Source organism: Mesorhizobium sp. M0771, assembly GCF_040320155.1.
Lineage (GTDB): Bacteria > Pseudomonadota > Alphaproteobacteria > Rhizobiales > Rhizobiaceae > Mesorhizobium.
On record NZ_JAMYPC010000021.1, the window covers coordinates 1 to 55455 of the forward strand.

The window sequence follows — 55455 nt, forward strand, 5'->3', positions numbered from 1 at the left end:
CCCTTGTGGGGAGGGTCGATCCGCGTAGCGGAGCGGGGTGGGGGTCCTCGCCGACCGTCAGCGCTCACGCCCCCCCCCGCACGGCCCAATGCCGGGGAGCGCGGGGGGGGGCGGCCCCCCCCCCCCCCGGGGGCGGCGCTGTGGGGGGGGGCGCCCCGCCGCCAACCCCTCAATACGGGCTCGCTACATCCCCGGTCTCGACATACACCGCCTTCAGCTGCGAATAGAGCGCTAAAGCCGCCAGCGAGTTCTCGCGCCCAATGCCGGATTGCTTCACCCCGCCAAACGGAATTTCCACCGGCGTCAGATTGTAGGCGTTTATCCAGCAGGTGCCGGCCTGCAGTTCGGCGATCACCCTATGAGCGCGCTGCAGGTCGCGGGTGAAGACGCCGGCGGCGAGGCCGAATTCGGTGTCGTTGGCGCGGTCGATCACCTCGTCCTCGCCGTCGAACTTCAGCACGCTCATCACCGGCCCGAAAATCTCCTCGCGCGCAATGCGCATCGTATCGGTGACACCGGTGAACACCGTCGGCTCGACAAAGAAGCCGCCATCGAACCCTTGCAGCGACGGCACGTTGCCACCGCAGGCGAGCGTTGCTCCATCCTGCCTGCCGGCCGCGATGTAGGAAACGACCTTCTCCTGCTGCGCCTTGTTGACCAGCGGCCCCATCTGCGTCTCAGGATCGAGCGGATCGCCGATGCGGATCTTTTTCGTCCGCTCGACCAGCCGGTCGACGAAGCGGTCATGGATGCCGCTTTGTACGAAAACACGCGTGCCGTTGGAGCAGATCTGCCCGCTCGAATAGAAATTGCCGAGCATGGCGCCGCCGATGGCGTTTTCGAGATCGGCATCGTCGAACACGATCAGCGGCGACTTGCCGCCGAGTTCCATCGTCGCATGCTTCATCTTCGAACCGGCGAGCGACAGCACCTTGCGGCCGGTCGGCACCGAGCCGGTCACCGAAACCTTGGCAACGACATCATGGCCGACGAGGCCGGCGCCGACTTCGCCATAGCCTTGCACGACGTTGAACAGCCCGTCGGGCAGGCCCGCCTCTGAGTAGATCTCGGCCAGCGCCAGCGCCGACAGCGGCGTGTTCTCCGAAGGCTTGAATACCATGGCGTTGCCCATGGCGAGCGCCGGGGCGGATTTCCAGCCGGCGATCTGGATCGGATAGTTCCAGGCGCCGATGCCGACGCACACACCGAGCGCCTCGCGGCGCGTATAGGCAAAAGGTCCACCAAGATCGATCGCCTCGCCGTTGAAGGCGGCAACCGCGCCGCCGAAATATTCGAGGCAGTCGGCGGCCGATAGTGCATCCGCCACCAGCGTCTCCTGGATCGCTTTGCCGGTGTCGAGCGTCTCGATCCGCGCCAGATCGGCGTTGCGCGCGCGCAAAATGTCGGCGGCGCGGCGCAGGATGCGGCCACGCTCGACCGGCTTCATCCGCGCCCAGGCCGGTTGTGCGGCCCGCGCGGCTTCGATGGCGAGCTCCAGCACGTTCGGAGTCGCCGAATGCAAAGTGGCGATGACCTCACCGGTCGCCGGATAGATCACCGGCAGCGGCGCGCCGCCTTCGTCCTCGATGTAGCGGCCGTTGACATAGTGCGATGCCGTTGGCTGGGCGCGCATGCTGTTCTCCAGATGTATTCGCTATTGCGGAGCAGTCCGCCGGACAATGCCCTATCGATCCGCCACCTGCCAGCGCGGATTGATCCAGGGTTCCTGGTTGGACGGCGCCAGTGGCGTGCGGCCGAGAATGTGGTCGGAGGCCTTCTCGCCGGTCATGATCGACGGCGCGTTGAGGTTGCCGTTGGTCACCCGCGGGAAGATCGAGGAGTCGGCGACGCGCAGGCCGTCGACGCCGATTACCCGGCACTCCGGATCGACCACGCTCGTGATGTCGTCGGCGCGGCCCATCTTGCAGGTGCCGCACGGGTGGTAGGCACTCTCGGCATGATCGCGGATGAAGGCGTCGAGATCCTCGTCCGACTGGACGTGCGAACCCGGCGAGATTTCCTTGCCGCGAAAGCCGTCAAAAGCCTTCTGGCGGAAGATCTCGCGGGTCAGCCGGATGCAGTGGCGGAACTCGGTCCAGTCGTCTGGATGCGACATGTAGTTGAAGCGGATGACCGGCGTCGCTTTCGGGTCGGGAGAGCGCAGCGTCACCGAGCCGCGCGACTTCGACCGCATCGGCCCGACATGGGCCTGGAAGCCATGGGCCCTCGCCGCCGCCTTGCCGTCATAGCGCACCGCAGCCGGGATGAAGTGATACTGGATGTCGGGGTAGTCGACGCCGGCCTGCGAGCGCACGAAGGCCGCGGCCTCGAAATGGTTGGTGGCACCGAGGCCGGTCTTGAAGAACAGCCACTGCGCCCCGATCAGAGCCTTGGAGAATGGGTTGAGAACCGAATTCAGCGTGATCGGCTGGGTCGATTCCTGCTGGATGTAGAGCTCCATATGATCCTGCAGATTGCGGCCGACACCGGGCCGGTCGGCCACGACCTGGATGCCGTTCTCCTTGAGATGCGCGGCCGGGCCGATACCGGATAGCATCAGGATCTTGGGCGAATTGATCGATGACGCGGCAACGATCACCTCACGTCGCGCCTTAACGACCTGAATCTGTTTGTGAGCTTCGATCTCGACGCCGACAGCGCGCTGATTCTCGATGATCACACGACGGGCGAAGCCTTTGATCACGCTGACATTTTGCCGCTTGAGCGCCGGCTTCAGATAGGCTGACGCGGCCGACCAGCGGCGGCCGCCGCGTATGGTTTGCTCCATCGGTCCGAAGCCTTCCTGCTTCGAGCCATTGTAGTCGTCGGTCAGTTCGAACCCGGCTTGGCGGCCGGCCTCGACAAAGGCGCCGTAGAGCGGATTCTTGCGCGGGCCACGCTGGACGTGCAGCGGGCCGCCGTGGCCGCGCCAGCCGTCCTCGCCGCCGTCACTGTCCTCCATGCGCTTGAAATAGGGCAGCACGTCGGCGAAGCCCCAGCCGGCCGCCCCCTGTTCGGCCCAGTGGTCGAAGTCGCGTGCGTGGCCCCTGACATAGACCATGCCGTTGATCGAGGACGAGCCGCCGATCACCTTGCCGCGTGGCGTCGCCAGCACGCGGCCGCCGAGATGCGGCTCCGGTTCGCTGGCAAAGCCCCAGTCGTAAAGGCTCATGTTGAGCGGGATCGACAGCGCCGACGGCATCTGGATCAGCGGCCCGATATCGGTACCGCCGAACTCGATGACGATCACCGAATGCTTGCCGTCTTCCGACAGTCGGTAGGCCATGGCCGAGCCGGCCGAGCCGGAGCCGATGATGACGAAGTCTGCTTCAAGCATGGTTCACATGCGCCCATCGTTCATATGCGAAATAAAATCGGCGAGCGAGACATTGCCGCCGGTAGCCATGACCAGGACCGTTTTACCCGTCACATCCACCTTGCCGCCGAGCAGCGCCGCCAGAGAGGCGGCGCCTGACGGCTCGAGCACCAGCTTCATCCGCTCGAAGGCGATCTTCATCGCTCGCCTAACCGATTGGTCGTCGACGGTGATGCCGCGCACGCCAGCGGTCTTGACCGCCGCGAACGGCGCGTCGCCCGGCCGCCGCGACATCAGCCCGTCGCAAATCGATTTCGGCGCGATCGGCATGGTCTCGATGGCGCCATGCGCTAGCGATGCACCCATGCCGTTGAAGCCTTCCGGCTCGACGCCGATGATCTCGGTTGCCGGCGACAGATAGTGGAAGGCGAGCGACATGCCGCCGATCAGTCCGCCGCCGCCGACCGAGCAGAACAGAAGGTCGGCACTGGCGTCCTTTGCCTCGAATTGTTCGAGCGCTTCGAGCCCGGCGCCGGCCTGGCCGGCAACGATCTCCGGATCGTCGAATGGATGCAGCAACGCCAGCCCTTCGGTCTCGGCAATCTCGCAGGCCTTGGCGGCTGCGACCTCTTCACGGGCGCGCTCGCCATGATCGGTCAGCACGACGCGCGCGCCATAGCCTGTGGTCGCATCGCGCTTGGCGGCCGGCGCGTCGATCGGCATGACGATGGTGACGGGAATGCCGAGCGCCTGGCCGGCAGCCGCCAACCCTTGCGCGAAATTGCCGGAGGAGTAGGCGACGACGCCTTTTATGGCCTCGTCCGGCGACAGCCGCTTCAACCGCCAATAGGCCCCGCGCACCTTGAACGAGCCGGCCCATTGCAGTGATTCCGGCTTGATAAAGACGCGGGCCGCACCCGTCTCCTTGGCCAAGGCTGTCGATTCCAGCAACGGCGTGATCTGCGTCGCCTTCGACGTCACGGCATAGGCTTGTCTGAGGTGATCGAGGGAGGGGACAATGGTCATCATTCGCCTCGCGGAAAGCGTTTTTGGTCCTCGAGATTGTCGAGGTTCATGTGGTTGCGCATGTAGCGTTCCGACGCCTTCTGCAGCGGTTGGAACTCCCAGGGGTAATGCGTGCCGTTGCGTAGCGCCGGATAGACCACCCAGCGCCGCGCCTGGCTGGTACGCACGGCGGCGTCGAAGGCGGCCATGTCCCAGCGCGCTCGTACGGCTCCCGTGAAGGCCGCCACCAGATCGGCATGCGTCGGATCGGTGGCAAGATTGGTGAGTTCTTGCGGATCGGCTTCGAGATCGAACAGAAGCGGCGGATCGATCTCGCAATGGATGAATTTATAGCGGCCGTCGCGGATCGCCACCAACGGCGCGTTGGAGCCTTCGGCGGCATACTCCATCAGAACTGGAGCATCGCGTTTCGTGCCCTCGAGCAGCGGCAGCAGCGACTGGCCGTCGGTCCACGGCGCGATCGCCGAGATGTCGATGCCGGCGAGATCGCACAATGTCGGCGTCACGTCGAGATTGGAAACCGGCGCGTCGATCAGCCCCGCGGCAACGCCCTTGCCGGCGATCATCAGCGGCACCCGTGCCGAGCCCTCGAAAAAGTTCATCTTGAACCACAGGCCGCGCTCGCCAAGCATATCGCCATGGTCGGAGCAGAACAGGATGACCGTGTCGTCCAGCATGCGCGTACGTTCCAGCACTGACATCAACTCGCCGACCTTGTCGTCGAGATAGGAGATGTTGGCGTAGTAGCCGCGCCGCGAGCGGCGGATCTGCTCCGGCGTGATGTTGAAACTGTCGTAGTCGCTGGCGCGGTAAAGCCGCTGCGAATGCGGGTCCTGATCGGCATAGGGGATGAATCCCACCTCCGGCTCAAGCGCCGGACAGTCTTCATAGAGATCCCAATATTGCCGCCGTGCGACATAGGGGTCGTGCGGGTGGGTGAAGGAAACCGTCAGGCACCAGGGCCGGCTGGCCTCGTCCTCGGAGGTGCGGGCAAGATCGTAAAGTTTTTGCACCGCGTGGAAGGCGACCTCGTCGTCATACTCCATCTGGTTGGTGATCTCGGCAACGCCGGCGCCGGTGACAGAGCCGAGATTGTGATACCACCAGTCGATGCGCTCGCCGGGCTTGCGGTAATCCGGCGTCCAGCCGAAATCGGCGGGATAGATGTCGGTGGTCAGCCGCTCCTCGAAACCGTGCAACTGGTCAGGGCCGACGAAATGCATCTTGCCCGACAGGCAAGTGTAGTAGCCGGCGCCGCGCAGATGGTGGGCGTAGGTCGGGATCGAGGAAGCGAATTCGGCGGCGTTGTCATAGACCTGGGTGCGCGACGGCAATTGCCCGCTCATGAAGGCGGCGCGGCCCGGCGCGCAAAGCGGCGAGGCCGTGTAGTTGTTGCCGAAGCGCGCCGAGCGTGCGGCCAGCGCCTTGAGATGCGGCACATGCAGGAAGTCCGCCGGCCCGTCCGCAAACAGCGTGCCGTTGAGCTGATCGACCATGACGATCAGGATGTTGGGTCGCCTTGATATCAATGAGGCTGTCACTGTGTCTGTCGCCCGCCGAGTTTGATTTCGAGATAATCTTCGACCAGCGCGATCGCGGTTTGAGCATCCGGCACGCCGTCCTTCAGCGCGCGCCTGATGTACAGCCCGTCGATCATCGCCGCGACCGCTTCCGCCGCGCGGTCGGCCTCGTTGCGCGGCAGTATGCCGGTCAGTCCGCTCATCAGGTTCGAGTGCAGCCGCCGCGCATAGACCCTGAGCAGCCGGCGCAGGGCCGATGATTTCTGTGCATCGACATAAAAGGCGAGCCAGGCCGCGATGGTTTCCGGCCGGAACTGGATGTCGGAGAAGTTGACGGCGACCACCGCCGAAACGCGTTCGCGCGGCGAGCCGGCGGATTGCAGCGCGCGCCGCATGTCGATCGTCAGCTCGGCCAGAATATGCCTCATCGTCGCCAGCAGCAGCTCATCCTTGGCGCCGAAATAGTGGTGAGCCAATGCTGACGACACACCGGCGCGCCCCGCTATCTCCGACATGGTCACGTCAAGCGAGCCGCGCTCGCCGATCGCCGAGATCGTCGCGTCGATGAGCGCCTTGCGGCGCAACGGTTCCATTCCGACTTTAGGCATGATGTTCCCGGCTTTTGCGGCGGAGATTATTTTTTATTGACGCGTCAATCAACAAAAAATTGATCCGATTGGAACCTGCACCAAGCGATTGTCGGCTTGCGGCCCTTTTCGATGCGGGCGGGATTGTTTATATTTGAACAATAAAGGCGAAGTGCGCCGTTTGCCCACATGTTAGGCTGGCGCCAAGGATGGAGACCGCCATGACCGCATGCATCGTTGGCTGGGCGCATTCGCGCTTCGGCAAGCTGGAAGGCGAGACGCTGGAAGGCCTGATCACCAAGGTCGCGGTCGACGCGCTCGACCATGCCGGCATTGGCCCGGACGAGGTCGACGAGATCGTGCTCGGCCATTTCAACGCCGGCTTCTCCCCTCAGGATTTTACCGCCAGCCTGGTGCTGCAGGCCGATGACCGGCTGCGCTTCAAGCCGGCGACGCGGGTCGAGAACGCCTGCGCCACGGGTTCGGCAGCGGTCCGCCAAGGCATCCGCGCCATCGATGCCAATGCCGCCCGCATCGTGCTGGTGGTCGGTGCCGAGCAGATGACGACGACACCCGGCCCCGAGATCGGCAAGAACCTGCTCAAGGCTTCCTATCTGCCGGAGGAGGGCGACACGCCGGCTGGTTTCGCCGGCGTCTTCGGCAAAATCGCGCAGGCCTATTTCCAGCGTTATGGCGACCAGTCGGACGCGCTGGCGATGATCGCGGCCAAGAACCACAAGAACGGCGTCGACAATCCGTACGCGCAGATGCGCAAGGATTTCGGCTACGAGTTCTGCCGCCAGGAAAGCGAGAAAAACCCGTTCGTGGCCGGTCCGCTGAAGCGCACGGACTGTTCGCTGGTCTCCGACGGTGCTGCCGCCCTTGTGCTGACCGACACCTCGACGGCGTTGAAGATGCGCCGCGCCGTCGCCTTCCGCGCCAACGAGCATGTCCAGGATTTCCTGCCGATGTCGAAGCGCGACATCCTGTCTTTCGAAGGCTGCGAGCAGGCCTGGAACCAGGCTTTGAAGAAGGCCGGCGTGACGCTCGACGACCTCTCCTTCGTCGAGACGCATGACTGCTTCACTATTGCCGAACTCATCGAATATGAGGCGATGGGCCTAGCCAAGCCGGGCGAGGGCGCCAGGCTGGGGCTGGACGGCACGACGGCAAAAGACGGCAGGCTGCCGGTCAATCCTTCGGGCGGGCTGAAGGCCAAGGGCCATCCGATCGGCGCCACCGGTGTGTCGATGCATGTGCTGACCGCCATGCAGTTGACCGGCGAAGCAGGCGGCATCCAGGTGCCGGACGCAAAGCTTGGCGGCATCTTCAACATGGGTGGCGCTGCCGTCGCCAACTACGTTTCCATCCTCGACCGGATCAGGTAGAAGCGGCCCGTATTTTTCGGGGTGGTGATGACAAATCCGGTTCTGGTCGAAGTCTTGCGCGGCGCGATCGTCGAGAGCGCCCATCGCGGCGCTGTCGCAATCTTTGACGGTGACGGCAAGCCTGTCCTGGAGATCGGCGATACGGCGCGGCCGGTGTTTCCGCGCTCGGCGGTCAAGGCGATCCAGGCGCTGCCGCTGGTCGAAACGGGTGCCGCCGATGCCTATGGCTTCGGCGACCGCGAACTGGCGCTGGCCTGCGCTTCACATTCAGGCGAACCCGCGCATGTCGAACTGGCGCAGGCGATGCTGGCCAAGGCCGACCTCGACAAGTCGGCGCTGGAATGCGGCGCGCATTGGCCGTCGAGCCACGACGCGACGATCGCACTGGCCCGCACAGGCGTCTCGCCGAACGCACTGCACAACAATTGCTCGGGCAAGCATTCCGGATTTCTCTGCACCTGCGTGCACTCAGGGATTGCCCACCAAGGCTACGTCAAGGCAGGCCATGGTTTGCAGGAGATGGTGCGCGACGCCATGCAGGCGGTGACCGGCGCTGCCCACGATGCGGATCACCGGGCAACCGATGGCTGCTCGATCCCCACCTATGCCGTGCCGCTGAAAAGTTTTGCCCTTGGCTTTGCCCGCATGGCTACGGGCAGGAGCTTTGGCCCTGAGCGTGCCAAGGCGGCCAAACGCCTGCTGTCTGCCTGCATGGCCGAGCCTTTCCTGGTCGCCGGCACCGGCAAGGCCGATGTGGCGCTGATGCAGGCCGCGCCCGGCCGCATCTTCGTCAAGACGGGCGCCGAAGGCGTCTATTGCGCTGCCGTTCCGGAGCTTGGCCTCGGCATCGCGCTGAAATGTGATGACGGCGCCGGCCGCGCCGCCGAGGTGATGATTGCTGCTGTGCTGGCAAAACTTCTCAGCGCCGACGGCGCACTGGCGGCGAACCTTCTGGAGCGGGCCAATCCGCCGATCGAAAGCCGCATCGGCGCCAAGGTCGGCTCGCTGCGGCCGACGACGACGCTCAGCTGACCCTGTTTCGCTCGACCGTCAGGTGCGCATAGCCGCTATCGCTCGACCGCGCGAGGTCGCCGGTCGCCCGTTCGGCCCAGCGCTGGCCGATGATGGCGCCGTTCTCGGCGCCGTCGATGACGTTGTCGGAGATGATGGCGTTCCCAGCGCCCTCGACCACAGTGACGGCGATGCCGGTTCCGGCCTGACGAATGATGTTTCCCGTCGCCACAACATTGCGCATATAGGCGCCCCAGCCGATCTGCATGCCGTAGAGCGGCGCGTTCTCGATGACATTGCCCGAGACGGTGGTGTCGGCCTCGACGCTGATACCGACGCCGAAGCCCGGCGCGTCGGCGGGGTAGGGGCCGGTGGTCGAGAGGTTGCGCACGATGTTGTTCGAGCAGACACCCATACGGCCGCCCTCGTTGAAATTGACGATCGAGATGCCGTTAGCGGCACCATCGACGATGTTGTTGCCGATGATGGCGCCTTCGAAGGAGAATTCGGAATAGAGCGCGGTTTCGCCCGACCGCGAGTAGGTGTTCCCGGTCATCTGCAGATTGCTTGAACTGTTGGCGCGGATCGCCGAGAAGGCGCAGTCCGAGACGATGTTGCCGGTGACGGAGACATTGCCGGCACGGAATGCGTTGATGCCATTGCCGTTCTGCCCGGTGCCGCCGCTGCGCGCGCCGATCCGCTGCACGCGGTTGCCGCTGACGATCGTGCCGTCCTCGGCCTGCTGCCAGCGATGGACAAGAATGCCGCCATTGCCGCAGTCGGATACGGCATTATCGGATATCGCCAGGCCAGCGGCCTCGACGGAGTAGATGCCGGCGTCCGCAGCCCCCGAAATCTCGGAGCGCTCGACGCGGCCCGACGCATGCTCCAGCGCCAGCCCATGCTTGCAGCTGCCGGTGATCGTGCAATTGTCGATGACGAGATGGGCGACGCGGCGCAGGTCGAGCAGGCCTTGCGCATCGTCGGCCAACCCGCCGTTGGCGCCGTCGAAGACCAATGCGGTGAACTCTATATGCTCGGCCTGTTCGGCCGTCAGCAAATGGCCATTGCCGCCATAGAGGATGCGCGAGGCGCCCGGCACGCCCGAAAGCCTGACGCGGGCGGGCAGGGTCAGGTTGGACACGACATAGGTGCCCGGCGGCAGGAACACCGGCGCATTGCGCTGGCTTGCCTCGGCTAGCATCGTGGCGAAGGCCTTGCTCTGGTCGTCCGGTGCGTCCGGCTCCACGCCAAGCTCGGCGGCATTGATCGAGCCAAGCGCTGCCGTCTTCGCCAAGGCGTTGTCCAGCGAAACGCCGAGCACCGCAAAGCCGACAGTCCCCTTGAGAAGCGTTCGTCTGTTCAACATCGGCACAGATCCCTGCGATGAAATGGTTCTTCGCAGGAATTGGGCCAGCCGCATAGGTCTCCGCTCGGCGATAGTCCGACCAATGACCGGGTCCGCCAAGTGGCTTGTACAGTCGCCGAAGCGGGCCTAAGTTTATCCGATGAGCAGGGCTTTCACCCGCGAGGAAGACAGCGAAAACGCCATTGCCGGCATCGGCGAGCGGCCGATCAGCCAACACCGCAATCTGGTGACGGAGCGCGGCCTGGCGATGATCGAGGACAATCTGGCCGATCTGCGCGACATTTTGGCGAAAGCCGAGCGAAAAGCCGATCGCGAGCGCATTGCCGTCGTCTCGCGCGACCTGCGCTACTGGACAGCGCGCCGCGAAAGCGCCGAGCTTTCCGTGCCGGAACCGGGCAGCGACCAGGTGCGCTTCGGCATGGGTGTCACGCTGGAAAGCGATGACGGCAAGAAAGTGCACTGGAAGATCGTCGGCGAGGACGAGGCCGACCCCTCAAAGGGCAGCATCTCACACGTCTCGCCAATGGCCGTGGCGCTGTTCGGCAAGAAGGTCGGCGACGTCGCAAGCGTCAACGGCAAGGAATGGGAAATTGTCAAGCTGTCGGACGCCTGACGCCAGCTCACCCTATTTGCACAGCCAGCTTTCGCAACGCGGGCTCATACTTGTCCATGACATCGCGAGCAGCACGTATTTGCCGTTCGACGTCGTCACACGGCACCGGCCTTAGGATGATGCCGTCGTGGTTTCGATGATCTGGAGTTCATCGCCCACTTGCAGGCTCAAGCTGTCGAGCGTTTCCCGCGGCAGGATTACAACGCCCGATCCGTCCTCAAGTCCGTGAATGATGGTGTTCATAGCTATACCATAGGTTGCGCCCGATATTGTAACGCAACTTTGATAAGCAGTGCAACTGTTTCAATCAGCTCGCCAGCAGCCGGTCCAGCAACCGATCCGCAGCCTCCGGGATAACCGTCCCTGGCGGGAAGATTTCCGCGGCACCCGCTTCCAGCACTGCGCCGTAATCCTGCGGCGGGATGACGCCGCCGACGACGATCAGCATGTCGGGGTGGCCGAGTTTCTTCAGCGCATCGCGCAATTCGGGGATCAGTGTCAGGTGCCCCGCCGCCAGCGACGAGGCGCCGATGACATGGACGTCCTGCGCCACCGCCAGCCTGGCGATCTCGTCGGGTGTCTGGAACATCGCGCCGACCGTCACGTCGAAGCCGAGATCGGCGAAGGCCGTGGCGATCACCTTCTGGCCACGGTCGTGGCCGTCCTGTCCCATCTTTGCGACCAGGATGCGCGGCTTGCCGCCGGACTTCTTCTCGAAAGCTTCGAGCTTCTCCAGCAATCGGCCGACCGTCAGATTGTCGCCAAGCGCATTGCGATAAACGCCGGAGATCGTTTGCACCGAGGCGACGTGACGGCCAAAGACCTTTTCCAGCGCCAGCGAGATCTCGCCGACCGTGGCATAGGCGCGCGCGGCGCGGATGGCAAATTCCAGCAGGTTTCCGTTACCCTGCGCAGCGCGGGTCAGCGCATCGAGCGCGCTCTCGACCGCGCCGACATTGCGCGTGCCTTTGAGGTTCTGCAGCTTCGACAACTGTCGGGCCCTGACCTCGGCATTGTCGATCTTCAGCACGTCGACTTCGATGTTGTTCTCGGGGCGATGCGCGTTTACGCCAACCAGTATCTGCTCGCCGGAATCGATACGCGCCTGCGTGCGCGCCGCCGCTTCCTCGATGCGCAGTTTTGGAATGCCCTGTTCGGTTGCCGCCGCCATGCCGCCAAGCGCCTCGACCTCTTCGATATGGGCGAGCGCACGCGCCGCCAGATCATGCGTCAGCCGTTCGACATACGCCGAGCCGCCCCATGGATCGATGATGCGGGTGGTGCCGGATTCCTTCTGCAGGATCAACTGCGTGTTGCGGGCGATGCGGGCCGAGTGGTCGGTCGGCAGCGCCATCGCCTCGTCGAACGAGTTGGTGTGCAGCGACTGGGTATGTCCCTGCGTCGCCGCCATCGCCTCGATCATGGTGCGGGTGATGTTGTTGTAGGGGTCCTGCGCCGTCAGCGACCAGCCGGAGGTCTGGCAATGGGTGCGCAGCGACAGCGAGCGTTCATCCTTCGGTGCAAAATTCTTCTGCATCAAGGTCGCCCACAACAGGCGCGCCGCGCGGAGCTTGGCGATCTCCATGAAGAAGTTCATGCCGACCGCCCAGAAGAAGGAAAGCCGCGGGGCGAAACGGTCGATATCGAGCCCGGCGGCGACGCCGGCGCGGGCATATTCGATGCCGTCGGCGATGGTGTAGGCGAGCTCCAGGTCCGCGGTCGCGCCGGCCTCCTGCATGTGATAGCCGGAGATCGAGATCGAATTGAACTTCGGCATGTGCTGGGAGGTATAGGAGAAGATGTCAGACACGATCCGCATCGAGGGCTTCGGCGGATAGATGTAGGTGTTGCGGACCATGAACTCCTTCAGAATGTCGTTCTGAATGGTGCCGGCGAGATCCTTCTGCGCAACTCCTTGTTCTTCGGCCGCAACGATATAGAGCGCCATGATCGGCAGCACCGCGCCGTTCATGGTCATCGACACCGTCATCTCGCCCAGCGGAATGCCGTCGAACAATTGCCGCATGTCGAGGATGGAATCGATGGCCACGCCCGCCATGCCGACATCGCCGGCAACGCGCGGATGGTCGCTGTCATAGCCGCGATGGGTGGGCAGATCGAAAGCGACCGAAAGGCCCTTTTGGCCGGCGGCGAGATTGCGCCGGTAGAAGGCGTTGGATTCCTCGGCCGTCGAGAAGCCGGCATATTGCCGGATCGTCCACGGCTGCTGGACATACATGGTCGGATAGGGACCGCGTACGAAGGGCGGCATTCCCGGATAGGTGTCGAGATGCGGCAGCCCCTTGAGATCGCCCTGGCCGTAGAGATGCTTGACGGCAATACCTTCCGGCGTCAGCCGCTGGCCCTTGACCTCGACCGGCGCGCGCCGTGGCGCCGACCAGCCAATGTGGCTGAAATCCGGGATCACTGTGCGGCTCCGATTGCCTGGTCGATGCGGACGGGAAACAGCGCCTCGCACACCGCCACGCCCTCTGTGAAAGGCGGCCGCCGCTCAGCCGCCAGCGTCTCGACCGGGGCATCGTTTTTCAGCGGGTAAAGCGTGGTGCCGATGATTGCCCGTTCACCCGACCGGTAGGCCTCGGCGCGGCGCTCGGATGCTGCCTTCACGCGCTTCTGGATATGCCCTTGCTGCAGGCTTGCCAGAACGCCGCCTTCCGCTTCGATCCGCTGGAACTCTTCCCACGCCGCTTCGCACAGGCCCAGGGTCAGCGCCTCGACTGCGCCCGACCCAAATGCTGGGTCGGCGACATGGTCGATATGGCTTTCATTGGCCATGATCAACTGCGCATTGCGGGCGATGCGGCGGGCAAAGCCGGCCGGCAGCCCGAGGGCGATGGTGTGTGGCAGGATGGAGATCGAGTCCGCGCCGCCTGCTGCCGCTGCAAAGCTGGCGATGGTGGTGCGCAGGATGTTGGTTTCGGGATCCGCCGCCGTCATCATGCGGAACGACGTCTCGGCATGGATGTTGGCTGTCGATGCCGGGATGGAACAGGTTTCCTGGATGCGCGCCCACAGCCTGCGCAAGGCCCGGACCTTGGCCATCGACAGGAACTGGTCCTGGTCGACGCTCAGCGCAAAGCCGATATGGGGAGCGGCATAGACAAGCGGCTGGCGCGCATCCTCGAACATCCTGAGGTAGGAGACGGCGGAAGCGAGCATGGTGCCGAGTTCCTGCGCCTCCGTGGCGCCGGCATTGTGGAACACTCGCCCATCCGCCTCCAGCAGCACACCCGGCACGCCCAGCGAGAAGAAATGCGCCAGCGATTGCGGCATCGATGCCTGCAACGCCTCGATCGACATGCGCAGCCGGCCGGTTCCGGCAAAGATTGCCGCCGGGTCGATGCCGAAGGAGAGGTTCAGCTTTGCCGGGTCGGAGCGGCGCTTGCTCAGGAACGCCACCAGCCAGTCGGCAACGGCACGGCTCCAGGGATGGGCGTCGATGCGGATCTGCGTGCGGTTGAGCGGTACGCCGTCCAGCACCGTTTCCAGCGCCTGCGCCGTCCTCGGCAAGCCATAGCCGAACGCATTCGGAGCACCTTCGAAGACAAGCGACAATCCCGTCGCGCCTTGTGCCACATCGTCCAGGGCCTGCGCCTTGGCGCGGCCGATATCGGGATCGTCAATGCGCTGGCTGACAATCCAGGGAAATTTGGGGTTGGCGCGCACAAGCGGCTCGGCGCCGCCGGCGCGATCGTAGAGCGGTTCGATGCGAATCTGATCGTCGGTATGCGAGACCAGTTTTTCCTCGAAGGAGGCGCCGGCGAGCGCCTTTTCGGCCAAGGCCAGCCAACGCTGGCGCTCGACGTCAGCGGCTTCGATGCTCCTGGTCAAGGCTCCGGCGCCCATCCATGTTCCTCGTTTTTATGCGGCCGCACCAGCGTCAGCCGTCCAGTCTACGGTTCCCTGCCAGATATCGCAATGCAATGCGCTTGCGCGGTTGGGATTCGCTTCCCTGACATAGGGCAGCCTGCGTGGACGAACCATGGAACGATTGCCAAACAGCGGCAAAATCCGCAAGTTCCAAAAACCGATTTGGAGGATTGGTTCAATTTAGACGATTGGCCCAATCTGGATGAATAGCCAACTGGATGGATAGCCCAATTGGAGAATAGCATTGTCGCTGCGCAATGGCCTGACTATACCCTGCGGCACGGCCACAGGCTTTTAACACATCAGTTTGCGGAGACATGGTCATATGGCTGACGACACCAGCATTTTCCTCGGCGCCAGCCGCAAGCCCGACGACAGCTATCAGCGCGCCGAACAGCTCTTGCTGCGATATGGGAACCGCCATGGCCTGATCACCGGCGCCACCGGCACCGGCAAGACAGTCAGCCTGCAGATCCTGGCCGAGGGGTTTTCCAATGCCGGCGTGCCTGTGTTCTGCGCCGATATCAAGGGCGACCTGTCCGGCATTGCCATGATGGGCAAGGCGCAGGATTTCCTGGTCAAGCGGGCCGAGCAGGTCAAGCTCGACCCTTACGACTTCCAGGAATTCCCGGTCATCTTCTGGGACCTGTTCGGCGAGCAGGGCCATCCGATCCGCGCCACCGTCTCGGAAATGGGGCCGCTGCTTCTGTCGCGGCTGATGAACCTCTCCGAAGCGCAGGAAGGCATCATGAACATCGCCTTCCGCATCGCCGATGAGGATGGCCTGCTGCTGCTCGACATGAAGGATCTGCAAGCGCTGCTGGCCAACATCGCAGCGCGCGCCGACGAGATCAGCTCGCGCTACGGCAATGTCACCAAGCCGTCGGTCGGCGCAATCCAGCGCACGCTTCTGGTGCTGGAACAGCAGGGCGCGGCGCATTTCTTCGGCGAACCGGCTTTGCGCATCGCCGACATCATGCGCACCACCCGCGACGGCCGCGGCGCCATCAGCGTGCTCGCTGCCGACAGGCTGATGATGAACCCCAGGCTCTACGCCACCTTCCTGCTCTGGCTGATGTCGGAACTGTTCGAGGAATTGCCCGAGGTCGGCGATCCCGACAGGCCGAAGCTGGTGTTCTTCTTCGACGAGGCGCATCTGCTTTTCGACGAGGCGCCGAAGGTGCTGATCGACCGCGTCGAACAGGTGGTTCGCTTGATCCGCTCCAAGGGCGTCGGCGTCTATTTCGTCACGCAGAACCCTTTGGACATCCCTGAAAAGGTTCTCGCCCAGCTCGGCAACCGCGTGCAGCACGCGCTGCGCGCCTATACGCCGCGTGAGCAGCAGGCGGTCAAGACCGCCGCCGACACCTTCCGGCCCAACCCGGATTTCGACTGCGCCACCGCCATCACCCAGCTCGGCACCGGCGAGGCGCTGGTCTCGACGCTGGAGGTCAAGGGCGTGCCGTCCATGGTGCAGCGGACATTGATCCGGCCGCCATCGTCCAGGCTTGGCCCGATCACAGCGGACGAGCGCCGCAAGCTGATCGACCAGAGCCCGGTCGCCGGCCAGTACGACCAGACCATCGACCGCGAATCGGCCTTCGAGATGCTGCAGAAGAAAGCCAAGGATGCGCAGGACGAGCAGGCGCAGCAGGCCGACAGCGGGCGCTCGCGCTGGACCATTCCGGGCTTCGGCAATGACGATCCGCCGCCGCAGCAATCAGGCGGTCGCCAGGCCCCTGCGCCAAGGCCGTCCAACCGCCAGACGGTGGCCGAAGCCGCGATCAAAGCTGTCGTGCGTTCGGTCGGCTCGTCGGTCGGCCGCGCGATCGTGCGCGGGATTCTGGGCAGCCTGTCCAGGGGGCGGTAAAAGTGTCGGCCAGCCCGCCTCGGACATGATCAGCGGCCAGAACATCGCCATCGACGGCGGTTGGTAAGGGATGGCCGGCCTCCTGGAACTGCGCGACGACCGCGCCCGTCTGGTCCTGGCGCCGCAAAAGGGCGCGGCGATCGCCCGCTTCGATGCACTGGTCTGCGGCGCAACGGTGCCGCTGCTCCGCCCCGACGATGGCACCGGCGCCTCCGGCTGCCAGCTTCTGGTTCCCTGGTCGAACCGCATCTCAGGCGGCGGTTTCGCCTTCGACGGCCGCTTCCATGCGATCGAGCCGAACGTGCCGGGGGAGGCCTTTCCAATCCATGGCGACGGCTTCCAGAGGGAGTGGCGGATTGCCAGCCACAGCGCCACCGAGGCGGAACTGGTCCTCGACGCCGGTGAAATCGGCCCCTACCGATATACGGCGCGGGTCGCCTATGCGCTGCATGACGGGGCCTTGGATGCCACGCTCACGGTGGAGAATCGCACCGGCATTCGCCTGCCTTACGGGCTCGGTTTTCATCCCTGGTTCCCGCGCAGCGCCGGAACGACGCTCGAGGCGAAGGCGGCGCGGGTCTGGCTGGAGGACAAGCATCATCTGCCGGTCGGCGTGGCGCCGGTGGCCGATTACCCCGCGTGGAATTTCTCGAACGCCTCCCTGCTGCCGCGAAGCTGGGTCAACAACGCCTTCGACGGCTGGGACCGCCGCGCCAGGATCACCCGGCCCGAGGACAGGATCGCCATCTCGCTCACGGCCTCGCCGCCGCTCGACGTCGTTATCCTCTATTCGCCGTCGATTGATGCGGATTTCTTCTGCTTCGAGCCGGTGTCGCATACCGTCGACGCGCATCACGGCGAAGGGCTGACCCCGCTTGAGCACGGCGCTACGCTGAGTGCAAACATGCGCCTTGATTGGCATTCCACCACTTCGCTCTGATGCGTCATGTGCACACCCACTCGCGGATCTTGCATTTCTGTCCGCTCCGCTCGCAGGCCTGCAGTGTCAGGTCTTCGGCATCCCGGCGTGTTTGCGCCGTCTCGGCGCCCCAGCTGGTCAGCCGCCCTTCCGGCTTCTCGCCTACGGCGAGGGCGCCGCAATGCTTGTAGGGAAAGCCGGTATTGTCGTCGTCATCCCAATGGCGATGATTGCGGAATACGCTGACCACGGCGCAGCTGCCGCCGCCGGCGTTCTGGCAATGCTTCAGCGCGATGTCCATCGCCTCCTGCCGCTTGTCGGCGCCCCAAAAGAAGCCGTGCTTCTCGTCGGGGCTCGAATAGGCGATCGCCGCCCAGATGCCTCTCTCCTCCTGGGCCGGCGGCTCGGGCACGTCCGCCGCCGAGGCTAGGTCCGCCGCGCCCAGCCGCCCGGCGCAAAGCAACAGCATGCCGATCGCCGCAATGGCGAAATTCACCCTCATTGTACGCCTCCTTGTTTACCTGCTGCCGAGGCCACGGAAATGACGACGCAGCTGTTGCCGGTTGGCAGCAGCATCGCGTTGCCCCCTCCATTGGCCAGTTCATAGACGCTGATTTGTCCAAGATTGTTGGCGAGCTTGCTGTCTTTCGGAAGCAGGGCCGGAACATCGGCGCAATTGGCCGCGAATGGCGCCACCCTGACCATCGTACCTTCGCAAACGGATGCGGTGGGTGCTGCGAACACCAGGCCTGCCGCCGGGCCGCTGTAGCCCTGTGTGGCGTAGTTCATGCCGACCAGGGCTTCCACGAGGTGTTTGTCGGGGGCCTCGTTGTTCCAGATCGACTGGACGCTGTACGTCGTGCCGGTCGTCAGCATCTGCCCAAGGGCTGGGAAAATGTTGGAACAAGACTGCAATCCTGCCTCTTTGGCGTGTTGCAGAAATGGCGTTTCGGCCAGGGCCGGATTGGGCTGGTTGGTCTCCGCGACCGCCGGCTGCGGCAATAGATTGCGGACCAGGTCGTAGCGCATGGCCGCGAAGCCGGCCGTGGCGACGACGGCAATGGCGAGCAACGAGAAGACAGCGGTCTTCGCCCGGCTTCGTTGCGGTCTGCTCCGGTCTTCGATGCCGACCCGGACAGCATCCTTTCCCTGGTTGCGGGACATTATCCGGTCATGGATCGATTGCTGGTTCATCGCGATTGCCTCGTCAATTGATCGCCGCAACGGCCGCGGCCAAGCCCTTGAGGGTCGCGGTTACGCTGATCGTCCTGCCATCCGTGGTCGGGAAGGAGATGACGGATGCCGCGGCCTTCGAAATCTGTTCGCGCATGATCGGACCAACCGGCAGCATGCCGACGCAGACGGCCTGATTGCATCCGTCGAGTTGAATTTTTATCGGCTCCTTGCGCCCCTCGAATGTCAGCGAGACAGGAGCGTCGCTCTTGGCGATCGGCGGGGCGCGCAAGATCATGTAGGGGTTGCCTTCCTTGGTGGCGGCAAGCGACCAGCTGAACGCAACCTGTCCTGCCTGGTCCTCGATGATCTGGGTGACATTGCAGACCTTTTGGCGCGCCTTCAGGTTCTCGTCGCAGATCAGCGTCCAGTTCTCGAACGGACGGGTGGTCCGTTGATATTCGCCAAGCTTCGCATCCGCAGGGATCGCTACGTCGGAAGGTTTTACCCTGTAGCCGGAAGGGATCGCTTCCTGCCCGGCCGCTAACGGGCCGGACAGGAGCATTGACGTCATGGATATCGCGACAGCAAGGACTGCCTGCCTGATCATGGCCGGGCTCTAGTTCAGCGTAAGGCTGACGCCCGCGCCGACACCCCAGTGTCCGCCTGCCGTCGTACCGGACAGGTTCGCTCGAACACGTCCTTCCTCGCTGGTGTAGCCGGCGCCGAAGGCCAGGGCGCCTTCACCGCGCCAATAGCCTCCGCCGGCGGCCACGCTCAGCTTGCCGGGACGATCGTCGTAGCGCAGCGAGCCGGCCGCCAAGCCGATTGCCGCAGCCTGGCGCGCCTCGCCCCTGACCTCTCCCATGTCCATGTTGAGCTGGCTGAGTTTGGAGTCCGCATACGCATTGGCTTGCTGCAGCGTGGTGGCCGCCACCTGGTTGGTGTAGTTCTTCGAATTGTCCAGGTTGAGTGCTAACCCGCTGTTGAACTGCTGAACATTGACCGCATCGGTGTTGGCAACGCCCGGCCCGACATTGTGGATGACCACCGGCGTGTTCGGGTCGCCGCCGGCAAGGGTAATCGAGTTGGACTTGTTGCCGTTCCCGTCCTTGTCGTACTGGACGGCGAACTGATTCAGGTCGCCGACGCTACCCTGCATGGCTTCGACCGCCTGGTTGGTGGCGAAGAGCTGGCTGCCGTTGATGGCGTCGGTGGAGGTGCCGCTGATCCGGCCCGCCGCGACATTGGTGACGGTGCGCTCGTTGCCGACGGTGCCGACGCTGACCGTGCTCGTCGGAGCTGTTCCGGCGAAGGTATAGGCAACGCCGTTGATCGTGGTGCCGGTGGTGGCGACCGCCGCCGCCGTCGTCGAGCCCGCGCCGAGCGCGACGCTGCCCGGCTCGTTGGCCTTTGCGCCGGCGCCGAGCGCCACCGCCTGCGCTCCGTTGGTGGTCGCGTTGGTGCCGAGGGCGATGCTGTCGGCCTGGTTGACCGTCGAATTCTGGCCGATCGCGATGCCTCCCGGCGCCGTCTGCTGCACGATGGCGCCATTGCCGATGCCGATGCCGTTGTCGCCATTGACGGTGGTGCGCGGACCGACCGCAACCGAATCGACGCCGACCGCAAGCGAATCCGCGGCCGTCGAATTGGCGTGGAAGTACAGGCTCCCCGTCACCGCGAACGAGCTCAGCGCGCCCTTCAACTGGCGAAGCGTGACCGCGTCCTGGTCCTGCGTGCCGTCGGCCACGTTGATGATCTGGCGATAGGAGGTGGAGGTGCCGACCGAGACGGCGCCGAGCAGGCTCATGTCCGCGGTGTTGTAGGGAATGAGGCCGGTGCCCGAGAGGATCGATCCCGATACGGGTGCGACCGCCCGATCCGAAACCGAGCCGGCGCCGAGCGCCACGCCGCCGATGACGCTGGCCTGGGTGTCGCGGCCGAGCGCCAGCGCATTGTCGGCGCTCGCGGTCGCCTGGTAGCCCAGGGCGGAAGAGCCGATCCCTTGCGCGAAGGAGTCCGCGACGGCAAGCGTCCTGTCGTTGGTGCGCACATAGCGGATGCCGTCGCCATTGGCGTCGGTGTAGGCCAGCGAGGTGTCGCCGGTAATGTTGCTGATCGAATTGCCGAGATTGGTGATGTCAGCCGTGTTGGCGGCAATGTCGGTGGTGTTCTGCGTCACCTGCTGGTTGGTCGCAAACAGCTGCGAGCCGTTGACCGCATCGGTCGAGGAGTTGCTCAACTGCCCGGCCGCGACATTCTGGATCTGGCGTTCGGCGCCCACCGAGCCGACCGAGAATGCACCCGCGGGCGTCGCGCCGGCAAAAGTGTAGGCAACGCCGCCGATCGTGGTGCCGCCGACCGCCGTGGTCGCGGTCGACACCGCATTCGCGCCGATCGCCACGTCGCCGGCATTGTTGGCGACCGCGTTCGGGCCGACGGCAACGGAATCCACCCCCAGAGCCTGGGAATCCGCCGCCGTCGAATTGGCGTGGAAATACTTGATGCCGCCGCCGGTGCTGATGCTGTTGATCGTGTTGCCGAGATTGGTGATGTCGGCGGTGTTGGCGGCGATCGCCGTCGTGTTCTGCGTCACCTGCTGGTTGGTGGCGAAGAGCTGCGAGCCGTTGATCGCGTCGGTCGACGAATTGCTGAGCCGCCCCGCCGCGACATTGGTGATGGTCCGCTCCGCGCCGACCGTGCCGATGCTGACGGTGCTCGCCGGCGTCGTGCCGGCGAAGTTGTAGGCGACGCCGCCGATCGTCGTGCCGGCGGTGCCGACCGCCGCTGCGGTCACCGAGCCCGAACCCAGCGCCACGTCACCTACGTTGCTGGCAGCAGAGCCGGCGCCCAGCGCGATCGCGTTCTGGGCGGCGGCATTCGCGCCTACGCCGAGAGCGGTTGCCTGAAAGCCGGTCGCAAACGCGTTCTGTCCGATCGCGGTGCTGGACGTGGCAGTAGCATTGGCGTTGGCGCCGACCGCGGTGCTGTATTGGCCCGAAGCCTTGGATATGTATCCCATAGCCGTTGCGTCAAGCGCCGATGCGACGGCGCCGCTGCCAATGGCCGAGGCGTTGGCATTGGAGGCGCTCGAATTGACACCCGCCGCGATGGCGTTCGTCCCCGTCGCGGTGGAGACCGGTCCGATGGCGACGGAGTCCGTGCCCGTTGCGGACGAGTCCGCCGCCGTCGAATTGGCATGGAAATACTTGATGCCGCCGCCGGCGCTGATGCTGTTGATCGTGTTGCCGAGATTGGTGATGTCGGCGGTGTTGGCGGCGATCGCCGCCGTGTTCTGCGTCACCTGCTGGTTGGTCGCAAACAGCTGCGAGCCGTTGATCGCGTCGGTCGACGAGTTGCTGAGCCGGCCCGCCGCGACATTGGTGATGGTCCGCTCCGCGCCGAGCGCGCCGACGCTGACAGTGCTCGTCGGCGTCGTGCCGGCGAAGCTGTAGGCCGTGCCGCCGATCGTCGCGCCGCTGGTGCCGACCGCCGTCGCGGTCACCGAGCCCGAACCGAGCGCTACGTCGCCGGAGCTTGCCGTCGCCGTCGCGCCGTTGCCCAGCGCGACATTGCCGGCAAGGCCGGCTGCACCCGCCGTCGAGCCATTGCCCAGCGCCACGGAGCCTTGCCCGACGGCCTTGTTGTTGTTGCCGATGGCAACCGCGCCTGCGGCCTGGTTTGCGGCTGTGGCGGTTGCCGTGCCGTCGCTGTTGGCGATGTTGTTGGCGCCGCCGGTGAAGGCGCCGGTGCCGCTGGCATAGCTCGGATCGCCGATGGAGACCGCGCCGTTGCCGTAAGCCGTGTTGCCGGCGCCAATGGCGACAGCCTTGCCGCCCGTGGCCGTCGCGGCCGTGCCGATGGCAACCGCGTCGGCGGAATTGGCGACCGCAGCATTACCGATCGCCACGGCGTTGGTGGCACTGGCCTTGGAGCCGATGCCGAGCGCGGTGCTGGCAATCCCGCTAGCGGCGGCGCTGACACCGGCGGCAAGAGAATTGTCTCCCGTCGCATTCGCGCCGGACCCGAATGAGGAGGCGTTCGCGCCGCTGGCGACAGCCGTGTTGCCGATCGCTGTGCTGGCGGAGCCACTCGCAACCGAGGTAGCACCCATCGCCGTGGCGAAAGCGCCCGAAGAGAGCGAATTGGTACCGATCGCGATGCTGTTGGGCACAGCCGTGTTGGCCTGAACGCCCGCCTGCGCGCCCGTGCCGAATGCGATGGACTGGTTGCCCCATGCACTGGCTCCTCTACCCACCGCTGCGGCGTTCGTTCCCGTTGCTTTGGTCAGGACGCCAATGGCAAGGGCGTTTTGCTGATTTGCTGTGACATCCGTGCCAAGGGCGATGGCGCCTTGGGCCAAGGCCCCTGACCCCGCAACGGTGCGCGCGCCGATATTGATAGAGTTGATATCGGACGCGACCGACTGGAAGCCTATCGCGATGGCGTTTTGACTGCCTGCATTGGCGTTGGTGCCTTGGGCAAGGGAATCGATTCCGCTCTGGGTTGCTTGATATCCAAGCGCCATACCGCGCAGGCCACTAGCACTGGACTGATAGCCCATGGCGTATGCGTATTGGGCGCTGGCTACCGACCCGTAGCCAGTGGCGAACGCATAATTGTTGCTGGCCGTGGCGCCGACACCGACCGCGGTGGAGTTCGATCCCGAAGCGTGGGAGTTTGTGCCCAGTGCGCTGGCCCCGGCCGCAGTGGCGTCGGACTGAACGCCAATGGCTACCGTATTGATGTTGTTTGAAATCGCGCCGCCGCCGATCGCCACCGCGCCGCCGGTGCCTGTGGCCTGCGCATCCTGGCCGATTGCCACTGCGTATTGCGTTGACCCGACAGACCGGGTCCCGATCGCAACAGCATTGAGCTGAGAGGCCGTCGCGGCCGGGCCGATAGCGACTGAGCCACTGGCCGTCGCGGTGCCGCCGCCGGCGGCATACTGCGCGGACGCCGGGGTGGCGATGCTCCCGAATGCGATTGCACCCAGCGCCGCTGCCGCAATTCTGCCGCTGCCCAGCGTGCCAAGCCCCAGACATTTGCGTCGCATGCCGAGCACGCGGCACGCGTTGCGCAGCACCGCCATCAGGCGGCGCCGCACCGAGCGGCTGTCGGCCGCGCCCGCGATCCAGTTTCCGACAAAGCTTGAAGAAAGTTCGATCCTTCTCCGCCCCTCGACGCGTTTGGTCATGCTAGTTTTTCCTCGCAATTGCCGAGGCGCTCTGATGTGCCGCACCATTCGCCTCGGTGGCCAAAAAATCTTCGAAATTGCGCGTCTTCTCCCGCAACGAGAGACCGACCTTCGCGCCTTGTTTTTCAATCAGCTGATAGGCGCTCGCGACCCATGGCTGCGTCGGTTCTGGAACCGCATGCAGTGCAGCCTCCGTCCGTTCCGGCGGCAGGTTTACCGCCACCAGCGCGCGGCAGAGATCGAAATGAAATCCCGGATCGCCTTCACCACAAGCCGGAGAGGTCAGTCCAAGCACGAAACAGGCCAGGAGATGGTCGAGTTCCGCAGCGCTGATCCGGCTGGCGTATTGGCGTTGCAGTGCAGCCCAGGCCGCTTCGGCCTTAGGCGCGAAGACCTCGATTTCCGCGAATTGAATGTCCATGGGACAATCCGACATGCTGTATCATCTGGTTGCTCCCCCGCCCCAAATGACTTCAATCGCGACCATGAGCACATTCGCGGTGCAGGTATTTTGGAATAATCCGGAATCTTTGTAGGAAAATCCGGTATTTGGTCCCTGCGCGACAACTGTGACTGCTCTGCCACACAACCTTCGACTATACTGAAGATCAATCGAGGTATCGCCGCGGACAATCATGCGCGCCGCAACAGTCGTTAACGTTGCAGCTTCACCTGCCTGGGGGTTCTGTTCCGGTATCTGGACATGGTGACTGTCAAGTGGCTCTGGTCCGAGAATCCACTGAGATGAGCGACTTCCGCAATCGACAGGTCGCTCTCGATGAGAAGTTTTTCGGCGAAATCGAGACGCAGCCGCAGCAGGTATTTGTGCGGCGGCTCGCCAAAGGTCTTGGTGAATGCCAGGATGAAATGGCTCGGCGAAAGGCCACAGAGTGCGGCCAGCTCGGCCACCGCGATTTTGCTGGAAAAATTTACCTCCAGGAATTCGCGCACCCGCCGGGCGCTGCGGTTCGACAGACCGCCCTTTGGGGCTTGTGGCAACTTTCGCGCTCCTGCGTAGTTCCGAAGCAAATGGACGCCGAACATGGTGACCAACGAATCGATATAGAACTCGTTTGGAGTTTCCCGATCCGTCAGTTCCGCCTTCAGCAACTGCGCGAGTTGCAGCGCTTGGAAGTCGACGGTCCCGTACGGCGGCGGCTGAAGCTCGGCATGGCCGGTGTCGAATTCACGCGTTGCCAGCTCGAAGAGACTCTCGGGGGTGAGCGCCGCGATTACGCTTTCCGTGGTGGATGACCGGGTCACCTTGCCGCCGAGGTCGGCTGGGACGATCATGATCATGCCGACGTCGCCGTCGTATTCGTGGACTTTGTCGCTGCCCAGCGATGCCGCAATCCCTGGTGAGGGTGTAAGCAGAACCGAAGCGAAATGTTCCGCCGCTTTGAATGTGTGTGATCCCGGCCCATGAACGACATGTGCCGCGCCGCCTCGAAACGTGACCAGGTAGCGCCCCGCGCTTTCCGGAATTCCGTCGAAGATGCGACGATCCGCGCGCCGCCGCTCTGTCCCGGCGCTTTCCTGGACGTTGCCTCTATGTTGCATCTTCGTCTCTGCCACTGCTGCGCCGATCAATCCAATCCTGTGCTGTATCGAGGCGCCCAGAATTCACGTTTGCTCCTGGGCGTTCCTTCGAATCCTACAGATGCTGCTTTATATTGCAAAGAAGAATTTGAGCTCAAATGAAAATTTTGCCAGGATTTTGACTATAAATTTACAGTTTTGAATTTTTAGCCAAGGCTACCTGACTATTTTCCGATCTTATCTTACCATTTTGCCTAGTTATTGTGCATAGTGTGCCGTCGCAATCCAGCGTTGTATTCCAAATATAGATCGCGCGGCCATTGACAGAGCTGGTCGACTATCTGTCATTGTCACGGACGATCCGGCAGCAGTTATCGCCCGAATCATGGCTTCTTTCCCTTGTGCTTCTTCATGGCGGTGGCCAAATGGCCTTGATCCGAAAATCCCGCGAGGTAGGCGACTTCGGCGATGGCGACCCTCCGGGAGCGATCCAGGGCTGCGGACAGAGCATATCCCGCTCCCCCGCATGGTTGCTCTTCTGGGATTGGCATTTTCGGGGATTATGTCCGAGGGCGTGCCGATCGACCCGATCGGCGCCTGCGCTGCGTTCCTGAACCTCGCCCGCATTTTTCATTCAGCCTTGCCTCAGCCGCTTTGCCAGCCCATCGAAATTCCGTGCCGTGCAAACAGCCAACCCGGAAATCCGGACGGTAATTTGTATCCCCCATAGTCCTGCCCAAAGGCAGCGTAGCGCATCCCGCGGATAGAAAAAACATTGTAAGTGAAGAAAAAAGTTCGCGCGAGAAAAACATGGCCAGGCTTGGCCGGCGCTACGGAATTATCCGGCTCACGCAGGCCTGCTAAAGATCGCCTCGGCGTTTCTCGTACAGATCCCAGGACAGCTCGACCATGGCCAGAAGAACGTCTTCCTGGCTCCACCCGGCGGCAACCGCCGCCTCGACAATTCCGCGGACGAGCGGCAGCAATTGGCGCTCGCATTCGGCCGACAGGTTGGCCTCGGCGCCGTCGGCAGGCGGACTATCGAAATCAAATCCCACCATCGGCGTTCCCCCGCCATCAATGATCTAATGAAATGTATGTCTCTGCAATCATACTCCCGTCTAATATACATCAATCGGTAACGAAACACAGCAGCGTCGAGATTGACAGGGCATGGCCGCCCCGATTGCAGCGGCTCCATGGTTCGTCTGGACGTCTTTTTTGGCCTCCTGTTGCCGGCATTGCACATCTTGGATGCGAACCCCAGGCATTCGCGTAAAGCTATCGGGATCCTGGCGAGCTTTGCCGCATGGAGCGGAACCTGCGCTTCATGGCATCGATGAAGTCGATCAGGTCACCGGGCCGAGCAGGACCGAGCCATCCGGCACCCCGCCATCGATCGGGATGGCTCTGCGGTTTGCGCTCGCCGCCATCGGCTGGCCGATGTCGGACGTCACGATGACCGGGCTCTTCGACGGCACGCGGTCGTAGAGGTCGATGATGTCCTGATTTATCAGGCGCACGCAGCCTGACGAGACGGATTTGCCGATCGAGTTCCATTCCGGCGAGCCATGCAGGCGGTAGAGCGTGTCGACGTTGTCGTGGAACAGGTAGAGCGCGCGGGCGCCGAGCGGGTTCTTGAGGCCGCCGGGCATGCCGCCGTTCTTGGCGCTGTATTCTTCCAGTTCAGGCTGGCGGGCAACCATCTCATCGGGCGGCGTCCATTTCGGCCATTTCTGCTTCCACTGGACGACGGCGTCTCCCGACCATTCGAAGCCGGCGCGGCCGAGGCCGACGCCGTAACGGATCGCCTGGCCGCCTTCGCGCACCAGATAGAGGAAATGGTTGGTCGTATCGACGATGATGGTGCCTGGCCGCTGGCCGGTCGGATCGGGAACGATCTGGCGCAGGAACTGCGGGTCCATCTTCTTGATCGGGATGGCCGGGAGCTCGAACCCGCTGTCGGAAATCGGGCCGTACATCGTCGCATAGTCGCCGAGCGGCGGCTCGTCATAGGTCGGCGGTGGCGGTTCGACCGGCGCCGGCGCCGGTCCGGTGGTGGTGCAGGCGGAGACCGCAATCGAAGCGGCGCCAAGGGCTGCAGCATTCAGAAAGCCGCGACGGCTCAGGCGATAGGGGGCGATTTCGGTCTTCAACATGGTTGCCTTTTTTAAGTCTCGAATCGCAAGAAAGCGTGAATGCCTTCAAGCGGCGCAGTGGTCGGCCTCCCCCAATGCCTGACGCGATAGGCGGTTCCGATTCTGGCCTGAGGGTGGACAAACAAAGGCGAAGCTGTGACCGCCCTGCCACTGTTGCTCGAAGGCAACAGAGTGATCAGCCGCCGGTCAGCAGGCCTTCAAGCGACGGCAGGATCAGCGCCGGCGGGAAATCCCGGTATTCCTCGGGCTGGTTGGCGCGGTTGATCCATACGGTGCGAAAGCCGAATTTGGTGGCGCCGGCGACGTCCCAGCGGTTGGACGACTGGAACGAGACGGCGCCCGGATAGAGTCGCCAGCCCGTCGCCACCATGTCGTAGGTCGACGGGTCGGTCTTGAAGCGCCTGACGGCGTCAACCGAAAAGATATCGTCCAGCACCTGGTCGAGGGCGGCCGACTTGACCGCCGCTTCCAGCATCTCGGGCGAGCCGTTGGACAGGATTGCGAGCTTGGCGCCGGATGCTTTCAGCGCCTTGAGCACGGCCGGCACTTCCGGATAGCAGTCGAGCCGCCAATAGGCTTCGAGCAGCTTGGCCTTCAGTCCCTTGTCGGCGGAGGGAACCTTGAGCAGGGCGAAATCGAGCGCCTGTTCGGTGAGCTGCCAGAAATCGGCATAGCCGCCCATCAGCGTGCGCACCCAGGAATATTCCAGCTGCTTGGCGCGCCAGATTTCCGAAAGCAGCGGGCCGTCGGGGCCGATCTCGCCGTCGTGACGGCGCACGGCGGCGTGCACGTCGAACAACGTGCCATAGGCGTCGAAAACGTAAGCCGCGTAATGCATGGCGACAGTTTTGAGGGCAGGCGGCGCAAGGTGCAAGCATCGATTGTAGTCTTGATCGCTTTCTTGGGGCGCTCTGGCCTCAACAAAAACCGCTCCATGCCGGTTGACGGCGCCGGTCAAAGCATCTTCCAATGCTTGGCACAGGCAGCTTTGAAGCGGAACCGAACAATGACACTGGCGACTGCGGCGCTATCGGCGACATGGACCTTCGTCGACGGCGACTGGTACGAAGGCAACGTCGCCATCCTTGGGCCGCGCAGCCACGCCATGTGGCTCGGCACCAGCGTCTTCGACGGCGCCCGCTGGTTCGAAGGCGTCGCCCCCGATCTCGAACTGCATGCCGCCAGAGTGAACGCCTCGGCGATCGCGCTCGGCCTCACGCCATCGATGAACGTCGACCAGATCGTCGGCCTGACCTGGGACGGGCTGAAGAAGTTCGACGGCAAGACAGCGGTCTACATCAGGCCGATGTACTGGGCCGAGCATGGCGGCTATATGGGCGTGCCGGCCGATCCGGCCTCGACCCGTTTCTGCCTCTGCCTTTACGAATCGCCGATGATCTCGCCGACCGGCTTTTCGATCACCGTGTCGCCGTTCCGGCGGCCGACCATCGAGACCATGCCGACCAATGCCAAGGCCGGCTGCCTCTATCCCAACAATGGCCGCGCCATTCTCGAAGCCAAGGGACGCGGCTTCGAGAATGCGCTGGTGCTGGACATGCTGGGCAATGTCGCCGAGACCGGAACCTCGAACATCTTCCTGGTCAAGGACAGCCACGTGTTGACGCCGGCGCCCAACGGCACCTTCCTGTCCGGCATCACCCGCTCGCGCACCATGACGCTGCTTGGCGATTACGGCTTCAAGACCACGGAGAAGATGCTGTCGGTGCGCGACTTTCTCGAAGCCGATGAGATCTTTTCGACCGGAAATCATTCCAAGGTCGTGCCGATCACCCGCATCGAGGACCGCGATCTGCAGCCCGGGCCGGTGGCCAAGAAAGCGCGCGACCTTTATTGGGAATGGGCGCATTCGACTTCCGCCGGTTGAGCCGCTAAAAGGCAATTGGCGCTTCATTCCGGAGTTGTTCCAGATCAATGCAGCCCTATCTTAATCCGGTATCCGCACCGGATTTTTCCATGAGGAGTATGACCGATGGCTTTTGAATTGCCCGCCTTGCCCTACGACTACGAGGCCTTGCAGCCTTACATGTCGAAGGAGACGCTGGAGTATCACCACGACAAGCACCACAAGGCCTATGTCGACAACGGCAACAAGCTGGCCGCCGAAGCGGGCCTTGGCGATCTGTCGGTCGAAGAGGTGGTCAAACAGTCGTTCGGCAAGAATGCCGGCCTCTTCAACAACGCAGCCCAGCACTACAACCACATCCATTTCTGGAAGTGGATGAAGAAGGGCGGCGGCGGCAACAAGCTTCCGGGCGCCCTGCAGAAGGCTTTCGACGCCGACCTCGGCGGCTACGACAAGTTCAAGGCGGACTTCATCGCCGCCGGCACCACGCAGTTCGGTTCGGGCTGGGCCTGGGTCTCGGTCAAGGACGGCAAGCTGGCGATATCCAAGACGCCGAACGGCGAGAACCCGCTCGTCCATGGCGCATCGCCGATCCTCGGCGTCGATGTCTGGGAACATTCCTATTACATCGACTACCGCAACGCGCGGCCGAAATATCTCGAGGCCTTCGTCGACAGCCTCATCAACTGGGACCATGTCCTTGAAATGTACGAAGAGGCTCGCGCATGACCCCGAAAATCGTCTTCGATCTTCGGAAAGGATCATGCGCAAAATCAAAGCGTTACAGCGTCCTTTGCGCGCCAGGAATGGCGCGCGGCGCTGTAAGAGCCTGATCGACCCAGAGAAGCCCCGGTACTCCGGGGCTTTTCTTTCTCAGCTGAAGCAGCAGGCACACAAAATTCGGCAGAATCCGGCCGGCGGACAGGGAATAATCCCGGCCCGCCCTCCGTTAACGTTAGGTCGCGACCCCTCATCATCCTGGAGCCAATTGAATGAGAAAGCTTGTTATCGCCATCTCTATGCTCAGCCTCGCCGCCTCGGCGGCTTTTGCCGACCCGATCCTCGACCGACAGGGACTGATGAAGGAACGAGGCAAGATCGTCGGCGGCCTGTCAAAAATCGCCAAGGGCGAGGCAGACTTCGATGCCGCCGCCGTGCTGACGGCGCTGCAGGCGCTGCAAGTCAATGCCGAGAAGTTCGATGTCGACACGCTGTTCCCGGCCGGCAGCGACAGCGGTGATACCACCGCCTCGCCCAAAATCTGGAAAGACATGGCGGGCTTCAAATCGACCGAAGACAAGTACCTCGCCGACGTCAAGGCCGCAGTCGCCGCCGCACCCGCCGATGTCGATGCGCTGAAGGCGCAGATCGATACGCTCGGCAGTGATTGCGGCACCTGCCACAAGACCTATCGGGTGAAGAAGAGCTGATCCCGGGCAATGCCCTTGTGGAAAAAATTTGTCGGCGTCGCCCTTGTCCTGGGCGTCGTCGGTGCGGGCGCCGGCTGGCTGTTGTCGGCGCCGGTCAAGCTCGACACTGGCACCCTGGCGCAGCTCGGCCCCGGCGACGCCGCCAGGGGCAAGCGCATTTTCAATGCCGGCGGCTGCACCTCCTGTCACGCCAAGTCGGGCTCGCAAGGCGACGCCCGTTTGCAACTGGTCGGCGGCCTCGAGCTCAAGACGCCGTTCGGCACCTTCGTGCCGCCCAACATCTCGCAGGATCCCAAGGACGGCATCGGCGCCTGGACGGTCGAGGACCTTGCCAACGCCATGCTGAAGGGCGTGTCGCCGTCGGGCGAGCATTTCTATCCGGCCTTTCCCTACGCGTCCTACGCCCGCATGAAGCCGGCTGATATTGCCGATCTCTATGCGTTCCTGAAGACGCTGCCGGCGGTCGCCGGCAAGGCGCCCGACAATTCCCTGACTTTCCCCTTCAACATCCGCCGCGGCCTCGGCCTGTGGAAGCGGCTCTATCTCAGCAAAGAGCCGGTGATTGCCTTTGCCGATGGCACGCCTGATCCGGTACTCGCCGGCCGCTATCTGGTCGAGGGGCCCGGCCATTGCGGCGAATGCCACACGCCGCGCGACGTCACCGGCGCCACCAGGAAGAGCCAGTGGCTGGCTGGCGCGGCGGCCGCCGAAGGCAGCGGCATCGTGCCGAACATCACATCGGGCGAAGGCGGGCTCGGTGACTGGTCGGAAGCCGACATCGCCAACTATCTCGAAACCGGTTTTACCCCTGATTTCGATTCGGTAGGCGGCGCCATGGTCGACGTGCAGCGCAACATGGCCGAACTGCCGCCGGCAGATCGCGCGGCGATAGCCGCCTATCTCAAGGCGGTGCCGCCACATCCCAACGGCTACCCGGTGCGCAGCAAGCCGGCCAAGTGATCCCGGCTACAGGTGGCCATCTACAGGTGGCGATCGCCGAGGAAGTCGAAGCCCGTCTCGAAGAAATGGCTGTAATTGCAGGTCAGTTCCTCGCCGGGTGCGATGTCGCGCAAGGCATAGGTTTCCTCGGGCGAGGAGACATCGCAATTCGGTTCGTCGTCATGGTTCATGTAGCGGGCGTCGTCGGCTTCGAAGACGATGTAGTTCGGATCCCGGCGGTCTGGATAGGAATAACGGTCGAGATAGTTCTTCACCGGGCCGCTCTCGCCTTCATAGGTCTCGACGTCGATGATCCGGTCGAATCTGGGGTCGAGCTTCCAGACCAGCGTGCCCTTGGCAATGTGGTTCCTGGCGAAAACCCCGATGCCCTGGATCGGTGATTTCTCGAGATAGGTGTCGACGAGCAACATAGTGGCCCCTTTGCGTATGTCATGGTCTGGAAGGTGGCGCGCATGGGTAGCGCGCAGCCATTGCAAATGCGAGTGAAAATGAGCAGCCCGGAATTCAAAAAGTGACGACCGGCGCGCCTCGACGGGCGCGCTTTTGGCTTCGACATCAGCGCTGCTGCAAGGCCAGACGAACGCCTAACGCGCAGTAGATGCCGCCAACCACCTTGCCTTGCCATTTCACCACCGACGGATTGCGGCGCAGGAACGTGCCGAGCCGGCCCGCACTCACGGCAAAGACGATTGTGCTGAAAAAGCCGAGCAGAACAAAGATTATGCCCAGCGTCATCAGCTGGAGCATCACCGATCCGTTTTCAGGCCGCACGAACTGGGGCAGGAAGGCGAGGAAGAAAAGCGCCGTCTTTGGGTTTAGCACTTCGGTCAGGACAGCTTGACGAAACGCCTTGCTGGCGGAGATCGCGAGTGCGCCGGCAGTAGGGTCGGCCGGTATTCTCTCGATGATCGCGCGAATGCCGAGGTAAACCAGATACGCCGCGCCGATATATTTTACGACGCTGAACAGCGTTGCCGAAGTGGCGATGATCGCCGAAATGCCGACCATCGCCATGATGGTATGGAACACATCGCCAGCCGCGACGCCCGCGCCCGTCGCGACGCCAACCCTGGTTCCGGAACTCGTCGCGCGCGCGACCGTCAAAAGCGTGGCTGGGCCAGGAATAAACACAAAGCCAAGCACAACCGCTATGTAAGCCGTCAAGGTGGATAGATCGATCATTGCGACGCCTCCGTTGCATTCTCAGCCTTGCCCGTCACCTCAGGTTCGGGCTTGCCCGTAACCTCGGGTTCGGCCTTGCCAGTCACCTTGAGCGCAAAGGAATAGGTGTAGGCGATCTCCTCCAGCCTGGAGAACCGGCCCGACGCGCCGGCATGGCCGGAATCCATGTTGATCTTGAACAGCACCGGATTGTCGCCGCTCTTGCGCTCGCGCAGCCGCGCCACCCATTTGGCCGGCTCCCAATAGGTGACGCGCGGATCGGTGAGGCCGGCCAGCGCCAGGATCGGCGGGTAGTCGTGATCAGCGACATTGTCATAAGGCGAGTAGGCGGCGATCGTTTGATAATCTTCCGCCGACGCGATCGGGTTGCCCCATTCCGGCCACTCCGGCGGCGTCAGCGGCAAGCTTGCGTCGAGCATCGTGGTCAGCACGTCGACAAAGGGAACCTCGGCAACGATGGCGCCGAAACTATGCGGTGCCATGTTGGCGATCGCACCCATCAGCATGCCGCCGGCCGAGCCGCCTTGCGCGACGATGCGGTCGTGTTGGGTGTAACGCTCGGCGACGAGATGCTGCGCGACGGCGATGAAATCGGTGAACGTGTTCATCTTGTGCGCCCGCTTGCCGTCGTCATACCAGCCATAGCCCTTGTCCTTGCCGCCGCGGACATGGGCGATGGCAAAGACAAAGCCACGGTCGACCAGCGAGAACCAGTTGGTGTTGAACGCCGCCGGGATGGCAATGCCGTAAGAGCCGTAGCCGTAAAGCAGGCACGGTGCGGAGCCATCGAGCGGCGTGTCGCGGTGGTGCAGCAGCGAGACCGGCACCAGTTCGCCATCGGCGGCCGGCGCCATCAACCGGCGCGTGACATAATGATCCGGATTGTGACCGGACGGCACTTCCTGGGTCTTCAGCAGCACACGCTCGCGGCTGCGCATATTGTAGTCGAAGACCTGCGCCGGGGTCGTCATCGACGAATAGGTGAAGCGCATGATCTCGGTGTCGTATTCATAGGACCCCGACAGGCCGAGCGAGAACGCCTCTTCGTCGAACGAGATCAGATGCTCCTCGCCGCTGCGGCGATCGCGCACGACGATGCGCGGCAGCCCTTCCTTGCGTTCGAGCCTGACCATATGATCCCTGAAGCCGACCACCGACAGGATCAGCCGGCCTGGCTCGTGCGCCACCAGCTCTTCCCAGTTGGCGCGAACCGGGTCATCAGCCGGCGCCGTCATGATCTTGAAGTCCTTGGCGCCGTCGGCATTGGTGAGGATGAAGAAGATGTCGCCGCCTTCTTCCAGATCATATTGCAGGCCGGTCTCGCGCTTTGCCACCAGCTTTGGCTCGGCGAAAGGCTCATCGGCGCGCATCAGGTGATATTCCGAGGTTTCGTGATCGTTGATCCCGATCATGATCCATTCGTTGGAGCGCGTGCCGCCGACATCCATGAAGAAGCCGGGATCGGTTTCCTCATAGGTCAGCCGGTCATTAAGGGGGCTGCCGCCGAGCGCGTGGAACAGCACCTTGGACGGACGATGATTGTCGTCGAGCCTTGTGTAGAAGAAACCGTCATCGGCGGCATTCCAGACGCCGCCACCACTGGTGGCCTCGATCTGGTCGCTCAGTTCCTTGCCGCTGGTGAGATCGCGCACGCGAAGTGTGAAGAATTCAGAGCCCTTGTCGTCGAACGCCCACAACAGCTTGCGGTGATCCGCCGAATGGTCGACGCCGCCGAGGCGGAAATAGGGCTTGCCCTCGGCTTCCGCGTCGCCATCGAGCAGGATCTGCTCATCGCCGCCATCGCGCGGCATGCGGAAATAGCGGGGCTGTTCGCCGCCAAGCTTGAAGGATGCGCCGTAAGCATAGGGGCCATCCTTCATCGGCACCGTCGAATCATCTTCCTTGATGCGCCCCTTCATCTCGCCGAACAGCTGCTTCCGAAGCTCTAGCGTATCGGCCATAAGCACTGCTTGATAGGCGTTTTCGGCTTCGAGATGGGCGCGGATGCGGCCCTCAAGCAGGGAAGGGTCCCTGAACATCGCCTGCCAGTTCTCGGCCCTCAGCCAGGCATAGTCATCTGTGCGGGTAATGCCGTGATGCGTGTCGAAGACGGGGTGTTTCTCGGGGCTCGGCGGGCTGGCGGTCGGAAAAGCTGAGGTCTTGGTCATTGCGTCTCACTGAAGAAATTACTTGAATGGCAAATGAACACGCCGATCAGCGCGGGTTCAAGGGCCGGGATGTATTGGTTGCGGCGGGCTCGGGAGATGAGCCAAAAGGAGAGGATGATGAATTTCCATATCAACACCGCTGCGGCTCTCGCCGTCGTCGCTTCGACCGTTCTGGCTTTCACCGGCCAGTCTCATGCAACCGCGTTCGCCGCTTGGCAAGTGGCTGGCGTGCCGTTCGGCGACACGCTCAACGTTCGCAAATATCCGTCCGGCACCTCGCAGAAGCAGGCCGCCTATCCCAACGGGACGATCCTGCAGATGACCGGCAAGTGCACCGGCGGCTTGAATCTTCTGGAGATCGCCGGCCAGCCGCCCTGGAAACAGAAACAGGCAATTCGCTATCAATGGTGTCAAGTTTGGCACGACCCGGCGCAAAATGGTGCTTTTGTTAGTGGCTGGGTCTATGGAAAATACCTCACGCCGTATTGAATCCGGTCAGACCGAAGATCTTCTTCGGCGGGTTTCGCCAACGCTTTGCAACTTGCGGTTTGGTACGAATCCGACAATCAGCTGCCCAAATCTTGAAGCATAGACCAAGCATCGCTGCCCACTTTATGAGTCCTTGCTGATTTAGCGATGGCGTGACCTTACGTCATGCTAGTCCTGGTCCGACCAGAAAATATCGCGAAGTTACAGAGTGCACGAAAGATTGAAGCTGAAGAGCGACTATTCGATGAATATCGTTGAATATAGCACAAGATGCGAATTGACTTACTTTGTCTGTGGGCTCATTAAGATACCCGGACGCGAATCCATGAAGCTCTTCCCGCGTGAAATTCGCGCCATGCCCGATCTTCCAAAAAGGGCGCAAACAGAAACATCCTTCGTTGGGGCCTAAACCATGGATATCGTCGAAACACCTTCCAGAAATAGCGATGCGCTGATCGAGCTGACCGCCGATGTGGTGGCAGCCTATGTCAGCAACAATCCCGTGCCGGTCGGCGAATTGCCGAACCTTATCGCTGATGTCCATGCCGCTCTCGGGCGCGTGGGCGGAGCAAGCGAACAGCCTCCGGCCGACAAGCAGAAGCCTGCGGTAAACCCGAAGCGCTCTGTTCATGACGATTACATCGTCTGCCTTGAAGATGGCAAGAAGTTCAAGTCGCTGAAGCGCCACCTGATGACCCATTACGGTCTGACGCCCGATGAATACCGCGAGAAGTGGAATCTCGACGCCAGCTATCCGATGGTTGCCCCCAACTATGCCGCTGCCCGTTCGCAGCTGGCCAAGAAGATGGGCCTCGGCCGCAAGCGCAAGGGGCGGTAACACCGGCTCCAATGGACAAGATCAACGGCGCCCCTTACGGCGCCGTTTTTGTTTCTAGAACAATTCCAGGAAAACTGCCGAGCGCTTTCCCTTGGAATTGCGTCGAAAGAAGAGAAGATAGAGCAATCAAGCAGTCTGCTTGAGAGCCATCTCGGCGTCGCGCTTGATGCGCTTGACCATCGAGCGCAGGCCATTGGCCCGCTGCGGCGACAGATGTTCGTCGAGGCCAAGCGACCTCAGCGTCGCCTCGGCGTCCGTTTCAAGGATCTGGCTGGCAGTCCGTCCCGAAAACAGCGCGAGCATGATGGCGACCAGACCGCGCACGATATGAGCGTCTGAATCGCCTGTGAAGGTGATGACCGGATCGGCGCCCGGCGCTCGGCTCGTGGTCAGCCAGACCTGGCTGACGCAGCCCGGCACCTTGTTGGCGGCGTTGCGTTCGGCGTCGGGAAATGGCGGCAGCGCTTCGCCGAGCTCGATGACATAGCGATAGCGGTCTTCCCACTCGTCGAGCAGGGAGAAGTCGTCGCGGATCGTCTGGATCGTCGTGGCCATTGCTCGGGATATAGTCATCCGCGGCTGCGGCGTCACGGAAAAAGAAGAAAAGCACCGCAGGCATCGAGAGGTCCGACCGGCCTGCGGTGTCGCTGTAGATACAGCTGAAACGGTGTTTAGTTCTTCGCCACCAGCTTGGCAGGTATGTTGACTGTCGCCGGCAGCACGATGTCCTTGGCGACGCTGCCGGTGGCCAGCGATGTATCGGGCGAGGTCTCGGCGCTCTTGTCGTCCAGCATGGCGGCGGCGATCTTGGCGGTTTCCTTGGCCCGGGCGCTGATCGTATGCATCGCCGACTTGCCGGTTTCGCAGACGTCCGGCTTACGCTCGCAAATGCCGGCGATGTCGCCGACCGCTTCGCGCGCCGCAAAAAGCGCCTGGAACGGCCCGACGCTCTCGCGGCCATCCTCGTCGGGGCCGACGGTCAGCGGCAGCGCCAGCAACACCAGCGAAAACCAGAACGCCATTCTTATCAAAAAGCCCATCGATCTGCCCTCTCGTCCAATGACCGGATCATGCGTCCATGCGCAATGACCTCTTTATATCAGCCACAATGGCACATGAGGCGCAAAGGACGGCTTTCCTGCTCAGCGAAAATTTTCCTCAAATTTTAGGCAAATTCGAAGCGAGGCGTTTTGCAGTGCATTAGCCTCAAATGCCGACAATTTTCTTAACCTTGCAGTAACCATCTAAGCGATTGTTGCGCATGGATATCTTCAGAAGAGCAGGCATGCCGGCTCAGGGTTTCGCAGCCACGGGCACGCCCTTGCACATAACGCTCCGTTTACTATGGCCACAAATGGCGGTGCATTCCGGTGCCGGCGCTCCAATTTTTGCCGCAGCGCGCTCGTTGTTCCGGTCAGCCTTATTCATTCCTTAAACGCTGGATGCGAGTTTCAAACAAGCAAAAGCGACCTGCAAAGCAGGGGCAGTCACGACCGGGTGCGAGTGCGTTGAGTTTGACAACTGCCAGATATATTGAACTGCCTGGCGCGCTGGCGGCCGGTTGCGAACGCATGGTCCATCCGGCCATCATCGGCCAGGGCGATCGCCTGCGCCAGCGCCGGTTCATCGGCATCATGCTTGCCGCTCCGTTCTTCGCCGCCGGTGCGGCGGTGACACTGGTCACCTCGGGCATGGGCGCCGCCGTCACCGTCGCAACCATTTTCGCCGCCTTCGGTCTTTGCTGGTTCGCCGCCTTGCTGGTGGCGGCGTCGGGTAAGATGACGCTGGCAGCCCAGGTTGCCCTTGCCGCCGGCGGTCTTGCCCTTGCCGGCGCCGTCGCGGCAGCAGGCGGCCTGGCGTCGCCGGTTGCGCTGCTGGCCCTGGCACTGCCATTCGAGGCCTGGTGGATCGGCGGTTCAAAGCGCGCGGCACTTTGGGGCGGCCTCTCAACCTTGGCCGCAATGCTGCTGCAGCCCTTTGTCGGCTCTGTCGTCCCGCTCGGAGGGGCGCAAGTCGCGGCGTGGCACTGGCTGCTGCCGCTCGCCTGGGGCCTGACGCTGGTTCCCCGGCTCGCAGCCCTAGGCGATGCCGCACGCGCGCAGCCCGCGCTGCTTCCAAACGACCGCCTTGAAGACATGATCGACGCCGTTGTCCTGCATGTCGCCCGGCATGGCGAGGTCCTGGATGCCTCGGCCAAGGCGCGCACCATCCTGAAGCTGCCCCCGGAACTGCTTTTCGGCGCCGGGCTGTTCGACCGCATCCACCTGTCCGATCGCGTCGCTTATCTCAGCGCGCTTGCCGACATGCGCGATGGCGCCCTGGCGCGCCGGCTCGATCTTCGGGTTAGGCTCCCGCAGGACGGCAGCGCCTCGACGGCCGACAATTACCGGCCATTTCAGCTCGAACTGATGCGCGCCGAAGAGCAGCAGGAGACCTTCACTCTGCTGCTGCGCGAGAACGACGAGACTGCCGAATTGCGCGACGAGCTTGCTGCCGCCACTGAGGCCGCAGCGTCGGCCGAGGTGGCGAAGGGCCGCTTCCTGGCGGTCGTCAGCCATGAGCTTCGGACGCCGCTCAACGCCATCATCGGTTTTTCCGACATGCTGCTGCATGAGATGTTCGGCGGCTTCAAGGACCCGCGCCAGAAGGAGTATGTCGGCCTGGTGAAGGAGTCGGGCCAGCATCTGCTTGCCGTCGTCACCTCCATCCTTGATGTCTCGAGGATCGAGGCCGGCGCCTACGCGACCGAGCCCGAGCCGTTCCGCTTTATCGAAGCGGTCGAGATGTGCCAGTCGATGATGCAGCTGCAGGCCAATGCCAAGAACATCGATCTCCAGGCGCAGATTGCGCCGGACGCCGGGGAGATCAATGCCGACCGTCGTGCCGTGCAGCAGATCCTGATCAACCTCGTCTCCAATGCGGTCAAGTTCACGCCCGATGGCGGCAATGTCGTCGTCGGCGCCAAGCGGATCGGCTCGCGGCTGCATTTCTGGGTCAGGGACACCGGCATCGGCATCGCCGAGGAAGATTTTGTCAATCTCGGCAAGCCGTTCATGCAGATCCAGAACGACTATACGCGCCGCTTCGAGGGCACCGGGCTCGGCCTGTCGCTGGTCAAGGGCCTGGTGGCGCTGCACGACGGCACGATGTCGATCGAAAGCATGCCGGGCGAGGGGACGACGGTCACGATCAGCCTGCCGGTGAACGGGCCGAAGAGGAGCGCGACCGACAGGAACGGCGTGCTGCCGATGCCCGCGACCAGGACGAAAGGCGACGCGAAAGGGGACAGGAATGGCTCGCTCCGCAAAACAGCCTAAGGCGGTCAAGCGCCGCAGCGGCGCGTTCGAGGCCGGCGCGATTGCGCTCGGCGGCGCGATCTCGCGCAATCCGGTCCTGGTCGGCGGGTCGACCGCCTTCCTGGTGACGCTGTTCTACGTTTCCGCCAACGCGCTGTGGTACCAGCCGTTTCCGCATGCCGGCGCCTTCTTCGCCACCCGCAGCATCGAGGGTTTTCCGCACCCCGGCGGGGACGAACCCGAAACCACCATCAACATCCTGCGGCCCGGCCCGGCACCGGTCAAAAGCGACCCGACCGTCGAGCAGGTCCAGGGCATCCTGAAGGATCTCGATTTCTACACGGGAACGGTCGACGGCATTTCCGGGCCGAATACCCAAAAGGCGATCCAGGCCTACCAGCAGAAAGTTGGCCTGCCGGCCTCCGGTGAGATCGACGCCGTGCTGCTCGACCAGCTCGGCGCCAAGCAGACCACAGCTGGCATCCCGCATCCGCTGCCACGGCCCGTGGATATGGCCGCCGCTCGAGTTGCCGCGCCCGAGGCCGCGCCTGCGCCCATCCCGGTTTCCGCGCCGGCATCCGCCCAGGCGCCCGATGCCCGCATCGTCAAGATCCAGGCCGGCCTGAAGGCATTCGGCAATGACGACATGCAGCTCGACGGCGTCGTCGGCGCCCGCACCAAGGCGGCGATCAAGGAATTCCAGTCGCTGTTCGGCCTGCCGGAAACGGGCGAGCCCGACGAGGTCGTCTACGTCAAGATGCGCGAGATCGGCCTGACCAATTGAGTGGTCAAGACGACCGCTCGCGGATAGACGAAAATCCGGCTAAGACGCCGCGCATGTCCTCCGGAGCCTCGTCATGCGCGTAACCACCGAGTTTTGGGTGTCGGCCCTGCTGCGCCGTGTTTTCGGCGCCGGCGGCTTTGCGGCCGTCGTCAAGCGCGGCGCGACCGAGGCCGGCGCTGTCTTCGTGCTCTCCCGCGGCAGGCTGGGCGACGTCTCCCTGTTCGGCCCGGCGCCGCAGACGAGCTACGATTCGGACAAACCGGATGATCGCTTTTTCACGCTGCTCGGCGCCGGCGACGATGCCGCCGCGCTTGACGCCAGGCTTGAGCGGGAGAAAAAATTCGATCCCGACATCTGGGTGGTCGAGATCGAGGCCGCAACGGTTTCCGTCGAGGAGCTTCTCTCCGTCAAGACGCCTTGAGGCTGGCCCCTAGGCTGGCTTTGTCGACGTCCGGCGCTTGGTCGCCATTCGCGGCGACAGGGGTGTTGCCGCGCACCGCTCGCGACAATGTTTCGGCCTTCCAGCCGCGCACCTTGTCGAGCGCCGCCTCGTGGTGCAGCAGCCGGTATCGGTCGAGGAAGATGCGGATCGCCTGCGGGTGCGGAAACTCCCGGGGGTAAACCGCGACCACGATCAGGAATGCCCTGTCCTCGCTGAGGTCGAGCGCCCGCAGCGCGGCGAGCAACGAGACATAGCTCGAATGCTCGGTCAGCGACCGCGCCGTGGAGAAGTCGATGTCGAGCGCGTCGGCAAGCGCGGTCTGAAAGAAGGCGGCTTTGCCGGTCAGCGCCGTCTCGCGCAGCTTGCTGTAAGTTGCTGAGCCGACGAAGGGATTGACCGATGTCGCCTCGCCCTCGGCGAGCATCATCGAGCGCAGGCGGCGCCTGGCGGTTTCGGCGGCGCTGCCGGGCAGTTTTGGTGCGCTGGGAGCGGCGGCAGCGGCTTCGGCACCGTCGCCCGCCACGTCGGCGATCGGCTCGGGCTGCCGCACGCGCACCAGGGTCGGCTTTTCCAGCGCCTTGATCAACTGCGCGATGGTCGGGTTCAAATCCTTGCGGCGGGCAATGGCGCGCGCATGCGGCAGGCCGTGGCGGCCGATCAACGCGATCAGGTCGATGTCGCCCAGCGCCCGCGAACGGACCAGCAAGGGCGCGCAGACATCGACCGGCTCCTCGCAAAGCCGCCGCACCAGGGCGGCCGGCGCATATTCGCATTCGGACAGGGCGGCGGCGACATAGCGGCGCGATTCGACCGGCACGCTGTCGAACAGCGGCAGCGTCAGATCCTCGAGCTGGGCGATCTCGCGGCGCGATGGGCGGGTCAGCGAGCAGAACGCCGACACGGCGGCGCGAAACAGCCTTTCGGCTTTTCCCGATTCCGTCCGTATGGCGATTTGCCTGAAATCCGAAGCTGACACGGAAGATACGCCCGACACTCGACACAACCCGGACCATGCTCAACCGCAACTGTGTCGGTTTCGCGCAAGGCCCGGAACAAACATCAAATTAGCCGCGATCCGTTAGCGCTCCGTTAACCCTCTGCCTGCCTTAATCACATTTGGAGGCGTTGCGTTGTGCTCCGGGGCAACCGAGAGGAATACGCGAACCATGGGCATGGTACTGTCTTTCGTGCCGCGATCGGCACCAGTCAATCGAGCAGTTCAGGACACCGGTACGCCGGCGGCGGTGATCATTTTTCCCGGCGTCCGCTACGAGCATCCGCCATTGGCGGGCCAGGCGCGACCGGCGGACCAGCCGGGCACACCACGGACGCCTGTTCCGCACCACTGAATTTGCTGGTCGTCGGGGTGAGGTCAGTAGTCCTGCAGTTCGCAGGAGCTCTGGTCCAGGAACTGCGACACAACCGGCTTCCAGCTGTCGTCAGGCACCAAGGCGCGGATGACGAAGATGCCTTCCTCGATCGGCGCCTCGACGAAGATCGCCCCTTGCAGGTCTTCGGGAAGCTCCCTGCGCACGTCGATCATCTGTGCCGGCGTCAGCACCACGGTGTCCAGCTTGTTGCCGGTCGCCGTGCGGTCGTTGAATGAATAGAAATTGTGGCCGTTGCGGTCATAGACCGACACCGACCAGAACGGCACGCTGCCCGGCGCCTTGATCCGCACCACGCCTTCGGCAAGGTCGAAGCGGCAGGCGGCGGCGTAAAACAGCGGATCCACCGACTTCACCACCGGCGCGCCGCCCGCCTCGGCATCCAGCCTGGTCATCTTGTAGAGGTCGGACGCCATCGCCAGCCGTGACCAGGCATCGCGCTCGGTAAATTCCGGCACCAGCAAAAGCACCACGATGTGGACGATGCCGGCGCCGAGCAGGCCGAGCAGGATGGCGTGCAGCAACCTACGCATTGCAGCCAGCCTTGACGATCCGGGGCAGCGACACGTCGGAAAGGCCGGTGCTTGAGGCAATCGGCGTGTCGTAGAAGGTGAGCACGAAATACATCCGGCCAAAACCTTCGGTCAGAAGCCAGTTGCCGGGGGCCGGACGGTTGCCGACGGCGATGATCACCGAATTGTCGGGCTGACGCAGCACCTGGTAGGATTGCAGCGCCGCCAGCCTCGGCTTGCCGGTGTCGACCACGCCGAGCGATTGATCCGCGGCATAGAGCGTCCAGAACCGGGCGGTCGGGAAACTGCCTTCGATCCTGTAGTCGCATTGCCGCTGAAGCTCATCGCCGGCCGCATCGCGTTCGGCGATGAAGGACAAGCCTTCCGCCTTGCCGAGCGCCAGCACGCCCTCGCGCGCCACGCGCGCCTTCGAATAGGGGTCGGCATCTTGCGTGCCGATCTCGGGGAAGGCGGTCCATTGGCCGATGCTGATCGCGCCGACGCCGCTCTGCGCCTGCAGCGCATACCAGACGCTGCCGCCGCCGAGGCCGATGGCTATGGCAAGCGAAAGCAGCGTGAAAAAGGCGGTCTTGAGCATGAAGAACCGGGACGAGAGAATTATCGTTCGGGGATATAGCGGGGCAGGCCACAGAGCAAGCAGCGCTGTGGAATCAAAGCGCCGACAGGGTCTCCGGTGTCTGCGGCGAGCCGAGCACGGGCGCGGCCTGGAACACCTTGGTCATCTCGCGCAGCGTCTGTGTCGTGCGGCTGGACAGCACCGCCGGGCGCTCGGCCGCGGCATCGGCGGCTGCCTGATCGGCGTTTTTCTTCTCCGCTTCCTCGGCTTTGGCCGCGATCTCTTCGTCGACGAAGGGCTTGTCGAGGCCGGGGATCGGCTTCAGGTCGATATTCTGGTGCGCGTAGACCATCAGCCGCTGCCACACCATCGCCGGCAGCGTGCCTCCGGTCATGTTGCGGGTCGGGGTGAAGTCGTCATTGCCGAGCCAGACGGCAGCGGTGTAATTGCCGGTGAAGCCGACGAACCAGGCGTCGCGGTAGGATTGCGTCGTCCCCGTCTTGCCGGCGACGACGATGTTGGGCAGCTGCGCGCGCCGCGCGGTGCCGATCGCCGGCACCGCAGCCAGCATGGTGTTCATGTATTTCAGAGCCTGTTCCGACAGAACCCGATGCGGCGCCGGCGCATCCTTGGCAAAGTCGTAGACGACATCGCCGGTGCGGGTGACGAGCTGGGTGATGCCGTGCCGCGAGCCGGCGAAGCCGTTCTGCGCGAACACACTGTAGCCCGTCGCCTGGTCCATGACCGTCATGCCCGATGTGCCGAGCACCATGGTCTTGTGCGACTCCAGCGGCGATTCCACGCCGAATGATTCGGCCATCGCCTTGATCGGTTCGATGCCGAGATAGTCCTTGGCCAGCCGTACCGGCACGGTGTTGATCGATTTGGCGATCGCCGTGATCAGCGTCACATTGCCGGCCGAGCCGCCATTGTAATTGTGCGGTGACCAGCCGCCCCAGCTGATCGGCCCGCCTGAGACGACGGAGTCCGGGGTGAACCCGTGCTCCATGGCGGTGGCGTAGACGTAAGGTTTGAACGAGGAGCCGGTCTGGCGCAGCGCCTTGGTGGCGCGGTTGAACTGGCTTGCGCCATAGTCGCGGCCGCCGACAATGGCCCGCACCGCGCCATTGGTCTCGATCACTACAACGGCGCCCTCGGTGACGTTGTATTCCTTGCCGAACTGGCGGAGATGGAATTCGACGGATTCCTCCGCCGCTTTCTGGATGTTGGCGTCGAAAGTGGTGTGGGCGACCAGCGAATGCTGGCCGGGCTTGGCGATCTTCTTGACCTCATCGAAGGCCCAGTCGAGGTAATAGTCCGGGCTCTTCTGCTCGCCGCGGTCGACGATCTCGGCCGGATGCAGCCTTGCCTGCAGCACCTGGCCTTCGGTCATGAAACCGGAATCGACGAGGTTCGACAGCACCACATTGGCGCGAGCACGGGCGGCGGGCAGGTTGATGTGCGGGGCGTATTTGGTCGGCGCCTTGAACAGGCCGGCCAGCATCGCCGCCTCGGCGAGGTTCAGATCCTTGACGCTCTTGCCGAAATAGAAATCCGCCGCCGCCTCGATGCCGAACGTGCCGCCGCCCATATAGGCGCGGTCGAGATAGAGCTGCAGGATCTCCTTCTTCGACAGATTGGCCTCCAGCCACAGCGACAGAAAGGCTTCCTTGATCTTGCGTTGGAAGGTCCGCTCATTCGACAGGAACAGGTTCTTGGCCAGCTGCTGGGTGATGCTGGAGCCGCCCTGGACGACGGAATTGGCCCGCACATTCTCGAAGATGGCGCGCGACAGGCCGAGCACGTCGATGCCGTAGTGCTCGAAGAAGCGCCGGTCCTCGGTCGCCAGCACTGCTTTGATGACATGGTCCGGCATCTCGTCGACAGGCACGGAATCGCGCTGGATGATGCCGCGCTGGCCAATCTCGTTGCCGTAGCGATCGAGGAAGGTGACGGCGAAATCGCCCTGACTGCGCCAGTCGCCAGTGGTGATCTGGAAGGCCGGCATCGCGAGTGCGAGCAGCACGACGACGCCGCCGGCGCCCATCGTAAAACCTTCGCTCAGCACCTCGATGATGCCGCGTCGCCAGCCGGTGACTCGGAAGCGCCGCGAAAAAATGGTCGCCGATTCCCAGAACTGGCCGGCCTTGAAGCCGATTTCGTAGAGCGAGGAATCGATCCACGCGTCCACCGCCAGCAGTGCGGCGGCGATCGGACCTCTTCGTCTTGGACGTCGTTCTAAAGGACTGGCCATTCCCGAAACTCACCCAACCCACCTGAGAACCGCAAGCGGGCAATTTCAGGGCGGGCATACCCGGCGAAGACTATTCTTCCATTTCAGCCCGGCTCACAAGGGCAGCCAGGCCACACCGCACGGTTTGTTGAGCGCCGCCCGGATCGTGACGCTGGAGGTCGACGCCGTCGATGCCGACGCCAGTGGCTTCGAGCCAGTCTGGCACAAGGGCCGGCGCGTCGGCTTCGTCGCCTCAGCCGGCTATGGCTACACAATAGGCAAAAGCGTCGCGCTGACGTTGCTGGGGGACGAATTCGCCGGGGAGGGGACCGCGCTTTGGGTGCACATTGTCGGCGTCGAGCGGCCGGCGCGAATTATTCCGGCCTCGCCATACGACCCCGAGGGCAGGCGATGCGGCAATGAGGAGTTTTGGCCATGGTCGATGACATTATAAGGGAGACCAGGCGCGAGCGCCGGCGCGGGCACACCGGTGAGGCCGGCAGCGGGTCAAGCCGCCACCCGAACTATCGCTCGCTCAAGAACCCGTTCCTGCCGCAGCCGGTGTTTTCGGACGACCGGGTCGCGGCCATCCACGGCACGGCGTTGCGCGTGCTGGAAGAGCTCGGCATCAAGGTGCTGCCGCCGGAGGCACGGGCGATCTACGCCAAAGCCGGTGCGCTGGTCGATGAGGACAGCCAGATGGTGCGCATCGGCCGCGATATCGTCACCGCCGCACTGGCCTCGGCGCCGAAATCCATCCGGGCGCTGGCGGGCAATCGCAGCCGCGACCTCACCCTCGAACTCGGCTCGATGACGTTCCTCGCCGGAGCCGGGGCGCCCAACGTCACCGATCTCGAACGCGGACGGCGTCCGGGCACGCTCGCCGCTTTCGAAGAACTGACCAAGCTTGTTCAGAATTTCGACGTGCTGCATATGCTCGGCCCCTGGATCGAGCCTCAGGATGTCGACAACCGTTTGCGCCACTATGCCGTCAACCGTGCGCAGCTGACCCTGTCGGACAAGTTTCCCTTCGTCTTCGCCCGTGGCACGCCGCAGGTCGAGGACGGGTTCGAGATGATCCGGTTGGCGCGCGGCCTCTCGCAGGACGAGTTCCTTGCCGGCGTCCATTGCTATACCGTCATTAACACCAATTCGCCGCGCCAGCTCGATATCCCGATGGCGCAGGGCATCATCGACTTCGCCAAGGCCGGCCAGGTGTCCATCATCACGCCCTTCTGCCTGGCCGGCGCCATGGCGCCGATCACCGTCGCCGGCGCATTGACGCTGCAGCATGCCGAGGCGCTGGCTGGTCTCGCGCTGGCGCAGATGGTGCGGCCGGGCGCACCGGTGGTTTACGGATCCTTCTCCTCCAATGTGGACATGAAGTCCGGCGCACCGGCCTTCGGCACGCCCGAGCACGTCAAGGCGACGCTGGGCGCCGGTCAGCTGGCCCGCTTCACCGGCCTGCCTTGGCGGTCCGGCGGCGGCAGTGCGGCCAACATTCCCGATGTGCAGGCGGCGCACGAGACGCAGTTCGCGCTGTGGGGCTCGGTGCTTGCCGGCGCCACCGTCTGCATCCATGCCGCGGGCTGGCTGGAGGGTGGCCTCAGCGTCTCCTACGAGAAGCTGATCACCGATATCGAGGCATTGCAGACGGTTGCCGAACTCTGCGCTACGACCCCCGGCGACGAGGATTCGATCGGCTTCGAGGCGATCGCTGAAGTCCAGCCGGGCGGGCATTTCTTCTCCGCCGGCCACACCATGACGCGCTACCGCACCGCCTTCTACGAGCCGCTGGTCGCCGATTGGTCGAATTTCGGCAGCTGGACGCAGTCCGGTTCGAAGTCGGCCACCGAGCGCGCCACCGGCATCTGGAAGCGGACGCTGGCCGACTTCCAGCCGCCGGCGTCGGCCGTTGCCACATCCGATGTGCTCGACACGAGTTCATTGCCCGCCGCACCGAAGAGGGCGGAGCGTTGCCGATGTCGTGAGGTTGGCAGCCGTCACATCGGCCGCTTGTCGCCGGTCTTCGACGGCTCGCGGCGAATCGGCCCGGCATCGGCCTGCCTGTGCTTGTCCGCGGCAATCCGGCGGATGCGATCGAAGCGGCTCTCCTCCGCCGGCTTGGTCGCGGATACAGCGTTTGGCTTCGGGGCAAATGTGATCATCTGTCGATCTCCCTGTCGTTGCTGACTGGTCTTGACTGACTGACGGAAATTCCTGGCTCGCCGGGGAAATGTCCCCGGCAGCCTGTTCTGATTTATGCCCGCCCAGATTCCCAGGCGGGCAATTTTCGGGCGATGGTCAGTAGCCGCCCATGCCGCCACCGCCGCCCGCAGGCGCCGCATCCTTGGCCGGAACGTCGGTGATCATCGCTTCGGCGGTGATCAGAAGCGCTGCAATCGAGCCGGCATCCTGCAGTGCGGTGCGCACCACTTTCGCCGGATCGACGATGCCCGCCTTGATCATGTCGACATAGACCTCGTTCTGGGCATCAAAGCCCTGATTGTGGTCCTTGCTGTCGGACAGCCTGCCGACGACGATCGAGCCTTCGACACCGGAATTCTCGGCGATCTGGCGGATCGGCGCTTCAAGCGCCCTGAGCACGATCGAAATGCCGGCGGTCACATCGTCATTGGCGCCGGTCAGGCCGGCCAGAGCCGATCTTGCGCGCAGAAGCGCCACGCCACCGCCGGGCACGATGCCTTCTTCCACCGCCGCGCGCGTCGCATTCAGCGCGTCGTCGATGCGGTCCTTCTTTTCCTTCACTTCAGACTCGGTGACGCCGCCGACGCGGATCACGGCGACGCCGCCGGCGAGCTTGGCCAGCCGCTCCTGCAGCTTCTCCTTGTCATAGTCGGACGTGGTCTCCTCGATCTGGCCCTTGATCTGCGCGATGCGCGCCTGGATGGTCGCCTTGGTGCCGGCGCCGTCGATGATCGTGGTGGTGTCCTTCTCGATCAGTACGCGCTTGGCGCGGCCAAGCATCTCGATGGTGACGTTTTCGAGCTTGATGCCGAGATCCTCTGAAATCATCTGGCCCGATGTCAGCACGGCGATGTCTTCCAGCATCGCCTTGCGGCGATCGCCGAAGCCCGGCGCCTTGACGGCCGCGACCTTGAGGCCGCCGCGCAGCTTGTTGACGACCAGCGTCGCCAGCGCTTCGCCTTCGACGTCTTCCGAGATGATCAGCAGCGGCCTGCCGCTCTGCACCACTGCTTCGAGGATCGGCAGCATCGCCTGTAGATTGCCGAGCTTCTTCTCGTGGATGAGCACGTAAGGCTCTTCCAGTTCGACGCGCATCTTGTCGGCATTGGTGACGAAATAGGGTGAGAGATAGCCGCGGTCGAACTGCATGCCTTCGACGACGTCGAGTTCGGTGTCGGCGGTCTTGGCCTCCTCGACGGTGATGACGCCGTCATTGCCGACCTTGTCCATCGCCTTGGCGATCATGGCGCCGACGCTGGCATCGCCATTGGCGGCGATGGTGCCGACCTGCGCGATCTCGGCCGACGACTTGACCTTCTTGGCCTTCGCCTTGATGTCCTTGACCACGGCGGCGACAGCCTGGTCGATGCCACGCTTGAGGTCCATGGGGTTCATGCCCGCGGCAACCAGCTTGGCGCCTTCGCGCAGGATCGCTGCGGCCAGCACCGTGGCGGTGGTGGTGCCGTCACCGGCGAGGTCGTTGGTCTTCGAAGCCACTTCGCGCACCATCTGCGCGCCCATGTTCTCGAACTTGTCGGCAAGCTCGATTTCCTTGGCCACCGTCACACCGTCCTTGGTGATGCGCGGCGCGCCATAGGCCTTGTCGATGATGACGTTGCGACCCTTGGGGCCGAGCGTGACCTTCACCGCATTGGTGAGGATCTCGACGCCGCGCAACATGCGGTCGCGCGCGTCAGTGGCGAATTTGATTTCCTTGGCAGACATTTTTTTCAATCCCGTTGGTGTGGTGAAGCAAGCGGCTCGCCGGAGCCTGGCAAAGCCAGACCGGTCAAGCGGCCTTCTTGGCTTTGACGCTCTTCTCGGTGACGACCGTCCCGCTCTTTCCGATAGCGGCCGTCTCGCTCTTGTCGATCACGCCCATAATGTCGGCTTCCTTCATGATCAGCAGGTCCTCGCCGTCGATCTTGACCTCGGTGCCCGACCATTTGCCGAACAGGATGAAGTCGCCGGCCTTGACGTCGAGCGGAACAAGCGCGCCGTTTTCGTCGCGTGCGCCCGGCCCAACGGCGATGACTTCGCCTTCCTGCGGCTTTTCCTTGGCATTGTCGGGAATGATGATGCCGCCCTTGGATTTGGTATCGCCTTCGGCGCGCCGGATGACGACGCGGTCGTGGAGTGGCCGAAACTTCATGAGAACTTCTTTCTGGGGCCGGCATAGGCGACCGCGCCGTTCTTATAGGCGTGTTGGCACTCGATAGATAGGAGTGCCAAAAATTATTCGTGGCCAAAATTAAATGTTAAAAAGTATTATGATGTCTGCCGGGTTCGAAACGTCGCGAGGCGCCTAGATATTTTCGAAAAATTGAATTTCGAGGCCAAAGCGACTATTTATATCGTAAGTTCGATTTCACAATTTCAGGCACGAGGAGATTTATGCGATGGCCGAAGGCAATCAGAGCATCATGGAAAAAGCTGAAGCCCGCTTCATGGACAAGCAGAAGAAGACGGCCGAGCGCAACAAGGCAACCTCCGACTACATGTCCGAAGCGAGGGCCAGGGAGATCAAGACGGCAAGGCTCAGGGAATTGCGCCTGGCCAAGGAAGAGGCCGACCGCGTCGCGGAAGCCTTGAACCCGACACCGAAGAAGAAGCGGGCGACAGTCAAGAAAGCCGCCGCCGCGCCGAAGGGGGGCACGTCATGAGCCTGACATTCCCCAATCCAAGCCGCTTCTATGACGAGGCCGGCAAGCGCATCCGCTTTGTCGGCCATGACGGCATGTTCCAGATTTCCTTCTCTGTCGCCGCCGATGCCCTCTCGAAGGCGCCATCAGGGACGGCGACCGCCGAAGCCACCTATCTGGCGGCCTTCGACACCGCGTCCAGCTCCATCCATGACATTGCCAGCAAGGCCTACGCTCGCACCCGCAAGAGCATATATGTGCTCACAGCCGCGGATTTCGGCTAGCGCGCGTTCGTCTTGCAATCAGAGCGGCTGAGATCAGCGTGCCTCAGGACTTGCGGTCGGCTTTTGCCCGCCGCTTGACGTCCCGGCTGTTCAGGCGGTCGGCCATCGCTTCCGCATCCCGCAAATTCATGGCCACCATTACCTGTTGCTTAAGCTCGACAGGCTGGCCGGTGAAGATGTCGAAGATAGTCCAGCTCTCGGGCTCGTCCATGCGACAACGCGTAGCGGTTTGCCATATCGGCATCAGGCCCTTGACATGAAAAATGCCGCCGCCAGGATCAGGATTGTCCAGGCCACCACCGACAGCTTCAAGGCCAGGCCGCCATGCATTGAAAGTATCTCGCGCATGCGCAGGGCCACGGTCCTCTTCGACAGGGCGGGTGCTGCCGCAATCGCGACCGGGGGCTTGACGCCAAGCTTTCCAAAAGCCGGCAGCAGCGGTGGCGTTCGCATGAAATGACCTCGAATTGCCGGAGAAAACAGGGCTCCTCATAACACCCTTCTTGAAACTCCCCGCATGCCAAATAGAACCCGGTCCGTGAAAGGGCCATGCCGCCCGATTCGCCGCCTTCCATCAGGCGGATCGTCATCTGGCGAAATCCGTGCAACGCGGTTAGGTTGCGCGCGAAACTGAGGTTGTTCAAAGCGTGACAGGCGAACGGAGACGACGATGACGGCGCCCGGCGATTTGCTGCAAGCCTTGTTCATGAGATTGAAGAGCGATGCCTCGCTGACGGCGCTGCTCGGCGGCGCCGGGTTGCGCGAGCAGGCGGCCGACAGTGCCGCCTTCCCTTATGTGACCTATGGCAGGACCAGCGCATTCGATCTGGACACCGGCGCCGACAATGATGACGACCAGCTCATCACGCTGCATGTCTGGTCGAAGGCGCAAGGCGAGGCCGAGACGCGTCTGATTATGGACAGCATCCGGGCGCGCCTTGACGGCGCCGCTTTCGCCACCGGCTCGCGCGACCAGACCCGCCTGTCGCTGGAGTTCGCCGAGGCCCGCTACGACGAGGACCTGGCGCTCTACCACGGGGTGCTGCGGATACGCGCTCTCACCGAACAAAGTGATTGAAGCAACCTAGATCTGCGCCTGGATCTCGGCCTTGTCGATGACTGACCACACCTCGCGGATGCGACCCTCTCCGAATTCGTAGAAAACATTCTCAGCGAACGACACGCGCTTGCCGTTCACCGGCAGGCCGAACAGCACGCCCTTGGGATGACAGTCGAAATGCAGGCGCGCCGCCACGCGCGGCGGCTGGCAGACCAGCAGTTCGATGTTGAAGCGGAGGTCGGGAATCGCCTCGAAATCGCCTTCGAGCATACGGCGATAACCCGACAGGCCGAGCATTTCGCCATTGTGCTGCACCTCGTCGCCGACAAAGTCTCCAAGTTTCGCCCAGTCCTGGGCATTCAGGCAAGCGATATAGCCCCGGTAAAGGTCGGCAAGGTCTTTATCCGTCATGGCGCACTCCGATGATTTGGCGTTTCCCGCGCTATTTAGGGCGGCCCTTCAGAATGGTCTCGCCTTGACCTGTTCCCAATCTGGCTGCGAATTGAGAACCTGCGCGCAAACACCATAGCCGCGCAGCCGGTTTTCCGGTTATGAATCCATTGCCCGGTCTGAGGGACTGGGCGGTAGGATCGCATTCATTCGTTGCGCGCGCAGGGGGTATTGCGGGGATGGATTTTCACCCGTTCACCGTTCATTTCACGTTCAGCACAGTTGCGTTACAACGCCGACCATGAAAACGCTTCGCTCTCATGTCAGAACCGCGATACTGGCGCTCACAGCGGCCGGCCTGTTGGCGTCGCAAGCGACGCCGGCAGCCGCGGCGGATTGCTACGCGATCGGCCAGCAGGTTGCCGAGCAGAATGGCGGCACGCTGGCCAAGGCTTCGCAGACGACGCGTGGCGGCCAGGAGGTCTGCGTCATCGTCGTGCTTGTGCCGGGCAAGGACGGCCAGCGTCCGCGCCGTTCCGAGATCGTCGTCCCGGCGAACTGATCCAATCTTCCCTCTTGCAGGGCTCGTTTCCCAGACCACCGGAATCGGCCTATATCTGACCCATCAACAGGCCTGACCGATCATGCGCGTACTCGTCGTAGAAGATGACAAGGATCTCAACCGGCAGCTGGCCGACGCGCTGGTCGATGCCGGCTATGTCGTCGACCGCTCCTATGACGGCGAGGAGGGGCATTTCCTCGGCGACACGGAGCCCTACGATGCCGTCGTGCTCGACATCGGCCTGCCGCAGATGGACGGCATCAGCGTCGTCGAGCGCTGGCGCCGCAACGGCCGCAAGATGCCGGTGCTGATCCTGACAGCGCGCGACCGCTGGAGCGACAAGGTGTCGGGCATCGATGCCGGCGCCGACGACTATGTCACCAAGCCGTTCCACATCGAGGAGGTGCTGGCCAGGGTGAGGGCGCTGATCCGCCGCGCCGCCGGCCATGCCTCGTCCGAGCTCACTTGCGGGCCGCTGCGCCTCGACACCAAGGCCTCCAAGGCCGATGTCAACGGCGTGCCGCTGAAGCTGACCTCGCATGAGTTCCGCCTGCTGGCCTATCTGATGCACCATATGGGCGAGGTGGTGTCGCGCACCGAGCTGGTCGAGCATCTTTACGACCAGGATTTCGACCGCGATTCCAACACCATCGAGGTCTTTGTCGGCCGGCTGCGCAAGAAGATGGGCATCGACATGATCGAAACCGTGCGCGGCATGGGCTATCGCATGCGTGAGCCGGAGGCGTAAGGCGGAACCGCTCCCCATACCAGCAAGGAAGCCTTTTTCGGCGCGGCTCTGGCCGCGCTCGCTGGCCTTCCGCGTCATCGGCTTTTCCACGATCTGGGCGATCCTCACCCTGATCGTCATCTTCACTCTGATCACCACGCTCTACCGCCAGGCCAGCGAGCGCGGCTTCGACAGCCTGCTGTCGGCGCATCTGTTCAATCTGATCGGCTCGGTCGGCGTTTCCGAATCCGGCCAGCTCACCGGTGCTCCCGACCTTGGCGACCTGCGCTTCTCGGAGCCGAATTCGGGCTGGTACTGGTCGGTGGAGCCGGCTTCCGAAGGTGTGCACGGCAACCTTCATTCGTCCTCGATGACCACGACGATCCCGTCGCCGACCGTCGCCGAGGTGCCGTTCAATTCGAGCTTCCAGCGCAGCTACTCCACCGACGGTATCGGCGACGAGCAGCTCGAAGTGTTCGAGAGCGAATTCGTGCTCGATGCCAAGAACCGCGCCGCGCGCTTCCGCGTGATGGGCAACAAGACCGAGCTCGAACAGGAGATCGCCACCTTCCAGGGCCGATTGCTGACCTATCTCAGCCTGTTCGGCGTCGGCATGATCGCCATCAATGCGATTGCTATCCTGCTCGGCCTCCAGCCCTTGCGTCGGGTTCGCAACGCGCTTGCCCAGGTGCGCGAAGGCACGGCGCAGCGGCTCGATGGCCGGTTTCCCGCCGAGATCGAGCCGCTCGCCAACGAGACCAATGCGCTGATCGAAAACAACAAGCGCATCGTCGAGCGCTCGCGTACGCAGGTCGGCAACCTTGCCCATTCGCTGAAGACGCCGCTCGCCGTGCTGATCAATGAGGGCCGGGCTCTCGGCGGCGCCAAGGGCCAGCTCATCGCCGACCAGGCGGCGTCGATGCAGAAACAGGTCGACCACTACCTGCAGCGGGCACGGGTCGCGGCGCAGCGCGACAGCGTCGTCTACCGCACGCCGGTGACGCCGCTGGTGCAGCGCATGGTGCGCGTGCTGCAAAAACTCAAGCCTGATGTCAGCCTGTCGCTTACGCTGCTGGCGGCCGACATCGTCTTTGCTGGCGAGCGCGAGGATTTGGAGGAACTGCTCGGCAACCTTCTCGACAATGCGATGAAATGGGCGAAGAGCACTGTTGCCGTATCCGTCACGCCGGCCGCAGCCGGCCTGTTCGAGCTATCGATCGAGGATGACGGTCCCGGCATCCCCGAGGACAAGGCCCGCGATGTCTTGAAACGCGGCCGGCGCCTCGACGAGACAAAGCCGGGAACCGGGCTCGGACTTGCCATCGTTGCCGACCTCGTCAACGAGTATGGCGGGGCGCTGGCGCTGGAACGCTCCACGATGGGCGGGCTGAAGGCGGTTGTGCGCTTGCGGAGCTTGCAATGATGTACTGCCCAGGGCCAATCGACACGGCCGAATGCCTGTGTTATGGCGGCCCCTCGATTGCACAAAAGCCGTTAAAAACGGCCAAATTTCCGACAAATGTCAATAGTATGACGTCCTGACGCCCCCGATGACGCGGCCCCCAGCGCATCCCGTTCAAGAAAACCGGTTGTTGGCATGAAGATTCGCGTTGCGCTCGTTTCCGCACTGCTCGCTCTTTCCGGCTGCGGAACGCTGGGCAAGGGCAGTGGCCCGGATATCTCCATCACCAATCCGCCCGCGTCACCTCCCTCGGGTGCCAAGGTCGCGACGACGATCATCTCGGCCATGGCTGGCGGGCTCGTCGGCGGGTCGATCGGCAGCGGCCTGACCAGCACCGAGAAGCGCAAGGCGCTCGAGGCGGAGTACAAGGCGCTCGAAT

General features: G+C 63.4%; 55 protein-coding genes and 1 pseudogene (1 of these 56 only partly in view). 23 read left to right on the top strand and 33 right to left on the bottom strand.

All coding sequences use genetic code 11. The features are described 5' to 3' along the window. Positions 1-169 precede the first annotated feature (169 nt). The 5 genes from betB to betI are packed head-to-tail and all read right to left on the bottom strand — an operon-like array spanning position 170 to position 6470. Complete coding sequence (betB, locus tag NKI05_RS26140; RefSeq protein ID WP_023816483.1) at positions 170-1633, bottom strand: betaine-aldehyde dehydrogenase; 1464 nt, start codon at positions 1631-1633, stop codon at positions 170-172. A 51-nt stretch (positions 1634-1684) separates the two neighbouring features. Continuing rightward, positions 1685-3337 carry a choline dehydrogenase gene (gene betA / locus NKI05_RS26145; RefSeq protein ID WP_023816482.1) on the bottom strand — a complete coding sequence of 551 codons (1653 nt, stop codon included), beginning with the start codon at positions 3335-3337 and terminating at the stop codon, positions 1685-1687. A 3-nt stretch (positions 3338-3340) separates the two neighbouring features. Next, positions 3341-4345: a threonine/serine dehydratase family protein gene (locus NKI05_RS26150; RefSeq protein ID WP_023816481.1), complete on the bottom strand. Its 1005-nt coding sequence runs from the start codon at positions 4343-4345 to the stop codon at positions 3341-3343. Then, positions 4342-5871: a choline-sulfatase gene (gene betC / locus NKI05_RS26155; RefSeq protein ID WP_023816480.1), complete on the bottom strand. Its 1530-nt coding sequence runs from the start codon at positions 5869-5871 to the stop codon at positions 4342-4344. Before betC ends, NKI05_RS26150 begins: the two co-directional genes overlap by 4 nt. Before the next feature lie 8 nt (positions 5872-5879). After that, positions 5880-6470, bottom strand: coding sequence for a choline-binding transcriptional repressor BetI (gene betI / locus NKI05_RS26160; RefSeq protein ID WP_023816479.1), 591 nt, complete (start codon positions 6468-6470; stop codon positions 5880-5882). A 200-nt stretch (positions 6471-6670) separates the two neighbouring features. Between betI and NKI05_RS26165 the strand changes: the two genes are divergently transcribed. Both NKI05_RS26165 and NKI05_RS26170 read left to right on the top strand, forming a co-directional pair. After that, a complete protein-coding gene (locus NKI05_RS26165) occupies positions 6671-7837 on the top strand; it encodes an acetyl-CoA acetyltransferase (RefSeq protein ID WP_023816478.1) in 1167 nt (388 codons plus the stop codon). Between the two features lie 27 nt (positions 7838-7864). Beyond that, positions 7865-8869 carry an asparaginase gene (locus NKI05_RS26170; RefSeq protein ID WP_023754817.1) on the top strand — a complete coding sequence of 335 codons (1005 nt, stop codon included), beginning with the start codon at positions 7865-7867 and terminating at the stop codon, positions 8867-8869. Here the strand turns inward: NKI05_RS26170 and NKI05_RS26175 are convergent. Next, on the bottom strand, positions 8862-10217 hold the full coding sequence (locus NKI05_RS26175) for a TIGR03808 family TAT-translocated repetitive protein (protein WP_352793476.1): 1356 nt from the start codon (positions 10215-10217) through the stop codon (positions 8862-8864). The two genes, NKI05_RS26170 and NKI05_RS26175, sit on opposite strands and share 8 nt — an antisense overlap. Positions 10218-10356: 139 nt before the next feature. On the opposite strand from NKI05_RS26175, the gene greA reads away from it, so the two are divergent. Continuing rightward, entirely contained in the window at positions 10357-10830 is a 474-nt protein-coding gene (gene greA, locus NKI05_RS26180; protein ID WP_023670749.1) for a transcription elongation factor GreA, read from the top strand. Between the two features lie 111 nt (positions 10831-10941). On the opposite strand, the gene NKI05_RS26185 is transcribed toward greA, so the two are convergent. From NKI05_RS26185 to NKI05_RS26195, 3 genes are all read right to left on the bottom strand, one after another. Then, a complete protein-coding gene (locus tag NKI05_RS26185; protein WP_023732052.1) occupies positions 10942-11073 on the bottom strand; it encodes an AbrB/MazE/SpoVT family DNA-binding domain-containing protein in 132 nt (43 codons plus the stop codon). Between the two features lie 64 nt (positions 11074-11137). Continuing rightward, complete coding sequence (gene scpA / locus NKI05_RS26190; protein WP_023816475.1) at positions 11138-13258, bottom strand: methylmalonyl-CoA mutase; 2121 nt, start codon at positions 13256-13258, stop codon at positions 11138-11140. Continuing rightward, complete coding sequence (locus NKI05_RS26195; RefSeq protein ID WP_023816474.1) at positions 13255-14697, bottom strand: methylmalonyl-CoA mutase subunit beta; 1443 nt, start codon at positions 14695-14697, stop codon at positions 13255-13257. The genes scpA and NKI05_RS26195 overlap by 4 nt, the downstream gene beginning before the upstream one ends. Positions 14698-15046: 349 nt before the next feature. On the opposite strand from NKI05_RS26195, the gene NKI05_RS26200 reads away from it, so the two are divergent. Both NKI05_RS26200 and NKI05_RS26205 read left to right on the top strand, forming a co-directional pair. After that, positions 15047-16591 (top strand): helicase HerA-like C-terminal domain-containing protein, encoded by a 1545-nt coding sequence (locus NKI05_RS26200; protein ID WP_023816473.1) that lies wholly within the window; start codon positions 15047-15049, stop codon positions 16589-16591. Between the two features lie 70 nt (positions 16592-16661). After that, positions 16662-17531 carry an aldose 1-epimerase gene (locus NKI05_RS26205; RefSeq protein ID WP_023816472.1) on the top strand — a complete coding sequence of 290 codons (870 nt, stop codon included), beginning with the start codon at positions 16662-16664 and terminating at the stop codon, positions 17529-17531. 4 nt (positions 17532-17535) lie between these two features. On the opposite strand, the gene NKI05_RS26210 is transcribed toward NKI05_RS26205, so the two are convergent. From NKI05_RS26210 to NKI05_RS26250, 9 genes are all read right to left on the bottom strand, one after another. Then, positions 17536-18012: a DUF4189 domain-containing protein gene (locus tag NKI05_RS26210; RefSeq protein ID WP_023816471.1), complete on the bottom strand. Its 477-nt coding sequence runs from the start codon at positions 18010-18012 to the stop codon at positions 17536-17538. Next, positions 18009-18704 carry a hypothetical protein gene (locus NKI05_RS26215; protein WP_023816470.1) on the bottom strand — a complete coding sequence of 232 codons (696 nt, stop codon included), beginning with the start codon at positions 18702-18704 and terminating at the stop codon, positions 18009-18011. The genes NKI05_RS26210 and NKI05_RS26215 overlap by 4 nt, the downstream gene beginning before the upstream one ends. A gap of 13 nt (positions 18705-18717) precedes the next feature. Beyond that, positions 18718-19293: an invasion associated locus B family protein gene (locus tag NKI05_RS26220; protein WP_352793480.1), complete on the bottom strand. Its 576-nt coding sequence runs from the start codon at positions 19291-19293 to the stop codon at positions 18718-18720. Positions 19294-19302: 9 nt separating this feature from the next. Then, entirely contained in the window at positions 19303-23880 is a 4578-nt protein-coding gene (locus NKI05_RS26225) for a YadA-like family protein (RefSeq protein WP_352793481.1), read from the bottom strand. 1 nt (position 23881) lies between these two features. Further along, on the bottom strand, positions 23882-24301 hold the full coding sequence (locus NKI05_RS26230; RefSeq protein ID WP_023673694.1) for a hypothetical protein: 420 nt from the start codon (positions 24299-24301) through the stop codon (positions 23882-23884). Positions 24302-24534: 233 nt separating this feature from the next. Further along, positions 24535-25470, bottom strand: a complete 936-nt coding sequence (locus NKI05_RS26235; protein ID WP_348626213.1) for a helix-turn-helix domain-containing protein — start codon at positions 25468-25470, stop codon at positions 24535-24537. A gap of 809 nt (positions 25471-26279) precedes the next feature. Next, complete coding sequence (locus tag NKI05_RS26240) at positions 26280-26480, bottom strand: hypothetical protein (protein WP_023684556.1); 201 nt, start codon at positions 26478-26480, stop codon at positions 26280-26282. Positions 26481-26768: 288 nt separating this feature from the next. Further along, positions 26769-27578: a L,D-transpeptidase gene (locus NKI05_RS26245; protein ID WP_352497115.1), complete on the bottom strand. Its 810-nt coding sequence runs from the start codon at positions 27576-27578 to the stop codon at positions 26769-26771. A 175-nt stretch (positions 27579-27753) separates the two neighbouring features. Then, positions 27754-28416: a haloacid dehalogenase type II gene (locus NKI05_RS26250; protein WP_023673689.1), complete on the bottom strand. Its 663-nt coding sequence runs from the start codon at positions 28414-28416 to the stop codon at positions 27754-27756. Positions 28417-28584: 168 nt separating this feature from the next. On the opposite strand from NKI05_RS26250, the gene NKI05_RS26255 reads away from it, so the two are divergent. The 4 genes from NKI05_RS26255 to NKI05_RS26270 all read left to right on the top strand — a co-directional run bounded on the left by NKI05_RS26255 (position 28585) and on the right by NKI05_RS26270 (position 31832). Next, positions 28585-29463 (top strand): branched-chain amino acid aminotransferase, encoded by an 879-nt coding sequence (locus NKI05_RS26255; protein WP_023816465.1) that lies wholly within the window; start codon positions 28585-28587, stop codon positions 29461-29463. A gap of 105 nt (positions 29464-29568) precedes the next feature. Further along, positions 29569-30171 (top strand): superoxide dismutase, encoded by a 603-nt coding sequence (locus tag NKI05_RS26260; RefSeq protein ID WP_023816464.1) that lies wholly within the window; start codon positions 29569-29571, stop codon positions 30169-30171. Positions 30172-30434: 263 nt separating this feature from the next. Continuing rightward, positions 30435-30872 (top strand): c-type cytochrome, encoded by a 438-nt coding sequence (locus NKI05_RS26265; protein WP_023684552.1) that lies wholly within the window; start codon positions 30435-30437, stop codon positions 30870-30872. Between the two features lie 9 nt (positions 30873-30881). After that, entirely contained in the window at positions 30882-31832 is a 951-nt protein-coding gene (locus tag NKI05_RS26270; RefSeq protein ID WP_023816463.1) for a cytochrome c, read from the top strand. A 20-nt stretch (positions 31833-31852) separates the two neighbouring features. Here the strand turns inward: NKI05_RS26270 and NKI05_RS26275 are convergent, their stop codons facing one another. The 3 genes from NKI05_RS26275 to NKI05_RS26285 all read right to left on the bottom strand — a co-directional run bounded on the left by NKI05_RS26275 (position 31853) and on the right by NKI05_RS26285 (position 35182). Continuing rightward, positions 31853-32242, bottom strand: a complete 390-nt coding sequence (locus NKI05_RS26275; RefSeq protein ID WP_023673684.1) for an SET domain-containing protein — start codon at positions 32240-32242, stop codon at positions 31853-31855. Between the two features lie 145 nt (positions 32243-32387). Then, the gene (locus tag NKI05_RS26280) at positions 32388-33014 is read right to left on the bottom strand and encodes a LysE family translocator (RefSeq protein ID WP_023684550.1); all 627 of its coding nucleotides are present in this window, start codon (positions 33012-33014) and stop codon (positions 32388-32390) included. Further along, positions 33011-35182, bottom strand: a complete 2172-nt coding sequence (locus tag NKI05_RS26285; RefSeq protein WP_023816462.1) for a S9 family peptidase — start codon at positions 35180-35182, stop codon at positions 33011-33013. The genes NKI05_RS26280 and NKI05_RS26285 overlap by 4 nt, the downstream gene beginning before the upstream one ends. Positions 35183-35296: 114 nt before the next feature. On the opposite strand from NKI05_RS26285, the gene NKI05_RS26290 reads away from it, so the two are divergent. Both NKI05_RS26290 and NKI05_RS26295 read left to right on the top strand, forming a co-directional pair. Next, positions 35297-35671, top strand: a complete 375-nt coding sequence (locus tag NKI05_RS26290; RefSeq protein ID WP_352535178.1) for an SH3 domain-containing protein — start codon at positions 35297-35299, stop codon at positions 35669-35671. A gap of 412 nt (positions 35672-36083) precedes the next feature. Then, complete coding sequence (locus tag NKI05_RS26295; protein WP_023673680.1) at positions 36084-36509, top strand: Ros/MucR family transcriptional regulator; 426 nt, start codon at positions 36084-36086, stop codon at positions 36507-36509. A 126-nt stretch (positions 36510-36635) separates the two neighbouring features. On the opposite strand, the gene NKI05_RS26300 is transcribed toward NKI05_RS26295, so the two are convergent. Together NKI05_RS26300 and NKI05_RS26305 are read right to left on the bottom strand one after the other, a co-directional pair. Beyond that, positions 36636-37064 (bottom strand): SufE family protein, encoded by a 429-nt coding sequence (locus tag NKI05_RS26300; RefSeq protein WP_023684547.1) that lies wholly within the window; start codon positions 37062-37064, stop codon positions 36636-36638. 116 nt (positions 37065-37180) lie between these two features. Then, positions 37181-37549 (bottom strand): DUF5330 domain-containing protein, encoded by a 369-nt coding sequence (locus tag NKI05_RS26305; protein WP_023684546.1) that lies wholly within the window; start codon positions 37547-37549, stop codon positions 37181-37183. Positions 37550-38080: 531 nt separating this feature from the next. On the opposite strand from NKI05_RS26305, the gene NKI05_RS26310 reads away from it, so the two are divergent. From NKI05_RS26310 to NKI05_RS26320, 3 genes are all read left to right on the top strand, one after another. Next, positions 38081-39826: a sensor histidine kinase gene (locus NKI05_RS26310; RefSeq protein ID WP_023816460.1), complete on the top strand. Its 1746-nt coding sequence runs from the start codon at positions 38081-38083 to the stop codon at positions 39824-39826. Further along, the gene (locus tag NKI05_RS26315) at positions 39801-40589 is read left to right on the top strand and encodes a peptidoglycan-binding domain-containing protein (protein ID WP_023816459.1); all 789 of its coding nucleotides are present in this window, start codon (positions 39801-39803) and stop codon (positions 40587-40589) included. The genes NKI05_RS26310 and NKI05_RS26315 overlap by 26 nt, the downstream gene beginning before the upstream one ends. A 73-nt stretch (positions 40590-40662) precedes the next feature. Next, positions 40663-41010 (top strand): DUF1491 family protein, encoded by a 348-nt coding sequence (locus NKI05_RS26320; RefSeq protein WP_023670160.1) that lies wholly within the window; start codon positions 40663-40665, stop codon positions 41008-41010. On the opposite strand, the gene NKI05_RS26325 is transcribed toward NKI05_RS26320, so the two are convergent. The 4 genes from NKI05_RS26325 to NKI05_RS26340 all read right to left on the bottom strand — a co-directional run bounded on the left by NKI05_RS26325 (position 40997) and on the right by NKI05_RS26340 (position 45762). Next, positions 40997-42007, bottom strand: coding sequence for a DUF2336 domain-containing protein (locus NKI05_RS26325; RefSeq protein WP_023816457.1), 1011 nt, complete (start codon positions 42005-42007; stop codon positions 40997-40999). The genes NKI05_RS26320 and NKI05_RS26325 overlap by 14 nt on opposite strands. A gap of 396 nt (positions 42008-42403) precedes the next feature. Further along, a complete protein-coding gene (locus NKI05_RS26330) occupies positions 42404-42952 on the bottom strand; it encodes a DUF1254 domain-containing protein (RefSeq protein ID WP_023702197.1) in 549 nt (182 codons plus the stop codon). After that, on the bottom strand, positions 42945-43529 hold the full coding sequence (locus NKI05_RS26335; RefSeq protein ID WP_023670163.1) for a DUF1214 domain-containing protein: 585 nt from the start codon (positions 43527-43529) through the stop codon (positions 42945-42947). Before NKI05_RS26335 ends, NKI05_RS26330 begins: the two co-directional genes overlap by 8 nt. A 73-nt stretch (positions 43530-43602) precedes the next feature. Next, on the bottom strand, positions 43603-45762 hold the full coding sequence (locus NKI05_RS26340) for a transglycosylase domain-containing protein (RefSeq protein WP_023816456.1): 2160 nt from the start codon (positions 45760-45762) through the stop codon (positions 43603-43605). A 127-nt stretch (positions 45763-45889) separates the two neighbouring features. Here NKI05_RS26340 and NKI05_RS26345 point away from each other — a divergent pair, with 127 nt between their 5' ends. Continuing rightward, positions 45890-46195 (top strand): glycine cleavage T C-terminal barrel domain-containing protein, encoded by a 306-nt coding sequence (locus NKI05_RS26345; RefSeq protein ID WP_023727644.1) that lies wholly within the window; start codon positions 45890-45892, stop codon positions 46193-46195. Further along, positions 46177-47732, top strand: a pseudogene (locus tag NKI05_RS26350) (trimethylamine methyltransferase family protein). Before NKI05_RS26345 ends, NKI05_RS26350 begins: the two are co-directional and overlap by 19 nt. 12 nt (positions 47733-47744) lie before the next feature. On the opposite strand, the gene NKI05_RS26355 reads toward NKI05_RS26350, so the two are convergent. From NKI05_RS26355 to NKI05_RS26365, 3 genes are all read right to left on the bottom strand, one after another. Continuing rightward, positions 47745-47909: a hypothetical protein gene (locus NKI05_RS26355; RefSeq protein WP_023705441.1), complete on the bottom strand. Its 165-nt coding sequence runs from the start codon at positions 47907-47909 to the stop codon at positions 47745-47747. A 136-nt stretch (positions 47910-48045) separates the two neighbouring features. Then, a complete protein-coding gene (groL, locus tag NKI05_RS26360) occupies positions 48046-49674 on the bottom strand; it encodes a chaperonin GroEL (protein ID WP_023816454.1) in 1629 nt (542 codons plus the stop codon). A 64-nt stretch (positions 49675-49738) separates the two neighbouring features. Continuing rightward, on the bottom strand, positions 49739-50101 hold the full coding sequence (locus NKI05_RS26365; RefSeq protein ID WP_023816453.1) for a co-chaperone GroES: 363 nt from the start codon (positions 50099-50101) through the stop codon (positions 49739-49741). A 247-nt stretch (positions 50102-50348) separates the two neighbouring features. Between NKI05_RS26365 and NKI05_RS26370 the strand changes: the two genes are divergently transcribed. Beyond that, positions 50349-50612, top strand: coding sequence for a hypothetical protein (locus NKI05_RS26370; protein ID WP_023670169.1), 264 nt, complete (start codon positions 50349-50351; stop codon positions 50610-50612). Further along, a complete protein-coding gene (locus NKI05_RS26375; RefSeq protein WP_023670170.1) occupies positions 50609-50875 on the top strand; it encodes a DUF1488 family protein in 267 nt (88 codons plus the stop codon). Before NKI05_RS26370 ends, NKI05_RS26375 begins: the two co-directional genes overlap by 4 nt. A 43-nt stretch (positions 50876-50918) precedes the next feature. On the opposite strand, the gene NKI05_RS26380 is transcribed toward NKI05_RS26375, so the two are convergent. Together NKI05_RS26380 and NKI05_RS26385 are read right to left on the bottom strand one after the other, a co-directional pair. Beyond that, positions 50919-51086, bottom strand: coding sequence for a hypothetical protein (locus tag NKI05_RS26380; protein ID WP_245261983.1), 168 nt, complete (start codon positions 51084-51086; stop codon positions 50919-50921). A 32-nt stretch (positions 51087-51118) separates the two neighbouring features. Further along, positions 51119-51328 (bottom strand): hypothetical protein, encoded by a 210-nt coding sequence (locus NKI05_RS26385; RefSeq protein WP_023670172.1) that lies wholly within the window; start codon positions 51326-51328, stop codon positions 51119-51121. Positions 51329-51545: 217 nt separating this feature from the next. On the opposite strand from NKI05_RS26385, the gene NKI05_RS26390 reads away from it, so the two are divergent. Next, positions 51546-51953 (top strand): DUF3168 domain-containing protein, encoded by a 408-nt coding sequence (locus NKI05_RS26390; RefSeq protein ID WP_023670173.1) that lies wholly within the window; start codon positions 51546-51548, stop codon positions 51951-51953. Between the two features lie 6 nt (positions 51954-51959). Here NKI05_RS26390 and NKI05_RS26395 read toward each other — a convergent pair whose 3' ends face one another. Next, positions 51960-52346: an ester cyclase gene (locus NKI05_RS26395; protein ID WP_023684533.1), complete on the bottom strand. Its 387-nt coding sequence runs from the start codon at positions 52344-52346 to the stop codon at positions 51960-51962. Positions 52347-52626: 280 nt separating this feature from the next. Here NKI05_RS26395 and NKI05_RS26400 point away from each other — a divergent pair, with 280 nt between their 5' ends. The 4 genes from NKI05_RS26400 to NKI05_RS26415 all read left to right on the top strand — a co-directional run. After that, positions 52627-52887 carry a hypothetical protein gene (locus NKI05_RS26400; protein ID WP_023670174.1) on the top strand — a complete coding sequence of 87 codons (261 nt, stop codon included), beginning with the start codon at positions 52627-52629 and terminating at the stop codon, positions 52885-52887. Between the two features lie 82 nt (positions 52888-52969). Next, complete coding sequence (locus NKI05_RS26405) at positions 52970-53635, top strand: response regulator transcription factor (protein WP_023670175.1); 666 nt, start codon at positions 52970-52972, stop codon at positions 53633-53635. Beyond that, positions 53619-55037: an ATP-binding protein gene (locus tag NKI05_RS26410; protein ID WP_352793490.1), complete on the top strand. Its 1419-nt coding sequence runs from the start codon at positions 53619-53621 to the stop codon at positions 55035-55037. Before NKI05_RS26405 ends, NKI05_RS26410 begins: the two co-directional genes overlap by 17 nt. A 174-nt stretch (positions 55038-55211) precedes the next feature. After that, a protein-coding gene (locus NKI05_RS26415; RefSeq protein ID WP_023670177.1) for an RT0821/Lpp0805 family surface protein crosses the window boundary here: on the top strand, positions 55212-55455 show its 5' portion. 200 nt of this gene lie beyond the right edge of the window; 244 of the gene's 444 nt are visible here — the first part of the coding sequence; the start codon lies at positions 55212-55214; its stop codon lies off the right edge, out of view.

Coding starts and splice junctions, on each gene's coding strand:
- NKI05_RS26200 (WP_023816473.1), top strand. CDS start 15,047: ATGGCTGACGACACCAGCATTTTCCTCGGCGCCAGCCGCAAGCCCGAC.
- NKI05_RS26265 (WP_023684552.1), top strand. CDS start 30,435: ATGAGAAAGCTTGTTATCGCCATCTCTATGCTCAGCCTCGCCGCCTCG.
- NKI05_RS26305 (WP_023684546.1), bottom strand. CDS start 37,549: ATGGGCTTTTTGATAAGAATGGCGTTCTGGTTTTCGCTGGTGTTGCTG.
- NKI05_RS26165 (WP_023816478.1), top strand. CDS start 6,671: ATGACCGCATGCATCGTTGGCTGGGCGCATTCGCGCTTCGGCAAGCTG.
- NKI05_RS26225 (WP_352793481.1), bottom strand. CDS start 23,880: ATGACCAAACGCGTCGAGGGGCGGAGAAGGATCGAACTTTCTTCAAGC.
- betA (WP_023816482.1), bottom strand. CDS start 3,337: ATGCTTGAAGCAGACTTCGTCATCATCGGCTCCGGCTCGGCCGGCTCG.
- NKI05_RS26335 (WP_023670163.1), bottom strand. CDS start 43,529: ATGCTCAAGACCGCCTTTTTCACGCTGCTTTCGCTTGCCATAGCCATC.
- NKI05_RS26260 (WP_023816464.1), top strand. CDS start 29,569: ATGGCTTTTGAATTGCCCGCCTTGCCCTACGACTACGAGGCCTTGCAG.
- NKI05_RS26365 (WP_023816453.1), bottom strand. CDS start 50,101: ATGAAGTTTCGGCCACTCCACGACCGCGTCGTCATCCGGCGCGCCGAA.
- NKI05_RS26205 (WP_023816472.1), top strand. CDS start 16,662: ATGGCCGGCCTCCTGGAACTGCGCGACGACCGCGCCCGTCTGGTCCTG.
- NKI05_RS26380 (WP_245261983.1), bottom strand. CDS start 51,086: ATGGACGAGCCCGAGAGCTGGACTATCTTCGACATCTTCACCGGCCAG.
- NKI05_RS26215 (WP_023816470.1), bottom strand. CDS start 18,704: ATGAACCAGCAATCGATCCATGACCGGATAATGTCCCGCAACCAGGGA.
- NKI05_RS26390 (WP_023670173.1), top strand. CDS start 51,546: ATGACGGCGCCCGGCGATTTGCTGCAAGCCTTGTTCATGAGATTGAAG.
- NKI05_RS26395 (WP_023684533.1), bottom strand. CDS start 52,346: ATGACGGATAAAGACCTTGCCGACCTTTACCGGGGCTATATCGCTTGC.
- NKI05_RS26370 (WP_023670169.1), top strand. CDS start 50,349: ATGGCCGAAGGCAATCAGAGCATCATGGAAAAAGCTGAAGCCCGCTTC.
- NKI05_RS26375 (WP_023670170.1), top strand. CDS start 50,609: ATGAGCCTGACATTCCCCAATCCAAGCCGCTTCTATGACGAGGCCGGC.
- NKI05_RS26245 (WP_352497115.1), bottom strand. CDS start 27,578: ATGTTGAAGACCGAAATCGCCCCCTATCGCCTGAGCCGTCGCGGCTTT.
- NKI05_RS26400 (WP_023670174.1), top strand. CDS start 52,627: ATGAAAACGCTTCGCTCTCATGTCAGAACCGCGATACTGGCGCTCACA.
- NKI05_RS26320 (WP_023670160.1), top strand. CDS start 40,663: ATGCGCGTAACCACCGAGTTTTGGGTGTCGGCCCTGCTGCGCCGTGTT.
- groL (WP_023816454.1), bottom strand. CDS start 49,674: ATGTCTGCCAAGGAAATCAAATTCGCCACTGACGCGCGCGACCGCATG.
- betI (WP_023816479.1), bottom strand. CDS start 6,470: ATGCCTAAAGTCGGAATGGAACCGTTGCGCCGCAAGGCGCTCATCGAC.
- NKI05_RS26315 (WP_023816459.1), top strand. CDS start 39,801: ATGGCTCGCTCCGCAAAACAGCCTAAGGCGGTCAAGCGCCGCAGCGGC.
- NKI05_RS26300 (WP_023684547.1), bottom strand. CDS start 37,064: ATGGCCACGACGATCCAGACGATCCGCGACGACTTCTCCCTGCTCGAC.
- NKI05_RS26185 (WP_023732052.1), bottom strand. CDS start 11,073: ATGAACACCATCATTCACGGACTTGAGGACGGATCGGGCGTTGTAATC.
- NKI05_RS26355 (WP_023705441.1), bottom strand. CDS start 47,909: ATGATCACATTTGCCCCGAAGCCAAACGCTGTATCCGCGACCAAGCCG.
- NKI05_RS26290 (WP_352535178.1), top strand. CDS start 35,297: ATGATGAATTTCCATATCAACACCGCTGCGGCTCTCGCCGTCGTCGCT.
- NKI05_RS26385 (WP_023670172.1), bottom strand. CDS start 51,328: ATGCGAACGCCACCGCTGCTGCCGGCTTTTGGAAAGCTTGGCGTCAAG.
- NKI05_RS26310 (WP_023816460.1), top strand. CDS start 38,081: ATGGTCCATCCGGCCATCATCGGCCAGGGCGATCGCCTGCGCCAGCGC.
- NKI05_RS26175 (WP_352793476.1), bottom strand. CDS start 10,217: ATGTTGAACAGACGAACGCTTCTCAAGGGGACTGTCGGCTTTGCGGTG.
- NKI05_RS26170 (WP_023754817.1), top strand. CDS start 7,865: ATGACAAATCCGGTTCTGGTCGAAGTCTTGCGCGGCGCGATCGTCGAG.
- NKI05_RS26405 (WP_023670175.1), top strand. CDS start 52,970: ATGCGCGTACTCGTCGTAGAAGATGACAAGGATCTCAACCGGCAGCTG.
- NKI05_RS26340 (WP_023816456.1), bottom strand. CDS start 45,762: ATGGCCAGTCCTTTAGAACGACGTCCAAGACGAAGAGGTCCGATCGCC.
- NKI05_RS26295 (WP_023673680.1), top strand. CDS start 36,084: ATGGATATCGTCGAAACACCTTCCAGAAATAGCGATGCGCTGATCGAG.
- NKI05_RS26250 (WP_023673689.1), bottom strand. CDS start 28,416: ATGCATTACGCGGCTTACGTTTTCGACGCCTATGGCACGTTGTTCGAC.
- greA (WP_023670749.1), top strand. CDS start 10,357: ATGAGCAGGGCTTTCACCCGCGAGGAAGACAGCGAAAACGCCATTGCC.
- betB (WP_023816483.1), bottom strand. CDS start 1,633: ATGCGCGCCCAGCCAACGGCATCGCACTATGTCAACGGCCGCTACATC.
- NKI05_RS26280 (WP_023684550.1), bottom strand. CDS start 33,014: ATGATCGATCTATCCACCTTGACGGCTTACATAGCGGTTGTGCTTGGC.
- NKI05_RS26150 (WP_023816481.1), bottom strand. CDS start 4,345: ATGATGACCATTGTCCCCTCCCTCGATCACCTCAGACAAGCCTATGCC.
- NKI05_RS26285 (WP_023816462.1), bottom strand. CDS start 35,182: ATGACCAAGACCTCAGCTTTTCCGACCGCCAGCCCGCCGAGCCCCGAG.
- NKI05_RS26270 (WP_023816463.1), top strand. CDS start 30,882: ATGCCCTTGTGGAAAAAATTTGTCGGCGTCGCCCTTGTCCTGGGCGTC.
- NKI05_RS26240 (WP_023684556.1), bottom strand. CDS start 26,480: ATGGTGGGATTTGATTTCGATAGTCCGCCTGCCGACGGCGCCGAGGCC.
- NKI05_RS26330 (WP_023702197.1), bottom strand. CDS start 42,952: ATGCGTAGGTTGCTGCACGCCATCCTGCTCGGCCTGCTCGGCGCCGGC.
- NKI05_RS26195 (WP_023816474.1), bottom strand. CDS start 14,697: ATGGGCGCCGGAGCCTTGACCAGGAGCATCGAAGCCGCTGACGTCGAG.
- NKI05_RS26255 (WP_023816465.1), top strand. CDS start 28,585: ATGACACTGGCGACTGCGGCGCTATCGGCGACATGGACCTTCGTCGAC.
- NKI05_RS26220 (WP_352793480.1), bottom strand. CDS start 19,293: ATGATCAGGCAGGCAGTCCTTGCTGTCGCGATATCCATGACGTCAATG.
- NKI05_RS26210 (WP_023816471.1), bottom strand. CDS start 18,012: ATGAGGGTGAATTTCGCCATTGCGGCGATCGGCATGCTGTTGCTTTGC.
- NKI05_RS26275 (WP_023673684.1), bottom strand. CDS start 32,242: ATGTTGCTCGTCGACACCTATCTCGAGAAATCACCGATCCAGGGCATC.
- NKI05_RS26230 (WP_023673694.1), bottom strand. CDS start 24,301: ATGGACATTCAATTCGCGGAAATCGAGGTCTTCGCGCCTAAGGCCGAA.